Source organism: Agrobacterium sp. DKPNP3, assembly GCF_052686535.1.
In genome coordinates, this window is the sequence record NZ_JBQYSN010000019.1 from 1 (window position 1) to 56,867 (window position 56,867).

Below are 56,867 nucleotides of genomic sequence, written 5' to 3' on the forward strand. Positions count from 1 at the left end.
TGAAGCAACCCTCGTCACACTCGGCCTCATCCTCGGGCTTGACCCGAGGATCTACTGGATGTCCGGGTTTTGGATCCTCGGGTCAAGCCCGTGGATGACAGAGGGAAAGTTTCGCTCCTAAGACTATCGGCGCCTTTTATGACGCAAATACCCTATTGGAGAGAGAGCATGCAGACACCTTCCGTTTTTCCCAAGGGCGCGCAGCGGACGGAAAACGGAACGGAGTTCGCGGTCTATTCGCGGCATGCTTCCCAGATCGATCTCTGCCTTTTTGATAAAACCGGTGACAAAGAAACGGCGCGCCTTCCGATGGTGCGCGGCGAGGATGATGTTCATCGGCTGACAGTCTCCGACGCCAGCACCGGCACACGCTATGGCTTTCGCGCCCACGGCATTTATTCACCCGACCATGGTCTGTGGTTCGATCCGGCAAAGCTGCTCCTCGACCCCTATGCAACGGAAATTGACCGCCCGTTTCGCCACGATCCCGCGCTATATGCCTTTGGTCAGGAAACGGGCCACATCGTGCCCAAGGCAATTCTTTCCCCTCATCACCCGCTTCAACGCCAGCCGCCGCTTTTTGCCCAAGGCGGGCTGATTTACGAACTCGCCGTCAAATCCTTCACCCAGCTGCATCCCGACGTCCCCGAGAATATCAGGGGCACCGTCGCGGCGCTTGCGCATCCCGCCATTCTCGCCCATCTGAAAAAGATCGGCGTTGATGCGGTCGAACTGATGCCAATCACGGCGTGGATAGACGAACGCCATTTGCCCCCTCTCGGCCTTTCCAACGCCTGGGGGTACAATCCGATCGGCTTCATGGCGCTCGATCCGCGCCTTTGCCCGGGCGGCCTGCCGGAACTGCGCGACACGGTTGCGGCATTGCATGCGCAGGGCATCGGCGTCATTCTTGACCTGGTCTTCAACCACACCGGTGAAAGCGATGTCGAGGGTTCGACCATGTCGCTGCGCGGCCTCGACAATCTCACCGCCTTCCGTCACATGCCGGGAAAGCCGGGCGAGCTCGTCAACGATACCGGCACCGGCAATACAGTCGCCTGCGACCACCCCTATATTCGCCAGCTCATCATTGATTCGCTGCGACACTTCGTTCTTCATGCGGGGGTGGACGGCTTCCGTTTCGATCTGGCACCCGTGCTCGGGAGAACCGCGGCGGGTTTCGACATGGCCAGCGAAACATTGGCCGCCATGCATTCCGATCCTGTTTTGTACGACCGGGTGCTGATCGCTGAACCCTGGGATATCGGGCCCGGCGGGTATCAGCTTGGCAATTTCCCGCAAAGCTTTCTCGAATGGAACGACCGCGCCCGCGACGACATGCGCCGTTTCTGGCGTGGGGATGCCGGCATGACAGGCGCACTCGCTGATGCCTTATCCGGCTCGTCTCCGATTTTCTCCAGACACGGGCGGACTAAAAGCCGGAGCGTCAATTTTCTTGCCGCCCATGACGGTTTCACCTTGTTCGACCTCGTCAGCCATGAGCGCAAGCACAATGATCAAAATGGTGAGAACAATCGCGACGGCCATAACGACAACCATTCCTGGAACAATGGTTTCGAAGGTCTGACGGACGATCCTGCCATCCTGGCAGCGCGGCTTGCGGATGTGAAAGCGCTGCTATCCACGCTTTTTGTCAGTCGCGGCACCTTGATGCTGACGGCAGGCGACGAGGGAGGGCGCAGCCAGCAGGGCAATAACAATGCCTATTGTCAGGACAACGCCATCAGCTGGGTCGACTGGTCATCCCTCGTCCCAGACCTGATCGAGCACACGGCGTTTCTCGCGGCGCTCCGCAAACGTTTTGACGTGTTTGCCAAGGCCGATTTCTTCACTGGGCGCGGTGATGTCCTTTGGCTTGCGCCGGGCGGTGAGGCGATGACGGTGGCAGATTGGGAAAGCCAGGAGGTGCAGGCCTTCGCCATGATGCTTTTCACTCTGGACCGTGAAACTGGTGAGGACGCAGAGCTAGCCGTGCTGATCAACCGCAGCCGGAACGTCGTGCCGTTTGCCCTGCCGGGCGATGGCTGGTCCGCGATTGGTACGGATTTCGGCAATCCCGCCTTCCTTCCAGCCCGCTCGGTTGTCTTTTATCTGCGCGGTTGATCACGTCGCGTCACCAGCCGTATAAGTCGCGGTAAACCAATGCGGACGAGGTAAGATGACAAAAGAAATTGCGCTGGCGGAGATGAAAAACCACGTTGGCAGCGAGATGGGCGTTTCCGACTGGATTACGGTTGACCAGTCGATGATCGATGCCTTCGCCAAAGCGACGCTCGATGACCAGTTCATTCACACTGACCCGGAGAGAGCGAAGGCAGAAAGCCCGTTCGGCGGCACCATCGCCCATGGATTTCTGACGCTCTCTCTTCTTTCAGCCCTCAACTATGATGCCCTGCCCCGTATTCGTGAGCAAACCATGGGCATCAATTACGGTTTTGACGCCGTCCGCTTCGTCGCTCCTGTCAAAAGCGGTGCGCGGGTGCGCGGTCGTTTCACGCTGGCAGAGATCCGCTTTCGCGGCGCCACAATGTTGATGACGACTTACGATGTCACGGTGGAAATCGAAAACGAAAAGAAACCTGCCCTCACCGCCCGCTGGACGACGATCAGCCAGTTTAACGCAGAAGATCGGCCACAGGACGCCTGAGGCGCAGGCAGGGAGAACCCGCATGCATGACGAAGCGGTAAGGAATGCGTTTCTGGTTCAGGCAAAAGCCTGTGACAGCCTCGGATCTCCCTTTACAGCGCGGCTTTGTCGCGTTGTCGCCACACGGCTCGACCGGCAAACCGAGGTGGGCGAGACTATCTTGTCCTGGCCCGGCGATGTTGGACCTTCCGGCGATTCCGTTCCCCTGCGGTTGGCCGGGGCGTTGCATGCCCTTGCGATAGAGGAAAAGATCGCCCCTCTTGTCGATATCGGCCCTGACGACGAGGACGCACTTTGGCGTGCCTGTGCCAGTGCCCTGCGTTTCCACGCCGCCTTCATTCTCGAACGATTGAAATCGCCTCCGCAGACCAACGAGGTTCGCCGATCCGCCGTTCTCTTGCCCGGCTTCCTTACGCTCGCAACATTGACCGGCAGGAGGCTTGTGCTTTCGGAAATTGGTGCCAGCGCTGGGCTCAATCTGCAATTCGACCGCTACCAGTATCGTTTGGGTGACCTCGATTGGGGTCCGCAATCGGAGGTATTCCTGTCACCGGAGTGGCACGGAGAGAACCCGCCCCGTGAAGAGATTGAGGTTATCTCGCGCGCCGGCTGCGATCTCAATCCGCTTGACCCGTCATCTGAGGAGGATCGGCTGAGATTGATCTCTTACGTCTGGGCCGACCAGACGGACAGGCTGGAAAGAACAGCGGCAGCACTGCGCCTTGCGCAGGAACACGGCCTGCATGTCGAAAAGGCTGACGCGGTTGATTGGCTAAAATCGCGCTTGGCGCAGCGGTATGAAGGCGCGACGCACGTGATCTACCACTCGATCGCCTGGCAATATCTGCCGGACCGCTTCAAGGAGGCGGGAGAGGCGCTAATGGCAGAGGCCGGAGCGCGGGCAACGGCAGAGGCTCCGCTTGCTCGCCTCCAGATGGAGGCAGATGCGGCGCCCAATGGTGCCGCGATCACCCTGCAACTATGGCCTACGGGCGAGAAGCAGGAAATCGGCCGAGCCGATTTCCATGGACGATGGGTCGAGTGGCGAGGTTGGCAGACCTAGAGTATTTACGGTGATTACGGGATCACAATTAATGCTCTATCCCTTTCGCTTTGCCCCATTGTCCGACGCCGAAGCGAACACGCTTCGTCTGGAAATGCTCCAGGGCGTTTTTGGGTGGATCCTTGGCGCCCTTTTCTTCAACATCTTATATCATCACGTCCTGCGCCGCTTCCTGCAACAAACCGCCGACATAGGTCGCGAAAGAACGCCAGCACTCCACCCGGAACGTGTCATCTGCCGTGCGCAGCAGCACAACTTCCGCCTTACCGAACACGGTGCGTGAGCAGGCGCCGACCGGGAAGCTTGCTAGCGACAGATCCTGCGGGCAGCCGGCATTTAGCGCAGCTTCAGCGCCGGCACCCGACACGATGATGGCGTTGTTGCGATGGGAAACGTCTGTTGCCGAGAACAGACCGGACACATTGGCAAGCGCCGCCAACAGGTCGCTTTCGCCCTGATCAATCACTAGCCATTCATCCGGCCCCAGCCACAGGGCGGAGCGCAGGCCCGAGGTGACAGATGTTTTCGGCCTCACCGGCAGGGCAAGACCAAGCGCTTCTGACAAGGTAGGCATGGCGCTTTCCCGTGCGCGCAATGCCAGCCGCGAGGCCGAAGCCGCTGGCTTCAGAGACACGAAAGGCGAGCCGCCGTGAAAATCCTCAAGTACGGATTTGCGTTTTGCGTGCAGCATATCAGCCATTGAGACGGGCTCCTTCCTTGTCGAGGAAGACCATGTCGGTCACTTCGACGGCAATGGTTTTATCGGCAAGCGGGATGTAGAGCGTTTCGCCCATGCGCGCCCTGCCATCCGCCACCAGGGCGAAAGCAATGGAATGGTCAAGATTTTCCGACCAGTAGGCCGAGGTCACATGGCCGAGCATGGTCATCGGCTTTGGCTGGTTCGGATCGGCAACGATCTGACCGCCCTCGTCCGGTACGGTCAGCCGGTCCTTCGTCTTCAGACCGACGAGCTGCTTGCGGCCGCTCCGCGTAAGATCGATGCGTTTCAGCCCGCGAATGCCGACGAAATCCGTCTTCTTCTTGGAGACGGCCCAGGCAAGCCCGGCATCGTCAGGCGTCACCGTGCCATCCGTGTCCTGACCGACGATGATATAGCCCTTTTCGGCACGCAGGATGTGCATCGTCTCGGTGCCATAGAGGCAGCCGCCAACGGCTTCCGCCCGGTCGCGGATCGCGGACCAGACAGCTGCGCCATAATCGGCAGGCACATTGATTTCAAAACCGAGCTCACCGGTGAAGGAGACGCGGAAAAGCCGCGTCGGCACGCCGCAGAACTTGCCCTCGGCCACCGCCATATGCGGAAATGCGTCAGGCGAGATATCGATACCCTCGACGAAAGGCGCGATTACCTCCCGCGCCTTCGGTCCCTGCACGGCAATCACGGCCCACTGTTCGGTGGCCGACGTGAGCCAGACATCGAGATCCGGAAATTCGGTCTGGAGATAATCTTCCATGTGCTGGAGAACACGCGGCGCACCGCCCGTCGTCGTCGTCACATGGAAACGGTCCTCGGCCAGACGCCCGACGACACCGTCATCGTAAACGAAGCCGTCTTCGCGGGTCATGATGCCATAGCGGCAGCGGCCGGGCTTCAGCGTGTCCCAGGCATTGGTGTAGATGAGGTTCAGGAACTTCGCCGCATCCGGGCCAACCACCTCGATCTTGCCGAGGGTGGAGGCGTCGAACACGCCGACGCTGTCACGCACCGTCTTGCACTCGCGGTTGATCGCCTCATGCATGTCCTCGCCTGCACGCGGGAAGAACCAGGCGCGTTTCCAGTTGCCGACATCTTCGAACACCGCACCGGCCGCGAGTTCTTCCTCATGCATCGGTGTCTTGCGCGCCGGATCAAACAGCGCACCACGCGAATGATTGATGAGCGTCCCGAAGGTAACCGGCGTATAGGGCTGGCGGAAGGTGGTGAGACCGACCTTGGGCAAGTCCCGGCCCAGCGCTTCCGATGCGATGGCGAGGCCATGCATGTTCGACATCTTGCCCTGATCGGACGCCATGCCATTGGTGGTGAAGCGCTTGATATGCTCGACCGAATGCATGCCCTCGCGCACGGCAAGGCGGATATCTTTGGCGCAGACATCGTGCTGGAAATCGATGAACGCCTTGACTCCGATTCCCTCGCCAGCACCTTCCGCCGCACCGATCATGCCGCCAGTCCACGCCCTGGCATTCTCGCCCGAAAACGCGACCGATCCGCCGCCAGCCGCTGCGGCTTCGGCAATGATCGCGGCAAGATCATCCGTGCCGTTGCAGGCGCCGATGGAGACGCAGTTCTGAACATGGACGTCAGGCAGGAAGCGCTGGTTAGCCGCGTCGAATTTCAGTTTGCCGCGCGACTGGGAGAAAAGATGCACCGACGGTGTCCAGCCGGCGGAAACGACAAGCGCATCGATAGCAATCTTGCGTTTGTTGGAGCCGCCATTGCGTCCGACGGTCATCGAGGATACGCGCAGGCGACCGGCGGTGTCGTATACGCTGTGGCCCGCCAGCACTTCGATGCCGAGCGCCCGGGCCTCATCCAGCAGACGCTGGTCCGGATTTTCGCGGCAATCGACGATGGCGGCGATCTTCACCCCGGCCTTCTTCAGATCGAAAGCCGTCTCATAGGCTGAGTCATGGGCGGTGTAGACACCGACATTATGCCCTACGGTAACTCCGTAATGGTTGAGATAAATACGGGCCGCTGAAGCCAGCATGATGCCGGGCCGGTCATTATTGGCGAAGACCATATGGCGCTCGATCGCACCGGCCGCCAGCACGACCTTTTTGGCGCGGACCTGCCAAAGGCGCTCGCGCGGCTGGTGTTTGGCCGGTGTCGCGAGATGATCGGTGACGCGTTCGGCGAGCGCGACGAAATTGTGGTTGTAATACCCAAAGGCGGTCGTGCGGGTCAGAACCCGGACGTTGGGCATGGATTGCAGTTCAGCAAGCACCTTCTGCGCCCATTCATAACCGGGCAGACCATCGATCACCGCGCCAGTGTCGAAGCGTAACGCACCGCCGACCTCGGCATTCTCATCCACCAGAATGACGCTGGCACCGGTTTTTGCCGCCGACAGCGCCGCCGTCAGGCCGGCCAGGCCTGCACCGGCGACGAGCACGTCGCAATGGGCATAGCGGCCGGAATAATGATCGGCATCAGGTTCGCTCGGCGCCTTGCCAAGACCGGCGGCTCGGCGGATCAGCGGTTCGTAAATCTTGTGCCAGGCGGCCTTCGGCCACATGAACGTCTTGTAGTAGAAACCAGCGGCAAACATCGGCGACAGGAGGTCATTGACGGCGCTGAGATCGAAGGAAAGCGACGGGAAACGGTTCTGCGAGGCGATGATCGCGCCGTCGAACACTTCCTGCACCGTGGCGCGCACGTTGGGCTGCTTGCGCAGGCTGTCGCGCGACACGTCGATCAGCGCATTCGGCTCCTCCGGCCCGGCGGAGAGGAAACCGCGCGGGCGGTGATATTTGAATGAGCGGCCGATGAGATGCACGCCATTGGCCAGCAGCGCGGAGGCGACGGTATCACCCTCCAGTGCCGGATAAATCTTGCCGTCGAATGTAAAGCGCGCGGTTCTCGCTGGAGTAAGACGGCCCGCACCCTTGATACGATAATCGCCGCTCATTGCCCGGCTCCCTTTTCTGCGGAAAGGACCGTTTCGGCATCGGGCTTCGGTTCACCCGCCTTATAGGTCATCAGGAATTTGTCGCTGACCGAATCGCGGGCGGCGTTGAAGAAGCGGCCGCAACCGTGAATGTGCCGCCAGCGTTCGAAAACGAGGCCCTTGTCATTGTCGCGAATGAAGAAATACTCCGCGAAGGCCTCGTCGGAGATATCGGCGATGTTTTCCGGCCGCGCTATATGGGCTTCGCCCGCCCAGCGGAATTCCAGTTCGGAACGGTCTTCCCCGCAATAGGGGCAATGGATCAGAAGCATCGTCGCTCCACCTAGAGAGAATTTTCCGGAAGGATCGTTCCGGCGGGTTGGTCACACAGCCGCTTCCCCATGGCTACGAAGGGGGAAAGCCGCTTTAAAAGCTGCTCGAAATTATCGAAGGGGCGCAGCGCCGAGGCCCGGCCCATATTGACGATCGCAACCGCCATCATGTCGGTATCGATCGCGAAGGGATAGTCCTGCTCGCCATCCTCCTTCTCGCCGACAAAATAGACCATCTTGTTCGCGAGGCTTGGAGCACACAAAAGCAGGCCTTTTTCCGCCATGAAGGGCCAGTCTTTCTCGCCCTGCATCTTCTGGATTTTCTGGCTGCGGAAATCCTTTGCATCGGGAATGACGCTGCCGGCAGGCACGCCGTCGACCGCGCCGGAGACGTTGATCGCAAGCATGGCCGCCGCCAGCATCAATGCGCCACCGCCGCAGCAGCAGCCTCATCGATCAGCCGGCCTGTGCGGAACCGGTCGAGCGTCAGGCCAGCCGCCAGACGATGCGGTTCCCCGCGGGCGATGAGATGCGCGAAGAGATTGGCCGAACCCGGCGTCGCCTTGAAGCCGCCCGTGCCCCAGCCGCAATTGACGAAGAGATTCGGCACCGGTGTCACGCTCTGGATGGCCGACCGATCGGGTGTGTTATCGGTAATGCCGCCCCATTGGCGCATCATCTTCACACGGCGGAAGATCGGGAACAGCTCGCAGATGGCGTCCAGCGTATGGGTGATGATCTGGAGACCACCGGTCTGCGAATAGGAATTATACTGGTCGGTGCCGGCACCGATGACCAGCTCGCCCTTGTCGGATTGCGAAATATAGGCATGCACCGTGTTGGACATGACGACACAGGGGAAGATCGGCTTTAACGGTTCCGACACCAGCGCCTGCAGCGGGTTTGAGTGCAGCGGAACACGCACGTCAGCCATCTTCATGATCACGGACGAATGGCCGGCGGCGGAAACGCCGATTTTCTTGGCGCCGATGAAACCGCGATTGGTCTCGACGCCCGTTACAGCCCCGTCAGCTCCGCGGCGGATGCCTGTCACTTCGCAATTCTGGATGATGTGCACACCGCGATCGGAAGCGGCCCGCGCATAACCCCATGCCACCGCATCGTGGCGCGCGGTGCCGCCGCGACGCTGAAGGGCGGCGCCATTGATCGGGTAACGCGCATTGCCTGATATATCGAGCGGCGGACAATACGCCTTTGCCTGCTCCGGCGTCAGCCACTCATTGTCGATGCCATAGAGTCTGTTGGCATTGATATGGCGGCTGAAGGACTGCCGATCATGGATATTGTGCGACAGCATCATCACGCCGCGCGCCGAATACATGACGTTATAATTCAGATCCTGGCTCAAGCCTTCCCAAAGCTTCAGGGAGTGCTCGTAAATATCCATGCTCTCTTCATAGAGATAGTTGGAGCGGATAATGGTGGTGTTGCGGCCGGTATTGCCGCCGCCGAGCCAGCCTTTTTCGAGAACTGCGACATTGGTAATGCCGTGTTCCTTGGCAAGATAATAGGCAGCACCCAGACCGTGACCGCCGCCACCAATGATGATGACATCATAGTCCTTGCGCGGCTCGGGTGAGGCCCATTGCGCATCCCACCCTTTATGACCCCTGAGCGCCTCACGCGCCACGGCAAAAACGGAATATTTGCGCATTCTCGGTCTGCTCCTTAAGAACCGGCAAGAGACCGGCAACATCGTCCCGGTCCATATCATTACACATGGCAAATCAGGATGGGAGGCAATATCCATTTTGCGACGCCGCAATGATTTTGTTTCGACATCGCGACAGGAATCGTCTGCGGGAGGCGTTTTACAGGCGGATTATCCGTCTGCGGCTGGACTTGTTGCCAATGATCTGATATTCCACGCGACCAATCGCCCCGCCTTACGGCCGGATGAACGAATTTTATTTGCGTGCGAATACCTTTATTCGCCCAGCAAGACAGCAAAATTAAAGGAACAGGATACACGTGCAGGTACTAGTCCGCGACAATAACGTTGATCAGGCGCTCCGCGCCCTGAAGAAAAAGATGCAGCGCGAAGGCATTTTCCGTGAAATGAAGATGCGCGATTTCTTCGAAAAGCCCTCCGAGAAGCGCGTCCGCGAAAAGGCCGAAGCCGTTCGCCGCGTCCGTAAGCTTGCGCGCAAGCGTGCACAGCGCGAAGGTTTGGTCGCTGGCGCCCGCGCAGGTCGTTAACAGGCCGTCTTTTGGACGTTTTTGAATGCTTGTTGGGCGGGGGCGATCAGTTCGTCACCGCTCTTTGTGTTTGTGGTCGGAGAATGTTCATGAGACCGGCCTGCGAGGGAACCCACATCGAATGATCGCTGTCGACGCCTGTGTTGTGAAAATGTCCGATGCCTCCAAGCGCCGGATGCCCTTGATGCGCAACAGAGGGTTTCGCGCTTCTCTTGTGGTCTGCACCGTGCTTGCGGGTCTTTCCGGCTGTGCGACTTCCAACCAGACGGACGATGTGTTCCGGATCGACCGCGCCCAGGGCTCGCAGGAAAATATCGCATCTCTCACGTCGGTCATCAACGCCAATCCGCAGGATCCGGAGGGATACAATGTGCGTGGTTCGGCTTATGGCCGGGCTGGCGATTCGCGCCGCGCCATTGAAGATTTCAACAGGGCGCTGCAGCTGAACCCTCGCTTTTACCAGGCCTATGCCAACCGCGCACTGGTGTATCGCAACAGCGGCCAGCAACAGCAGGCCCTGCAGGATTACAATGCCGCCCTGCAGATCAACCCGAGCTATGATGTGGCGCTGATCGGCCGCGGTAATCTCTATCGTCAGTCGGGCCGTGTGAACGAAGCTTTCAATGACTTTTCCCGCGCCATCGAGCTGGAAACCACTGACGGCCGCGCCTGGCACAATCGGGGCCTGATCTACCAGCTGCGCAACCAGCATGCGCAGGCCATTGAAGATTTCTCCAAGGCCATCTCGCTGTCATCGACGTCGCCTGAGCCCTATAACGGCCGCGGACTTTCCTACGTCGCGCTCAACGACGACGAAAACGCGTTTGCGGACTTCAACCACGCGATCTCGCTTGATGGCAATGTTGCAGAATCCTGGGCAAACCAGGCGCTAGTCTACGAGCGACGTGGTGAAATGGCCAAGGCTGCCAAGTCCTACGCACATGCGGCAAGGCTTGATCCGAAGTACAAACCCGCACTTGATGGTGTTGCCCGCACACGCGGCGCTGCCGGCGCTTCCTGAGTTTTTAAGAGACCAGCAAAAAGCCGGCAGGTGTATTACCCGTCGGCTTTGTACATCATGGATTGAAAGCCTTTAGTGGCTGTCGCGGCGCGCCTCCGGCGCAGCATCGCTCGACCACAATTCTGCCTGAACGGCATTTTGAAACTCCATGACCTCCCGCCGCATAGCAGCATCGTCATAGCCAAGGGCAGTCAGGCGGGCGGCCAGGCTGCGGCACTCCGTACGCCAGAAGTCGTTTGCCTCCGCGCCATGCAGCCGATCGAGCATCGTCGCGCAGCGTTTGACGTCGGCAATACGGTTTTTTGCCGGGAAGGCGATTACTTCTGAACTCGTTGTCACGCGGTCACCCTGGTCTTCGAGGAATCAATACCGACTTTTTAAAGGCGAGATGGTTAACGAAGTCTGCAGAACGCGTAGGCCCCCTGCAATTGGCCGCTTAAGACGTATTTTAGCTGTCTCAGACGCAAGGACGGCCGGTGGAAACAGGCTTGATCGAAAAATTCCACGATTACCAAGGAATTTACCAATCAAGATTACCGAAATTTCATGCTGCAACCCCTAGAAGAAGTATATGTGTGTTGAAACAGCACCGGTCTCATCGTATATTTCCTTCAAAGAAGAAAAATGCAGCAGAGCAGTCAAGAGCGGAGAAATCGTTCTCGGGAGGAGAGCAACATGTATGCACCTCGTGTCTTTTTCAGCATGATTGGTGCCTTGCTTGCCTTTGCCATCGCGACATATTTCATCCACGGGTCGTTCTACACGGCTTTCATTCAGACACTCGTCTGCGCCGTCATCCTCCAGATTGGCTATTTTATCGGGATTCTCGTTCTCGTTGCCCGCGAAAAGCGCAGAATGCGTGAGACGTTTTTGCGCGACCGCAATGCCGATATCATTGCGGTTGATACGGCCAAGAGCGCGCCGCCGCATGGAGCCAAACTCTCCGATATGTGAGATTATGCGCCGCTTATTTTGTTGCGCCGCAAAAAATCGCTTGCATCCATACGCCTGACACTTTCTGCTGGCCATATCCTGACGGTGTTCAAGGCAGAAGGACAACACATGGTGAGCGGTTCACAGCCCATTTGCGTCATCATCGCTGCGAAAAATGCGTCTGACACGATCGACATCGCCATCCGCTCCGCGCTTGCGGAACCGGAGGTAGGAGAAGTCGTGGTGATCGACGATGGCTCCACGGATAAGACAAGCGATGTGGCTCACAGTGCGGACGACGCTACGGGCCGTCTTCGGGTCGTACGTTTCGACGTCAATCGTGGCCCTTCGGCCGCGCGCAATCACGCGATTTCAATTTCATCTGCACCGCTGATCAGCATTCTCGACGCGGATGACTTCTTTTTCCAAGGTCGCTTCGCCGCCATGCTGGCCGATGACGACTGGGATCTGGTGGCCGATAACATCGCCTTTATTCAACAATCCTTTCCAGGCGCATCTTCCATGCAACCGGCCCGGTTCGAGCCGCAGGCCGGATTTCTGTCGCTCGTTGAATTCGTCGAAGGCAATATCTCAAGACCCGGCGTGGAGCGCGGGGAGACCGGCTTTCTGAAACCCGTGATCCGCCGCGCCTTTCTCGACAAACATGCGCTGCGTTATGACGAGGCCCTTCGGCTTGGCGAGGATTACGAACTTTATGTCCGCGCGCTTGCGGCCGGTGCGCGATACAAGGTCATTCGCCATTGTGGTTACGGCGCAATCGTGCGGGGCAACTCGCTGAGCGGCAGACACCGCACCGAAGATCTTCGCCTTCTCTATGAAGCCGACAGGGCCATTCTCGCCAGCTGCCGCTTGTCTCCAGAGGAAACCGCGATCCTGCGCGAACATGAAAAACATATCCGCGCCAAATTCGAGCTTCGTCATTTTCTGGATGCAAAGAAAGAAAGCGGCATGGGCGGCGCGCTGAGCCACGCCCTTTCACGACTGCCAGCCCTGCCCGCCATTGCGCGCGGCATCTGGAGCGACAAAACCGCCCGCTTCCGCAAATCGCCGCCGGTTCGCGACGTGCGTTACCTGCTGCAAGGCACGCAGGTTTCCTAAAGAACGATTTAGGTACTGCCGCCGGCCCGACCGGCTCCGCTCAAACTCTCCGCCGAATTCAGCGCGGGCCCGATGGGGCTCAGGTCCCAATTGCCGCGTTTTACTGAAACTTGTCCAGCATCTTGTAATAAAAGCCCACCAGCGGCAGAAACCAGGGCTTCCCGAAGTGCCCGGGCACCGCTGGCCAGTCCAGACCCTTCAGCGGATTGTTGTCCGGACGTCCGAGAATGGCGTCGGCCATGATCATGCCGAGATGCGTCGAGAGTTGCGCGCCATGGCCGGAATAGCCCATGGCGTACCAGACGCCGTCATGGAAACCGGCGCGCGGGTAACGGTCCTTGGTCATGTCCACCAGTCCGCCCCAGCAATAATCGATTGGTACATGGGCGAGTTGCGGGAAGATGCGGTGCAGGCTTTCCTGCAGGATCGCGCCGCTCTTGGCATCGGAACGCTGATCGGATGTCGCGGAAAAACGGGCGCGGCCGCCGAAAATCAAACGATTGTCCGGCGCAAGACGGAAATAATTGCCGATATTCATGGTGTTGACATAGGTGCGGTTGCCGGGAACCGAGGCTTTGATTTCGGCATCCGTCAGCGGCCGCGTGGCGATGATGAAGCTGCCAACGGCGATGATGCGCCGGCGGAAATAACCGAAGCCGGAGGGCGTATAGGCGCCGGTGGCAACCAGAACATTGTCTGCCGTCAGCTTGCCGCGCGCGGTCTCCAGTTCATGCTTCCCGCCGTTCTGGACATGTTTCGTCACGGCTGCGCTTTCAAAAATCACCGCGCCACGACGGCTGGCGGCTTGCGCAAGGCCAGCGACATAACGGCCCATATGCATCATGGCGCTCTTTTTCGAAAGCATGGCACCATAAAATGGCGAACCGATTTCCGCCTTCAGTTGCGCCTCCGACAACAGCGCCGTATCAGGATCCACCTCGGCGTGAACGGCTTCGAAATTCCGGGCAAGGCCTTCGAAATGCTGGGGCTTCGATGCCATCTTGAGCTTGCCGGCCCGGCGGAAATTGCAGTCGATATTTTCCTCGGCGATGAGGCTTTCCAGCGTATCGATGGAGGCATCGAGCGCCTGATAGAGCGCGATGGCGCGCTCCTTGCCGAGTTCTGCCTTGGCAGAGAGGTAGGAATGGGCAAGGCCATTGTTCAGATGGCCACCGTTGCGACCCGAAGCACCCCAGCCGACGCGCTGCCCTTCCAGAACGACGACGCGCGCACCGGCTTTTGCAAGCTGGCGCGCAGCACCGAGACCCGTGAAGCCGCCACCAATGACGGCCACATCATAATGGCCTTCGACAGCACCTTGCGCCGCTCCAGCAAACAGCGGCGCCGTGTCGTGCCAATAGGAGACGAGCTTCATGATCAATGTCCTCTCTTATAGTCCGACGACGCCCGCGAGACCGGAAATGTCTGAAATTTCCGTATAACCGTAATAGGGATTTGCAGGTTCATGGCCACGGTTGACCCAGACCTTGTTCTTGATGCCGAGATCATGCGCGGACATCAGATCGTAACGGAACGAGGACGAAACGTGCAGGATTTCCTCCGGACCGCAACCGAGCATGTCGAACATATATTCGAAAGCCTTGAAATGCGGCTTATAGGCCTGCGCCTGCTCGGCCGTATAGACCGCATGAAACGGTGCTCCGAGTTTGGCGACATTCGACATGATCTGCGAGTTCATGGCGTTGGACAGAATGACGAGTGGGATTTCCTTGGCGACCTTGGAAAGACCCGCCGGAACGTCCGCATGCGGCCCCCACGTCGGAACCCGCTCATACACCATTGCTGCATCTTCATCCTTGAAGGCTACACCATTGCGCTTGCAGGTGCGCGACAGGGCGTTGTGAACGACGTCTGCATAGGGTTTCCAGTCATGCATGACCTCGTCCAGTCGATAGGCGGAAAAATTCCTGATGAACTCTTCCATCTCCGCCTCTCCCAGACGATCACCGTAGAGATCGCGGGCAGCCTCTGCCATCTGGAAATGAATGAGCGTGCCGTGGCAATCGAAAGTGATGTATTTCGGGCGGAAGGTGGTCATCTCGTCGTCATCCTTGCTTGGGGATTGGTGGTGGCTGCAATAACCAGATCATAGAGGCCTTTGGCTGATCGGCGCACCGCAATTGACGCTCATGGAAGCAGATTGTTGCGTATGCGGCCGCCGGTTTGGCAGAGAGTTGCGCGGGGGCGGGCCAGCTGCTTTCTCCACTTTCTACCTTCCCGGCCGGCGCGACGTGGACGCGGCATAAGATGCGGCGGCGGATAAAAGCAACAGCGAAACATATCGAACCTTCCCATTTGTCGGGACAATCTTCTTCCGGCACCAGTCTATCAATGAATGAGCAGAAAAACGGAGTTCCGACATGCAGGCGAGCCTGATCGATATCCAACCTTTTCAAGCGGACCATCTTGATGCGGCCGTTGAACTTTCCCGCCAGGCCGGATGGCCGCACCGGAAAGAGGACTGGGCGATGGTCCTTTCCATCAGCAAAGGTTTCGTTGCCGTTGACGACGGGCGCGTCGTCGGAACGGCGATGGCAACGCTGCTCGGAGAACGCTGCGCCACCGTCAACATGGTGATCGTGGATGAAAGCATGCGCGGCCGGGGCCTTGGACGCAAATTGATGGATGCGGCGCTCGACGCCGCCGACGATCGTGAATGCCGTCTGGTCGCCACTGCCGATGGGCTGCCGCTTTATGAAAAACTGGGATTCGTCGCCTGGGGTCAGGTGGTTCAGCATCAGGGAATTCCGAAGACCCCCACCAAACCGGAAAATGTAGCCTGGGCGCCAAACATCGACGCGGCCGAACTTGCGACACTTGATGCAGAGGCTTTCGGCGCAGATCGGACACCGCTTTTTGCGGCACTTGCGCAAAGGGCACGTTTCGCGACGGTGAGGAGCGAAGGCGTCATTCAGGGATTTGCGGCAATGCGTACCTTCGGTCGCGGCGAAGTCATCGGTCCGGTCGTGGCCGAAGACATTGAAATTGCAAAAGATTTGATTGCATTCGCGATGTCGGAACGCCCTGGCGCATTCCTGCGTGTGGATACAACCGTCAAGGCTGGGCTCGGTTCGTGGCTTGCCGAACAGGGCCTTGCCCATGTCGGCGGCGGCATCGCCATGCGCCGGTCAACGACCGAACTACCTGCTGAAAAGAGATTGAAAACATTCGCATTGACCAGCCAGGCGCTGGGCTGAACCGGGAGAGACACATGCTAAGCAATTCACTGATCGAACTGGACCGCGCCCATCTGGTGCATCCGGTCTCGTCCTTCCGCGGCCATGAAAAGCTTGGCGTGCGGGTGCTCCAATCGGCGAAAGGCGCCACCGTCACCGACATGACAGGTCATCAGCTGATCGATGGCTTTGCAGGGCTATGGTGTGTCAATGCCGGTTACGGACACGACAGTATCGTTGAGGCGGCGGCAAGGCAGATGCGGGAATTGCCCTATGCGACGGCCTATTTCGATATCGGCAGCGAACCCGCAATTCGGCTGGCCTCTGAGCTTGCCGACCGCGCACCCGGTGATCTCAACCACATCTACTTCACGCTTGGCGGGTCCGACGCGGTGGACAGCACCATCAGGTTCATCCGTTATTACTGGCACGCGAAAAGGGAGCCGCAGCGCGACCAGTTCATTTCCATCGAACAGGGGTATCACGGCTCCACCACGGCCGGCTCAGGCTTGACGGCCCTGCCCGCGTTCCACGCCGGCTTCGGCGTGCCATACGACTGGCAGCACAAAATTCCGTCGCACTATGCCTACCGCAACCCTGTTGGCAGCGATCCGGCGGCCATCATCGCCTCTTCCCTGCAAATTCTGAAAGAAAAGATCGAGTCCATCGGCCCGGATCGTGTCGCCGCCTTTTATGCAGAACCCATTCAGGGCTCGGGCGGCGTTCTGGTGCCACCGCCGGGATGGATCAAGGCTATGCGCGAACTCTGCCGCTCCTATGGCATTCTTTTTGTCGCCGATGAAGTCATCACCGGCTTCGGTCGTACAGGACCGCTTTTTGCGTGTGCCGACGAGGACATCGTGCCTGATTTCATCACGACCGCCAAAGGCCTCACGTCAGGCTATGTGCCTATGGGCGCCGTCTTCATGGCCGACCACGTTTACGATACAATAGCCGACTTTGCTGGCGAGGCTGCCATCGGGCACGGATATACTTATTCCGCCCACCCCGTCAGCGCGGCTGTCGGTCTGGAAGTGCTGAAACTTTACGAAGGCGGACTGCTGGAGAATGGCCGTCGCGCCGGTGCGCGATTGATGGCCGGACTTGAGGGCTTGAGAAGCCACCCGCTGGTGGGCGACGTGCGCGGCCGCGGCATGCTTGCCGCCATCGAACTCGTGACCGACAAGGACAGGAAGACTCCTTTGCCGGCCGCGGCTGCCCCCGCGCGAAAAGTTTTCGACCGCGCGTGGGAAAACGGCCTCATCGTGCGGGCCTTCGCGAATGGCATCCTCGGCTATGCGCCGCCGCTTTGCTGCACCGATAGCGATATTGACGCCATCATTGAGCGGACGCGCAAGACACTGGACCAGACGCTTGGAGACCCGGCCGTACGCGCAGCCATGGCCTGAGGCGAAAGTAAACTGCGTTGCGGCGCCCTCTGGAAATGTCGCAACGCCCCACTTATTCGCAATATTCTGCCGAACAGCTGATCCAATTCGGCGTATCCCGCGCGCCGAAGGTGCCAAACTAGCACTGTAGACCGCAACAAACGCCATAAAAAAGGGCGTAACGACAAAATGGGAACGGGACAAGGATCTCGTCCGGGAACAGAATAATCTGCCGCAGCCGTCCCAAGAGGCCGAGGCAGCAAAGTGGAGACCCACATTGCCCAAGAAACTGAGCGACTTCAAATATATGAGCTTCGACGTGGTGGGCACCCTCATCGATTTCGAAGGTGGCCTGAAATCGACCCTGGCAGCGATCGGTACGGAAAACGGCGTGGAGGTCGGTGGCGAAAAAGCGCTCGCGCTCTACCGCGCTGCCCGGTATTCCGATGCGACCGATCTGTTTCCGGACGATCTCGTCCGTGTCTACCTGATCATTGCCCCCGAACTTGGCCTGCCGGCAGAGCGGGCGTTCGGCGAGCGCCTGCGTGATGCGGCAAAAGACTGGAAAGGCTTTGAAGACAGCCGCGCCGCAATGGCAGAACTGGCAAAGACACATCGCCTCATCGCCATGACCAATGCCCAGCGCTGGGCCTTCGACTATTTTTCGAAGGAGCTTGGCAATCCCTTTCATGCCGCCTTCACGGCGGATGACACGGGCACGGAAAAACCCGATCCGGCCTTCTTCGAAAAGGTATTTGCTTTCGTCGAAAGCGAGGGCGCATCGAAGGACGACATTCTGCACGTCGCGCAAAGCCAGTACCACGATATCGGCATTTCCCGGAAACTGGGCATGACGAATTGTTGGATCGAGCGTCGCCACGCCCAGAAGGGCTATGGCGGCACGATAGAGCCGGAGAATTTTACGGAGCCGGACTATCACTTCACGTCGATGGCTGGCCTTGCCGAAGCGACGAGACAAGCAGCCGGTTAAGCCATACTCCAGAAGACGCAGCGCGAACCGCCCTGCGGTGTCGAGTATTTTTCAATCGGATTTCAACAAATACAAAAGGGGAATACCATGAGTGACAGGATTACAAACTGGACCCGCTCTGACGATGCCGCCGTTGAACAGGCGATCCGCCGCGGCGCGACGCGGCGTGAGCTGCTTCACATGATGCTGGCGGGTGGCGTGGCCCTTTCGGCCGGTTCGGCCATCCTCGGCCGCGCCTCGAAGGCCGTGGCGGCAACACCGGTTTCCGGTGGCTCGTTAAAGGCGGCCGGATGGTCCTCCTCCACCGCCGATACGCTCGACCCCGCAAAGGCCTCGCTTTCGACGGATTATGTCCGTTGCTGCGCCCTTTATAGCCGGCTTACCTTTCTCGACGTTTCCGGCACACCGCAGATGGAGCTGGCCGAATCCATCGAAACGAAAGATGCCAAAACGTGGACGGTCAAATTGCGTTCCGGCGTCACCTTCCATGACGGCAAGTCTTTGACGGCCGATGACGTGGTCTATTCGCTTAAGCGTCACCTCGATCCCGCTGTCGGCTCCAAGGTCGCCAAGATCGCGGCTCAAATGACCGGTTTCAAGGCGGTCGACAAAAACACCGTCGAAATTACGCTGGCAAACCCGAACGCCGACCTGCCATCCATCCTTGCGCTGCATCACTTCATGATCGTTGCCGATGGCGCTACGGACTTCTCCAAAGGCAATGGCACCGGTGCGTTCAAGCTCGAGAAATTCGAGCCCGGCGTTCGCTCCGTCATGGCAAAGAATGCGAATTACTGGAAGTCCGGCGGTCCGCATCTCGACAGTTTTGAGTTCATGGCGATTTCCGACGACAATGCACGCGTCAACGCCCTTCTTTCCGGCGACATCCAGCTTGCTGCCGCCATCAATCCACGTGCGCTTCGCCTGCTCGACAAACAGGACGGCGTCGTCATGTCCAAGACGACGTCCGGAAATTATACCAACCTCAACATTCGGCTTGATCAGGCACCCGGCAACAAAACCGACTTCGTTGCGGGCATGAAATCGCTGATCAATCGCGAGCAGATCGTCAAGGCGGCGCTGCGCGGCCTCGGTGAAGTTGGCAACGACCAGCCCGTTCCGCCCATGAGCCCCTATCACAACCCGGACCTCAAACCGAAGGCCTTCGATCTGGACAAGGCAAAGTTTCATTTCGAAAAAGCCGGCGTCATCGGTCAGTCCATTCCGGTCATCGCATCGGATGCGGCAGGATCATCCATCGACATGGCAATGATCATGCAGGCTTCGGCCGCACAAATCGGCGTCAAGCTCGACGTACAACGGGTGCCATCGGATGGCTACTGGAGCAATTACTGGCTGAAGGCACCGATACACTTCGGCAACATCAACCCGCGCCCGACACCGGACATCCTCTTCTCCCTGCTCTACGCCTCCGATGCACCCTGGAACGAAAGCCAGTACAAGTCGGAAAAGTTCGACAAGATGATGCTGGAGGCCCGTGGCCTGCTCGACATGGAAAAGCGCAAGCAAATCTATTTCGAGATGCAGGCGATGATTGCCGACGAAGCCGGCACCATCATTCCGGCCTATATTTCGAATGTCGACGCGATCTCCTCCAAGCTGAAGGGTTTGGAAGCAAATCCGCTTGGCGGCATGATGGGGTACGCGTTTGCGGAATACGTCTGGCTCGAAGCCTGATAGCCCATGGAGCCGGGCATTCAAGTGCCCGGCGACCTTTCCGCCGATGCGGGAAGCCTCCACAATAAGGGCCGGTCGCAGGAGCATCTTGAATGAACAGCCGAATATTATCTCTTATCGCCAGGCGGCTGGTCGTCATGCTGACGACGCTGCTGATTGTGTCGTTTATCGTCTTTTCCGCCACCAGCCTGCTGCCCGGCGATACCGCGACGATCCTCCTCGGCCAGGCTGCCACGCCGGAGGCGGTGGCGGGTCTGCGGACCGCGATGCATCTTGATGATCCGGCCCTTCTGCGTTTCGTGCGCTGGCTTGTCGGCCTGCTGCACGGCGAACTCGGCACGTCCTACGCCAACAACATGGCGATCGCCGATCTCATCGGCCCCCGTTTCGTCAATTCCATGAAACTTGCCGGCATCACCACCATCATTGCCGTGCCGCTGGCGCTCACGCTCGGCATCAGCTCCGCCATGCTGCGCGGAACGCTTTATGATCGGGCCGTCACGATCCTGACCATCGGTGTCATCTCGGTGCCGGAATTCATGATCGCGACGCTCGCCGTTCTGCTTTTCGCCGTTTACCTGAAATGGCTACCGGCCCTGTCGCTTGTTAGCGAGGTTCATACGCTATTCGATGTGCTGCGCGTTTATGCCATGCCGGTCATCACGCTTACCTTCGTTGTTTCGGCGCAGATGATCCGCATGAGCCGTGCCGCGGTGATCGAGACCCTGGATACTCCTTATGTGGAAATGGCGCTTCTGAAGGGCGCCCCACGCATGCGCATCGTGCTGCGTCATGCGCTGCCCAACGCGCTCGGCCCCATCGTCAATGCGGTCGCGCTGTCGCTCTCCTACCTCGTGGGCGGCGTTATCATCGTCGAGACGATCTTCAACTATCCCGGCATCGCCAAACTGATGGTCGATGGTGTGGCAACCCGTGACCTGCCGCTGATCCAGACCTGCGCGATGATCTTCTGCGTCGGTTATCTCCTCCTCATCACGACAGCTGACATCATCGCCATCATGTCCAATCCAAGGCTGCGCTGATGACCGATCATATCAAGACATATCAGGGAACTTCGCGTTTGGGTTACAAGATCAACGCAGTCGGCGTTTTCGGCTTTCTCGTCATTTTCCTCTGGGCGATGGTTGCGATTTTCGCCCCCTATCTCATTCCGCATCCGGTCGGTGAAATCGTCGATTTCGATTACTTCGGGCCGATGACGTCAGATCTCTGGCTCGGTTCCGATTATCTCGGCCGTGACGTCTTCTCCCGCATCTTGATGGGTGCGCGCTTCACGGTCGGCATTTCGCTCGCGGCTGTCACCATCGCCTGCACCTGCGGCGTCGTACTCGGCATGTGCGCCGCCGTCATCGGCGGCTGGTTCGATGCGGCGCTGAGCCGATTTCTGGATGCGGTGAACTCAATTCCGAGCAAGCTTTTCGGCCTCGTCGTCGTCGCCGCGGTGGGGTCGTCCATTCCGGTGCTGATCATCACGCTGTCCGTCATATACACGCCGGGCGCCTATCGTTTCGCCCGGGCACTCGCTGTCAACGTCAACACCATGGACTTTGTCACCGTTGCTCGCGTTCGCGGCGAAAACCTTCTCTACCTTATCGGCGCAGAAATACTGCCGAACATCATCCGTCCCGTACTTGCCGATCTCGGCGTGCGGTTCGTTTTCATCGTTCTGCTCTTGTCCGGGCTGTCCTTCCTCGGCCTCGGCCTGCAGCCGCCAAATGCGGATTGGGGCGCGCTGGTGCGCGAAAACATCGGTGGTCTGCCCTTTGCGGCACCAGCCGTCATATTCCCCTCGATCGCCATTGCCAGCCTGACGATCAGCGTCAACCTTCTGATCGACAACTTGCCGCAGAAAATCCGCGACAGGAGGGAAGCATGAGCAATCTGGTTGAAATTCGCGGACTGAAGGTCGAAGCGACCACTGATTCCGGTCGCCGGATCGAGATCATAAAGGGCGTCGACATCGACATCGCCGATGGCGAGATCGTCGCGCTGATCGGCGAAAGCGGTTCTGGTAAGACGACCATCGCCCTGACCCTGATGGGTTATGCCCGGCCCGGCTGCCGCATTTCAGGCGGCAGTGTCACCGTTGCCGGGCGGGACATGGTGCAGCTCTCCGAAGCAGAGCGCGCCAAGGTGCGTGGCACAAATGTGACCTACGTACCGCAAAGCGCCGCCGCCGCCTTCAACCCGGCGCAGAAGATCATCGACCAGGTGATAGAAGTCACCCGTATCCACCATCTGATGCCGCCGCAGGAGGCGCGCATCCGCGCCGTCGACCTTTTCAAGGCACTGTCCTTGCCAAACCCTGAAACCATCGGGGAGCGTTACCCGCATCAGGTTTCGGGCGGTCAGTTGCAACGCCTCTCCGCCGCCATGGCGTTGATCGGCAACCCGAAGCTGGTGATTTTTGACGAACCGACGACCGCCCTTGACGTGACGACCCAGATCGAAGTGCTGCGCGCCTTCAAATCGGCCATGCTCAAGGGTGGCATTAGCGGCGTTTACGTGTCGCACGATCTCGCCGTCGTCGCCCAGATCGCCGATCGCATCGTCGTGCTGAAGGGCGGCGAGATCAAGGAAACGGGCACCACGACGGAAATTCTTGAAAATGCGCAGCATCCTTACACGAGGGAATTGCTGACGGCATTCCAGGACAAGGTTCGCGCGGTTGCGCCGCCCACGCAGGAACGGGCAAAACCGCTGCTGGATATTGAAAATCTGATCGCCGGTTATGGCAATAGGGGTGACGACAAGATGCCGCTGGTCCGGGCGGTGGATACGGTCAGTCTCGCGGTCTATCCCGGCCGCAACCTCGGCATCATCGGGGAGTCTGGCTGCGGAAAATCCACGCTTGCTCGCGCCATCGCCGGCATTCTGCCGGCGGCGAGCGGCCATGTCATCTTCGAAGGTCGCGAACTGCACCCAGACTCCCGGCGTCGAACCAGCGACCAGCTGCGTCGCATGCAGATCGTCTTTCAATATGCGGATACGGCACTCAATCCATCAAAATCGATCGAAGACATCCTCGGCCGGCCGCTGACCTTTTACCACGGCATGAAAGGCAAGGTGCGCGATGCGCGGATCGACCAGCTTCTTGATATGGTGAAGCTGCCGCGATCGGTGCGCCATCGCCACCCATCCGGCCTTTCCGGTGGGCAAAAGCAGCGCATCAACTTCGCCCGCGCCCTTGCTGCCGATCCTTCACTGATCATCTGCGATGAAATCACCTCGGCACTGGATACCGTTGTTGCAGCTGCCATCATCGATCTTCTCGGCGAGTTGCAGCGGGAACTGAACCTTTCCTACATCTTCATCAGCCACGATCTCTCGGTCGTCGAAACCATCTGCGACGAGATCGTTGTGATGTATGGCGGGCAGAAGGTCGAGCATCTGGAGACGGAAGCGATCAAATCACCCACCCACCCCTACTCCAAGCTGCTGTTCTCCTCGGTGCCCAAGCTCGATCCAACGTGGCTCGATAATCTCCAGCAGGACGCGGAGATGGTCAGGGCCTTTTCGAAGAGATAGGCGCGTTTCCCCGGGTCATCCGGCAAGTCTCGCTGCCACGAGGTTTGGCCCGGCGGCAGTGAGATGGCCCTCAAGGGCGTGGATCGCCTTTTCATGGGCCAGGAGCCGACGCAGGAAGTATCATCCCTTGACGGGCGTTTCCGGCACCGGCGTCAGCACCTTGCCGTCCCTGAACCAGCCGAGAATATTATCGGCCACCAGATCGGCCATGGCATTGCGCGTCGGAACCGAGGCGGAGGCAACATGCGGCAGCAGGGACACATTCGGAAGCGACAGGAAGGCTTCCGGCACCTTCGGTTCGGCGTAAAAAACATCGAGCCCGGCAGCTCCCAAGGCGCCACTCTGCAACGCCTCAAGAAGCGCGTCCTCATCAACGCTGGAGCCGCGGCCGACGTTGATGAATATACCTTCAGGTCCGAGCGCCGTCAGGATTTCGGTATTGATCGCCTTGTGTGTTTGCGGCGTGCCCGGCACGATACAGATCAGCGTATCGACGGCCTCAGCCATTTGTTTCAGTGAGCCATAATAGGTGTAGGAGAGTTCATCCCGCTTGCTACGCGTGTGGTAACTGATCTCCACCTTGAACGGCTCCAGGCGCTTGGCGATCTCCTGGCCGATGCGGCCCATTCCGAACAGCCCCACCTTGCGGCCTCGCAGCGAGAACGGCGACAGTGCGAACGGACCTTCCCCAGCCCATTTGCCCTCCCGCAGCCATGTTTCGGCCTGATAAAGACGGCGCACCGTGTTGATGAGCAGAGCAATCGTCGTATCCGCCACTTCGTCATTCAGCACATCAGGCGTATTCGTCACCACAATGCCGCGCGTCGCCGCATGCTTGGCGTCGACACCGTCGTAGCCCACGCCGAAATTAGCGATAATCTCGAGCTTCGGCAGCGCATCGATCCATTTGGCGTTGACGGCGCCGGAAACAGCAATGGCGTTGACGCGCTCGGCCGCACCCTCAGGCAGAACCGGCTCGGCGCCCGCAGGCGCAGCAACGATCTCGACCTTGCCTTCGAGGCGTTCGAGAACGCGCGGATTGATCTTGCCGGGAACAAGAACGACGGCCTTTTTGTCAGACATGAGCGGGTATTCCTCCTGATAACATTCCAATAGCCGGAGCGGGTTGCCAGACGAACCGCTTGCCATCCCACTCCTCAGGGCTGCGATCTTTTCAAACAACAAGGGCCGTGAAAAGCCCAATAAGGGGGTGTTATGGGGGCAGAGGACGTTTCGTGCCGGTTTTTTTGGCGTCCGCCACCGGCAAACGGACCGGATCCACGACTGTCCGGTTTAAATCGAAAAGACGATGGGGAGGACGTAAAAATATAGCTTCCGTCATTCCGGCCCTGAGCCGGAATCCAGCCGCAGCGCGTCCGCGCGGCGGGAAGAGTCTTTTCAGGCCAATGACTTAGGCTTGCTGGATACCGGCTCAAGGCCGGTATGACGGAGGAAGGAAACGTCGCCGGCGACTATGGGCAACGCGCAGTCAGCCGGCTCAGGGTCGGAATAACTGATGAAAGCGATACCGAGCTCACACCCGCGGCCGCACCGGGCCGGTCGATTGCCGGATTCGCATTTCCGGCTTGATGAGATGAATGCCGTCAGGTTCATGGCTGCCGGCCAGCCTGTCCAGCAGTGCCCGAGCTGCCAGGCGCCCGACCTCGGCCTGGCCGTTGGAAACGGTGGTGAGCGCCGGGGTGGCGATGGCAGCTTCCTCCAGATCGTCGTAGCCGGTGACCGATATATCGACACCTGGCACCAGACCGGCGCGGGAGATGCCGTTCATCAGCCCGATGGCGACGAGATCGTTCCAGCAAACGGCAGCCGTCGGCTTCTGCGGTAGGGAGAGAAAATGCACAGCTGCCTCGAAGCCGCCCTGCTTGGAGCGTGGGCCGGGGATGCGCAGGTTCGGATCAACGTCAATGCCCGCCTTGCGCAGCGCGTTGACATAACCCTGGTAACGATCACGGCCGGTCGAGGTCTGGTCAGTGCCGCCAACCATGGCGATAGTGCGGTGGCCGAGGCTGATCAGGTGATTGGTGGCGAGCGAAATGCCGTAGCTGTCGTCACCACGATAGGTCGGCATATCGACGCCGTCCATGGAACGGGCCACGAGAATGGCGGGCATGCCGTTGTCTTCGGCGAGCGTCATGTCCTCGATCGGCGTACCGATCGCCGGGGACATGATGATGCCGTCAGACCCGAGCTGCAGCAGTGTCTCGATGAAGGTGCGCTGCTTTTCCACCGAATCATAATGGTTAGACAGGATGAAGGTTTGGCGACTGCGATCGAGTTCGCTTTCGATGGCTTTCAGGATTTCGCCGTAAAAGGGGTTCATCACATCATGGAAGACAACCCCGACAATACCCGAGCGCGACGTGCGCAGGCTGGCGGCGCGACGGTTATAGATATAACCCAGCGCCCGCGCCTGTTCCTTGATCTTGTCGCGCGTATCGGATGCTACCAGTGGACTGTCGCGCAATGCCAGAGAAATGGTGGCAGTCGAAAGACCGAGACTCTCGGCAATCGTCGACAGTTTAACCTTTTGTGCCATGGCATTCCTCCCTAAACGCATGTCAACGGCGCATGTCCATTTAAACTGCAATTAAACAATTTAAATGAAATCCGCAACCCGTTTAAGGAACGCTTACAAAAACTCAGGACAGATTTAAAAATCAAATAAGTTCATTGAAGATTTGCGTCGATGGCTTTGAGAAGCCTGACGACGTTGCGAATGTCTTTGGCAGAAAAACCCGATATCGCGCGCTCGCTGCAAGTGGCGATCGAGTTGTTGATATGGTCGACGCTCTTCAAACCCGCTTCCGTGAGCTTCACCAGCGTAACGCGGCCGTCCTCTTCATCGCCGCTACGCTCCACGAAGCCCTGGGCTTCCATGCGACCGATGGTGCGCGTCATGGTGGGTGCCTTGACGCCCAGTTTCTGGGCGATCTGTCCCGGTGTCAGGCTGCCTTCCTGCGCCAGAGCGAGAATGACGCCGTCCTGTCCGGCATAAAGGCCACTTTCGGCAAGGCTATGGCTGAGCGCCGTGCGCATGGAGCGGGCAGCCTGGGTAATGGACTGCGCCAGTTCCTCCGGGTTGAAATTCTCTTCCCTGTTTTTCTTCCCTTCCTTGGCCTTCTTGCTGCCCTTGTCCTTCTTGGCGCTTTTGTCCTTGCTCATACGCGAGTGCCTTTTACCCTGTGGCGGAACCGATATATGCTGCTGGAAATCCTTATCGAATGCATGCGCGGACTGCCAGATGCCAAACTCATACACGCATTATCACGACGAAAACGTAACAGAGCCCGATCTTCGCGCAACAGGGGCAATTTCCGTGCTGCCGCTCGGCGCCCATGAGCAACACGGGCCGCACCTGCCCTTCGAGACCGACACACTGATTGCAGAAGGAATCGTCACCCGGCTCGCTGCCGCGCTGTCCCGCCATCTTCCTGTTTCTTTCCTGCCGGCAGAGCCCGTCGGTTATTCCATCGAGCACATGAATGTGCCCGGCACGAGGACGCTGGGTTACGCTGAAGCCGTCGAACGCTGGCTCGGCATTGCGGAGGCTGAATATAAAAAGGGTGTGCGCAAATTTGTGATGCTGAACGCCCATGGCGGCAATTCACCACTGATGACCATCGTTGCCACCGAGGCCCGCGTCCGTTTCGGCATGCTCGCCGTGGCGACGAGCTGGACGCGCTTCGGCGTGCCCGTAAATGTCATCACCCCCGAAGACAAGGCAATCGATATCCATGGCGGCGATATCGAGACATCCGTCATGCTGGCGCTTCATCCCGAGCGTGTGGCAATGGAAAAGGCCGCCAATTTCCCCTCGCGGCAGAGTGATTTCACCCAGCGTTTCAAGCATCTGCGCGCCTATGGTCCCCACGCCTTCGGCTGGCTGATGAGCGATCTCAACCCGGATGGCGTTGCCGGAAATGCGGCCGCCGCGACCGCGGAAAAGGGCGAGAGGCTCATTTCCCATGCGGTCAACGGCCTTCTCGAACTGCTTGAAGATATCCACGCTTTTGACATAACGTTATTTCATAACAAAACTTGAATGGCACGGCCGAATTCGACCAAAATCTCTTTGAACTGCCGCGGCGTCGCGCCTATATGGACGTCAACACATCTTCCTGAGGCGATCAGGCCTCTCTCCACACGGGGTTTTCCATGACCGAAACAGCAGCAGCCAAGCCCATTCCAGTCACCGTCCTGACGGGATATCTCGGTGCAGGCAAGACGACGCTTCTCAACCGCATTCTCTCCGAGAACCACGGAAAGAAATACGCTGTCATCGTCAATGAATTCGGTGAGATCGGCATCGACAACGATCTGATCGTCGAATCCGATGAAGAAATCTATGAAATGAACAATGGCTGCGTGTGCTGCACGGTGCGCGGCGATTTGATCCGCGTTGTGGAGGGTCTGATGCGCCGGCCCGGCCGTTTCGACGGCATCATTGTGGAAACGACGGGTCTCGCCGACCCGGTGCCCGTCGCCCAGACCTTCTTCATGGACGACGATGTGCGCGCCAAGACCGAGCTCGATGCCGTCGTTGCCCTCGTTGACGCCAAGCACCTGCCGCTGCGGCTGAAGGACAGCCGCGAGGCTGAAGACCAGATCGCCTTCGCCGACGTCGTCATCGTCAACAAGACCGATCTCGTTTCGCCCGAGGAAGTCGCCCGCATCGAAGATATCGTGCGCGCCATCAATCCTTCCGCCCGCATCTACAAGACCACGCGCTCCGGCGTCGATCTTGCCCGCGTTCTCGACCAGGGCGCCTTCAACCTGGAGCGCGCGCTCGAGAACGATCCGCATTTCCTCGAGCATGGCCATGACGACCACGTCTGCGGCCCCGATTGCGACCACCACCATGATCATGACCATCATCATCACGATCATGACCACGACCACGCGCATCATCACCATGATCACGACCATGGCCACGATCACCACCATGGCGCAGTTTCGCCGATCCATGACGTCACGGTGCAGTCGGTTTCGCTGCGCGGCGGCGAGATGAATCCTGAGCGCTTCTTCCCGTGGATTCAAAAGGTGACGCAGGTCGATGGGCCCAACATCCTGCGCCTGAAGGGTATTATTGCTTTCAAAGGCGACGCGGAGCGTTACGTGGTGCAGGGCGTGCACATGATCATCGAGGGCGACCACCAGCGTCCGTGGAAGGAAGATGAAAAGCGCGAAAGCCGCCTCGTCTTCATCGGCCGCGAACTGGACCGCGAGAAGCTGGAGAAAAGCTTTAACGCCTGCCTCGCCACGGCATAGGGTTTCAAGGGCGACACCGAGATGCTTTACCGGTTTCTCGGCACCCCTAGCGACTTCCGGCGTCGTCCTCGGGCTTGACCCGAGGACCCAATGCGGACAGCATGGAGACGGTCGGACGCCCCGGGGTTCGCCCCGAATGCCGACCTCGACGCCAGGGTGCGGAGCCGCGCTAGCGGATTTTCGTGACTTTGGTTTGAGAACGAACCCACCGCAGAAAACATAGATACGAAAGACCAATGCCCCATGCCGACTGTTGCCCCGCTTGATATCGAAGGCCACGTGGTCTCGACCCATTTTCTCGGCGACATTCCGCTGTTTGCCACCGCCGCCGGCACGATTCACCGGCTGGATGGCGGCGAGAAGGTAACCGAAGCACATGACGGGCTTCTGACCTGCATTCGCGACCCTTACAGCGCCACGCTGCTTTCTGGCGGTGAAGACGGGCGCGTGCTGCGCATCGGCCATGATGGCAGCATCAGCGAGATCGCCAACGTGCCGCGCAAATGGGTTGGCGTCGTCGCCGGCGGTCCGCAGAAAGCGGTCGCTTATGGCGTCGGCAAGTCCAGCTTCGTGCGTCTCTCGGACGGCACGGTCAGGGAATTCAAGGAAGAGCGCACAGTGGAGGCGATCGCCTTCGCACCCAAGGGCCTACGGATTGCCGTTGCCCGTTATAACGGTGTGACGCTCCACTGGGTGGCAACCGCGGGCGATCCCGTCGATCTCGAATGGAAGGGTGCGCACACCGGCGTCACCTTTTCGCCAGACGGCAAGTTCCTCGTCACCACCATGCAGGAAAATGCCCTGCATGGCTGGAAGATGGAAGCCACGAAAGGCGGCATGGAAGCGCGCCATATGCGCATGACCGGTTATCCCGCCAAGGTTAAATCCGTATCATGGTCGGCAAAGGGCAAATGGCTCGCCTCATCAGGCTCGCCCGCCGCGATCGTCTGGCCCTTCTCCGGCAAGGATGGCCCGATGGGTAAGGCCCCGGAAGAACTCGGCAGCCGCGCCAACATCCTCGCCACCAACGTCGCCTTCCACCCGGTGGAAGACGTTCTCGCCATTGGCTTCATCGACGGCATGATTCTCGGCGTGCGCCTCGCCGACGGCAAGGAAGCCCTGCTGCGCCGCCCCGGGAAAGGCGCGATCACCAGCATGGACTGGAGCGCCACCGGCAAACTACTCGCCTTTGCCTCCGAGGTGGGAGACTGCGGGATCATCGACATTTCAGCGTGACGGCCAACTTCAATGAAGAAGGCTGCCTGATAACCACCGTCGGCGCCGAAGGCGCCGATTGCCTTTCCGGCGTCGGATATCCAGCAAATGCGGCCTGAACAATGCTGCCGCATTTTCCGGATACATGCTTAAAAATAATCTCGCTTCACAGTGTCTAGAACCGCCGAGAAACGTTCCTTCCGCTCCTCCAGTCGGCCGTCCGGGCTGAGACGGGGTTCCGCGCGGCTGGCCTGCCAAAGCGCCAGCGTGGAAGGGGCCGCCAGCACCTGCTTGGCGAGTTTTCGCAGCGAGCGAGATTGCGTTTCCTGTGGGCGCACCAGCACTTCGCCTTCATGCGCGGCGCCCTCATGCGGAGAAACCGAACCAGGCTCCGCGACGATAGGTGGCGGTGGTGGCGGGAAGCTCATGCCCCAGAAACGCGAGCCTTTTTTCGCCGCCTCTGCGCGGGTCGAAACCGGCACATAACGCGGCTGATACTCCACGCCGACGCTGCCGGCCCAGTCGCTCCATTTGAAGCTGTTGATCGAAGGCGACGTGCTGACGGCAACCCACGGCACGCGGAAGGCATCCGCCAGAATTGCACCATGCATGGATTCAGCCACGATGAATTCAGACTGGGCAATGGCGCGGATGACCGCTTTCGCTTCGCCGCGCGGGTCAAGATAGGTCAGTCCTGCCGGCTCACAGACCGTTTCCCACATGCCGAACTCCGCCGATTCCCAATGGGGAACGAAGGTCTTCTTGTAAAGTTTGGGCAGGTTTTTGAAGTCAGGCATCTCCGTGACCATGACGGCGGGGTCGACAATACCCTTTTCAGGCGCGAGCCCCAACTTGGCGGCGGTTTTTTCGCCGCGCACGCAACGAATATCCCAGAACTCGGTGCTGGTATCCGGCACCGCGCCATAACCATAACCGCTACCGATCACCAGCTTGCGCTGTTTTCCAGGCAAAAGAACGTCGTTGAGCACGGTGCCGACACCGACGAGCATGACATCGTCATGGACGTCGCGCAGGCCCGGGAGCAGAAAGTCCCACAGCCAAAGGTTGAGATCGTCACCGAAATTTCCGTGATGAGATTCCCAGTGATAAGGTTTCATGAGGTCACTCCTCGGTGAAAAACATATAGATTCTTGCGGGCGAAAATTCGCTCATCTGGAGCGCACGATTTTGCCGGCGCCGAGTTCGAAAGCGGCACGCAGCAGTGCCGGATCACGCATCACCCACTTCAACAGCAGTCCGAATTCGGGCGCCTTGCGCCGTTTCAGATTGCCCGCCTGGCTCCACAGCGCCTGTTTGCGTGCCGTGTTTTTATAGGATGCAATGGAGGCGACATCGGCCGGCCGGCGTGAAAAACGCCCCTCCAGCGTATCGAGCGCCACCCAGGTATTGAACTGCTGGCGCAGGAATTCCGGCGAGCTATTGTCGATGCTGTGGAAGATATTGACGCCCATTCCGCGCATCGCACCGGCGTCGTCACAGAGCAGCGTCCGCTTCGAAGCGAGGATGGAATCGCAGAAAAACAGCACATCTTCCGCCGCCAGACGAAGCGCCGGGTCAAAGCGGATTTTCTCAAAAAGAGGACGGCCGATCACCATGCAGGAGAGATGCAGGAAGCTCCAGTTGCGCAGCATCACACTTGCCAGATCAGGCAGTTCGATCACCAGCGGCGTCTCGGAAACGCGTGCCGCGCCCTCGTTTTTCTCAAGCTCGGAAATGGCGAAATGGTAATAAAATTCGTCACTTGCCTGCATCGAAGCCCAATAGCACTCGCCACCGAACGTCGTGAGCGCAAAGGCTGCATTCTTGAGATGATCAGGCGTCCAGATATCGTCGGAATCCAGGAAGGCCACGTAGTCGGTGCCATCGGGCACGTTGTCCAGACCGGTATTGCGTGCACCGCCCGGGCCGGCATTCGCCTGCTTAATGACAATAATCCGGTCTTTCTGTTCCTGCGAAATTTCCGCAAGTTCCCGATCGATCGGGTATGGCGATTCGTCATCGACGATGACAAGATCGAAGTCCTGGTAGGTCTGCGCAAAAACCGATGCGAGTGCACGTCCGAGGACGCCGTGCTGCTTTTGGTAGTAGGGAATGACGACAGTAAATCTTGCCATTGTTTCGCCCCTTGCGTTGATCAAGAAGTGTCGGGCCCGATCCTAAAAGCGGCCCCGATGGTATCGGCAACTCCCAACCGGCTTCCTCCCGCCGGCCTCCAGAAACAGGATGCTTGTATGCCCCCAGCACCAAATGTAAAGACCATCACCACGAATGTGGGCTGGAGCGTTTTATCAAAAACAGGGACATTCGGGCTTAAATTTGTCACGGTCCCCATTCTCGCTCGTCTCCTCACGCCGGAAGAATTCGGGGTGGTGGCAGTAGGACTTACGGTTGTACAGTTCCTGACCATGATCGCCGGGGCGGGGCTCACCTCCGCCCTCATCGTCGAGAAGGATGAGGATATGGAAACGATCCATACCGTCTTCTGGGCCAATCTGGCGATCTCCTGCACCATGGCAGCCGTCCTCTACATCTTCGCCGAATTTTTCGGCGGATTGCTGGGTGCGGTGGAAAGCGCATACCTGCTGCGCATCATGGCCTTCCTCATTCCGTTACAGCTTGCTGGCGATGTCGCCTATTCGCTGCTGGCGCGACGGATGAACTTCAGCAAGGATGCGCTGTGGAGCATGGCCTCGGAGAGCATCGCGGCGATTGTCGCGGTCGCGCTCGCCTTCATGGGGTTCGGCGTCTGGGCGCTTATCATCCAGCTTTTCGCCGCGGCTTTGATTCGCCTCGTCGGACTTTACGCCGTTTCGCGTTATTGCCCGCGTTTTGTCATGAAGCCACGCCGGCTGGTGCCGCTTCTTGGCTTCAGTTCGGGGCTGATGGGCTCGGAAATCGCCAATTTTGTCACCTTCCAGTCGCCGATGGTGGTCATTGCCCGGCACCTGGGTCTGGCGGATGCCGGCGCCTATTCCGCTTCCAACCGTTTCGCCAGCATTCCCAACCAGGTGGTTTTATCCGCCGTCATGGGGGTTCTGTTTCCCGCTTTCAGCCGCATGATGGACGACCCCCAGCGCCGGCGCGATGCGTTGATGTTCAGCACGCAGGTGCTGACCGTGCTGCTCGCGCCCATGATGTTCGGTCTCTGGGCCGTGGCCGAGCCGGCCATGCTTGTCATCTTCGGGCAGAACTGGGCTTATGCCTGGCCGGTGCTTGGTCTTCTGGCCCTATCGAAAGCCATTCTCACGCCCTGCAGCACCTTCATCCCTTACCTCAAGGGCGCTGGTTACGGTCGTGTCCTGTTCTGGTCGGCGACACTCCGTGCCGTCGTCACCACGGTCGCGGTCTGGTTCGCGGCGCTTTATGGAACGTTGATAGATGCCATGATCTGGCTCTGTATCGTCAACGCCGTCACGCTCGTCGCTTACTCCTGGGCTGTGTTCAAAGCGAGCGACACGCCTTTCTTCCAGGGACTTTACGTCAGTAGCCGGCCGATGATCGCCGCTTTCGTAATGGCCGTTGCGGTGCGCTATTTGCTTCACCTTCTCGCCGATCGCGTTCCCAACGCCACCCTTCAGGTTCTTATCGGCGCTGCCGTGGGCGGCGCCATCTATGCAATACTGATCCTGCTGACTGAACGTGCCCTGCTGGGGAAAATCCTGGGCATGGTTAAATCACGGCGTGCGCCGAATACCGCAACCCAGGGTTAGAAATACCGCAGAAAAATGCGCCTCATTTCTGCCGTTAAGCGGCCATGCCACGGCGATTTTTATCGTCGTGGCATGGAGGATTGGGCGCTCTTTTTGCAGCGCAACATCACGGCAAATGACAAATTCACACGCTTCGAAGATTTTTAAGGAAACGTGATTTCTAACAAAATTATTTTATTTCAATAATTTAATTTTTTCGTGCGACAGAATTTGAACTCAAGCCAGACATTCACCCGCAAAATCTAATCTTGTGTTTTTCCCGCGTCGCCACATTTTATCCCAAAGTCGAAACCAGACTTTCCAGTGCGGGCTTAAGTTCGCTCTGGTTGCAACGCGGCGTGGGGAGACGCCGCCCAATAGGGGTGACTGATGTGACTGTCGATCAGAACCTATACTCCCGTATCAATTTGATGCGCATATTGCTGATTTCAGGAATCGTGTTCGTGCATGTGCCGCACGATGCCGAAACCAGCCCGTTTCTCGGCCTTTACGGCTTTTTCGACTGGCTGCGGGTTTTCCTGGGCGACGCGCTGTTTCGCATTGGTGTGCCCTGTCTCAGCGCCATTTCCGGTTACCTGCTGTTTCGTCGCGGCATGAGTGAATTCAATTATCCGGCAACGATCCGCTCCAAATCGAAAACCGTGCTCCTGCCCTTCCTGCTGTGGAATGGCGCGCTGTTTGCCGCCGTGTTGCTGATTCAGTTCTTCGAAGTCGGCGTGGGATATTTCCCGGATCTCTGGAACGCCGGCCCACGTGAAATCCTGAGCCACGGGGCGGCGCTGGAACAGTTGCCGGTCAACGTGCCGCTTTATTTTCTGCGCGACCTTTTCGTCTGCATTCTGCTGTCTCCCGTCCTCGCATTCCTGATGCGCCGCTTCGCGCTGCCGACCCTTGCCATTTTGCTGGTCGTGACGGCCATGCCTGATCTCACGATCTACATCGTCCAGAAAAAATCGATCCTCTTCAGCTTCTCGCTTGGTATTGCGCTTGCGCTGCACCGTGTCGACGTCAAGGCGCTCGATCCTTACGCCCTGCCGATCATGGTGCTGACCTTCATCGCCTCTGCCATTCTTGCCACCGGTCTATATTTCACCGGCCCGGAATTCACGTTCTGGCTAAACATGTCGCGCAATCTGCTCGCGGTCTTTGGTGCACTCGGCTTCTGGGTGTCTTCATCCATCCTGATCCGCAGCCGGCTTGGCCAGCGGCTTGCCGAGACCGGCAGCCTCAGCTTCTGGATATTCTGCGCCCATTACCCGTTGCTGGTCATCATGTGGATGATCTGGAAGAAAGGCGGGCCGGACTTTTATCCGGCCTTCTATATCGCTGCGACGTTGTCTGCCTTCGTCATTCTGATCATCAGCAACGCGCAGACGCGTAAATATCTGCCCAACCTCTATTCTGTGCTCACCGGAAGCCGCAGCGGCAAACGCAAGGCGACAGTCGCCGCCGTGACCAAACGGGCCCCCGTGATCGGCCCGCCCACATCCGAAACGCTTTATTCGCAACGACAGAGGTGAACCAATGACAACATTTGTCACCCGCGTTCAGACACGCATTCTTCTTGCCGCCGCCCTCTCGGCTACGGCCTTCACAGCGCCCGCCAACGCCCAGGAAGGCAACGGCACGTCCTTCATAGAGAACTTCGATTCCATGGACCGGTCTTTCTGGTACGTTTCCGACGGCTGGAACAATGGTTCCCACCAGAACTGCACGTGGTCGAAGAAACTGGCGACGGTCGAAAACGGCCAACTGACGCTTGGTTTCGATCAGCAAAAACTCGGCGAACGCAACTTTGCCTGCGGTGAAATACAGACCAAGGGCCGTTACCGTTACGGCACGTATGAGGCGCGGATGAAGGCCGCAACAGGGACAGGACTGAACTCTGCCTTCTTCACCTATATCGGCCCGACCGACAAGAAACCGCATGACGAAATCGACTTCGAGGTTCTTGGCAAGAACACCAATCAGGTACAGCTCAATCAATATGTGTCCGCCAAGGGCGGCAATGAGAAGCTGGTGCCGGTGGAAGGCGGCGCCGATGCCGGCTTCAACGACTATGCCTTCGTCTGGGAACCGCAGCGCCTGCGTTATTACGTCAACGGCAAGCTCGTTCATGAGGTGACGGACGCGACGAAAATTCCGCAGAACGCTCAGAAAATCTTCTTCAGCCTGTGGGGCACCGACACGCTGAAGGACTGGATGGGCAAGTTTGCTTATGCCGGGCCATCGCAGATGGTCGTTGACCGCTTCGCCTTCACGGCACTGGGCGACAAATGTCAGTTCCCGGAAAGCATCGCCTGCGCTCTGAATTGACCGGATGTTTTGAACCAAATCCCGTGCTGCGGCGTCTTTGACCCGCGAACCACCCGGAACCCTGCATGACCCATATTCTCTACCTCGCGCATGATCTTTCAGACCCCGCCATTCGCCGGCGGGTGCTGACCTTGCTTGCAGGCGGGGCGCGGGTCACGCTGGCAGGTTTCCGGCGCGGGCAGAACCGGCTGGCGGAAATCGAGGGCGTCGTGCCCATCGTGCTCGGAGAGACCGCCGACGGGAAGTTCATGCAACGCCTAGCCGCGGTGGGGAAAGCCAGCCTTTCGCTCGGCAAGCTATTGAGCGGCATCCCGACACCCGAGGTCATTCTTGCCAGAAATCTGGAGATGCTCGCTCTGGCAAAGCGCGCCATGTCGATCTATGGCGGCGAGCCGGCACTGGTTTACGAATGTCTCGATATTCACCGCCTGCTTCTCAACCAGGGCAAGCCCGGACAGATGCTGAACGCCGCTCAGCGTTATTTCGCACGCGACGCCAAACTGCTGATCACCAGTTCTCCGGCCTTCGTGGAGCATTATTTCAAGCCCGTGTCCGGCCTCGATCTTCCTGTCCTCTTGCAGGAAAACAAGGTGCTGGCGCTCGACGACACCGTTGCCGCCACGCCAAGACGACGGGCGCCCGCGCCCGGCGTGCCGTGGAAAATCGGCTGGTTCGGGGCGCTCCGCTGCCGCAAATCGCTTGAAATTCTCGCTGAGTTCGCTCGCCGCATGGAAGGCAGGGTCGAAATCATCCTGCGTGGCCGGCCAGCCTATTCGGAGTTTGCCGATTTCGACGGCGTCGTGGCCGCAACCCCGCATGTGCATTTCCATGGGCCATACAAGAACCCCGAGGATCTCGCCGCCATCTATAACGAGGTGCAATTCACCTGGGCCATCGACTTTTTCGAGGAAGGCCAGAATTCCAGCTGGCTGCTGCCCAACCGTCTTTATGAAGGCTGCCTTTATGGCACCCTGCCAATTGCACTTTCCGGCACCGAAACGGCTCGCTTCATTGAAAAACGCAATATCGGCTTCGTCCTGCAACAGGCGGGCGCTAACGATCTTGCCGCCCTTTTCAACCAGATGACCCCGCAGACCTATGCGGACGCCTTCCACACCCTATCGGCAACAGACAGGAAACAATGGCTGACCGACCGCGACGATTGCCGTCTGCTGGTGCAGCAATTGTCCTCACTCGCCAAATCCGCTTCCGGCCACGCCCGTGAAGCGCAGTTTTCACCCGTGTAGTGCGTAGGGGGCAAATCATGGAAGGTTTCGGTCATTCCGGCATCAGAACGCTGATCGTCATACCCTGCCTCAATGAGGCGAAGACGATCGAGGGGCTGCTTGTCAAATTCACCGATGCGATGCAGGGTCGCCTGTTCCGCATCGTCGTTGCCGATGGCGGCAGCACGGATGGAACGCGCGACATCGTTGCCGCCTTTGCGGCGACGGATGACCGCGTCACGCTTCTCGCCAATCCGAAGCGCATCCAGAGCGCCGGCATCAACCTGGCCGTTGCCACCTTCGGCGAGGACTTCGATTACCTCATCCGCATCGACGCCCATGGCGATTACCCCGATGATTATTGCCAGCGGCTGATCGAGGACGCCGAACGGACGGGTGCGGACTCCGTCGTCGTCGCCATGGATACGGTCGGCAACGGCCTGTTCCAGAAGGCCACGGCCATCGCCCAGAATTCCAAGCTCGGCAATGGCGGCTCCAAGCACCGCGAGGGCGCGAAAGGCCATTGGATCGATCACGGCCACCACGCGCTGATGCGGATTGCCGCTTTCGATGCGGTCGACGGTTATGACGAGAGCTTCAGCCACAATGAGGATGCGGAGCTGGATTTCCGGCTGCGCAAATCCGGGTTCCGCATCTGGATGACCGACAAGACCCGCATGACCTATTATCCGCGCGCCAGCGTCATGCCGCTCTTCAAGCAATATCTCGCCTATGGCCGCGGCCGGGCGAAGAACCTGTTGAAACATCGCTCGATCCCGAAAATCCGCCAGATGATTCCGCTCGCCGTGCTGCCGGTCTTCGTGCTTGCGCTGCTGTCGCTTGTGCACTGGGCGGCACTTATCCCGCTCGGCCTCTGGATTGCCGCATGTGTGGGTTATGGCCTGTGGATGGCAATTGGTCAGAAAAATCCATACGGACCGCTCGCCGCCTTTTCGGCGATGGTGATGCATCTGGCCTGGTCCACCGGCTTCTGGCTGGAACTCCTGAAATTCCGGGGAAGAAAGGCTGTCTCATGACCGACAACACCGTCACCCGCCCGCATTTTTCGAAAACCGTCGATATCGGTATCTGCACCTATAGACGCCCGGCGCTTGTCGCCACACTTCTGTCACTCTTCGAACTGGAGGTGCCGGAAGGCGTGAAAGTTCGGCTGATTGTCGCCGATAATGACGAGGAGCCAAGCGCCAGGGCAAGCGTCGATCGCCTGCGCGAAACCGCGCCCTTCGAGATCACCTATGTGCATTGCCCGAAATCGAATATTTCGATTGCCCGCAATGCCTGCCTGTCGGAATGCAAGGCGGATTATCTTGCCTTCATCGATGATGACGAAACCGCCCCGCCGCAATGGCTCAATGCCCTTCTGAAAAAGGCGGACGAGACCGGCGCGGAAGCGGTCCTCGGCCCCGTCACGGCCGTCTATCGGGACAACGCGCCGGGCTGGATGAAACGCGGCGATTTCCATTCAACGCTTCCGGTCTGGGTGAATGGCGAGATCATCACCGGCTATACCTGCAACACGCTGCTCAAGATGGATGCGCCATCGGTGAAGGGCCGGCGCTTCGCGCTGGCGCTCGGCCAGAGCGGCGGTGAGGACACCCATTTCTTCTCGCACCTTCACGCCGCCGGCGGCCGCATCGTTTTTGCGGAAGATGCCATGCTGTCCGAACCCGTGCCGGAAAATCGCGCAAGCTTTATGTGGCTTGCCAAACGCCGCTTCCGCTCCGGCCAGACCCACGGCCGTGTGCTGGCTGAGAAAAAGCCTGGTGCGCGCCGCGTGGTTCAAGTGGTGAAAGCCGGCTCGAAAGTAGTTTATTGCGCCCTCTTCGCTGCCCTGACCGGCTTCAACGCCGTGCGCCGCAACCGTTATGCGTTGCGTGGCGCGCTGCATATGGGTTCAATGAGCGGCGCCTTCGGTGTGCGTGAAATCCGCCAATACGGTGCGGTGGAGGCGACCTGATGGAAAACCTCGTCTCGCCGCCCGATATCAGCTTCGTCATCGCCGCCTATAATGCCGCCGACACCATCGAAGCCGCCGTTCAAAGCGCGCTCGATCAGCAGGGCGTGACTCTGGAAGTGATCGTCGTCGATGACCGGTCCGCCGACGATACCATTCCCTTCGTTGAAGCGATCGCCGCCATCGATCCGCGCGTGCGGCTGCTTGCGCTCGAAGAAAACCGGGGTCCGGGCGGTGCACGCAATGCCGGTATCGAAGCCGCGACCGGACGCTGGATCGCCGTGCTCGATTCCGACGATGTCATTCGCCCGGAACGCTCCGCCTGCATGCTGTGCCGGGGGGAAGCCGCGGGTGCAGCGATCGTTGTCGATAATCTCGATGTGGTCTACACCGATGGGCGGCCGATGGAGACGATGTTTTCGGAAGAGTTTCTTCAGGAAAGGCCGGTCCTGACGCTTGAGGACTTCATTTCCTCCAACATCCTGTTCCGCTCCACTTTCAATTTCGGCTACATGAAACCGATGTTCCGACGGGAATTCCTTCATAGCGAGGGGCTGCGCTTCCGCGAGGACATCCGCATCGGCGAGGATTATATCCTGCTCGCCTCGGCGCTCGCCGCCGGCGGTCTCTGCGTCATCGAACCGAAGCCGGGCTATATCTACAATATCCGCGAGGGCTCGATTTCGCGCGTGCTTGAACTGCACCACGTTGAGGCGATGATGCGGGCCGATGAGGATTTCCTGAGCCACTATACTCTTCTGCCCACCGCCATGGACGCGCAGCAGGCGAGGACCCGCAGCCTTCAGCTTGCGCATAATTTTCTGACTTTGGTGGAAAACATCAAGCGCCGCTCGGTGCTTGGCGCTTTGAAGACCACGATCAAAGATCCCGCCGTTTTGGGGCATTTGCGGATGCCCATTGCAGTGCGGCTGAGGAGGCTGCGGGACGCGATGTTCGCCCCTGCAGCGAATACAGGGGTGAAAAGGCAGATTTCATAAAATTTGCGCGCGGACCCTGTCTGCGCGGGGACTGGGGACAGATGAAACCTTGATGAAGGAGAACGCGATGGACCTGAACAAAACTGTCAGAAAAGCCGTCATTCCCGTCGCCGGCAACGGCACGCGGTTTTTGCCCGCCACTAAGGCGATGCCGAAGGAAATGCTGACGATCGTGGATCGTCCGGTCGTGCAATATGCTGTCGATGAAGCGATGCAGGCCGGTATCGAGCACATTATTTTCGTCACGAGCCGTAACAAGACCGCCATCGAAGACTATTTCGACAGCGCGCCGGAACTCATCAATACGCTGACCCGCTCCGGCAAGACCGTGCAGGTGTTGCAGCTGGAAAAGATGCTGCCCGTTGCAGGGACCGTCAGCTACACCCGCCAGCAGGTTCCGCTCGGTCTCGGCCACGCCGTCTGGTGTGCGCGCGAACTGGTCGGCAAGGAGCCTTTTGCCCTGCTGCTGCCTGACATGGTCTCCTACGGCGCACGCGGCTGCATTGCCGGTCTGATGGAGCTTTATGACGAAGTCGGTGGCAATATTCTCGGCGTCGAGGAATGCCTGCCGGAAGAAGTCTCTTCCTATGGCGTCGTCGGCGTCGGCCAGAAGGTCAACCACGGCTTTGCCGTCACCGAAATGGTCGAGAAGCCGGAACCATCCAAGGCGCCGTCGAATTATTACCTGAATGGCCGCTATATTCTGCAGCCGGAAATCTTTGATATTCTCGCCAGGCAGGAGCGTGGTGCCGGCAATGAGATTCAGTTGACCGATGGGATGAAACGTCTTGCGGAAAAACAGCCGTTCCACGCGCAGAAATATTCCGGCCGCACCTTTGATTGCGGCAGCAAGCAGGGCTTCATTGCCGCCAACGTCGCCTTTTCGCTGATGCGGGCAGACATGGAAGCACAGGTTCTCGCTTCGGTGAAGGAACTGGTGGCGAACCATGAAAGCCGCGTGCAGGCGGCCTGACTTTAATCGCGCCGCCGGGGAGGCGGTCGGCGCACCAATAACGGGAGGCGGGAAGGCGAGTGTTGCTCGGCTTCCCGCGTACCATTTTTAGTTCACAAGGTAGGTCCATGCACCACAAGACCTTTAAATCCAATATTGGTTTTCCGGAATCCGGCAAGGATTCCGATACGTTTATCGACCTCGACCGCCTGTGGGCCGCCGTGGTGCGCCGCGCCAATGTCATTGCTGCCTCCGTCATTGCCGCCGTGGTCCTCGCAGGCCTCTATCTGGTATTCGCGACCCCTGTTTACACCGCGATGACGCAGGTGCTGCTCGATGAAAGCCTCTCGCGTTACGCCGAAGAGGAATCGCCGGTGCCCGCCGCGCAGATCGTCGACAACCGCATCGCCAGCGCCGTGGAAATCCTGAAATCCAAGGAAATGGCGCTGACCGTCGTCGACAAGGCCAAGCTTGACGAGAACGACACGATCGTCAATCCAGCGATGTCCCCGGTCGAACTCGTCAAATCCTCCGTTCGGGGCATCCTCGACCTCGTGCTGCCGGGCGACCCGCCAGTCTCCGAAGCCGCCATCCGCGCCGGGCGGCGGGAAAAAGCCGCCGCCGTGCTGCAGCAGTCGCTGACCGTCGAGCGTGTGGGCCGCAGCTCGGTCATCGCCATTTCCACGCGTTCGACCGATCGTCAGCTGGCCGCGCAGATCGCCAAGACCTATGCGCAGGCCTATCTCACCGAACAGCTGAACGCCAATTTCGATGCCAGTGAACGTGCTTCTGTCTGGTTGCAGGAACGTCTGACCGACCTCAATCAGCGCGCACAGGCGGCGGAACTCGCGGTTCAGAAATTCCGGTCCGACAACAATATCGTATCCTCACGCGGCGAACTGATGTCGGAAAGCCAGCTTGCCGATCTCAATGGCCAGCTGATTGCTGCGCAGGCGGATGCAGCCACGGCATCTGCCCGCTACAATCAATATAAATCGATCATCGACCGTGGACCGGAAACAGCCGTCGACAACGCCGTCGTCTCGGCCCGCGACACCGACAATTCGGTCATTCAGGATCTTCGCAAGCGTTACATTACCATTTCCGACCGGCAGCGCGGCATCGTCCAGCAGTTCGGCGCCGATCATCCGCAGGCGACCGCACTCGAAGCGGAAAAGAAGGAAGTATCGCAGCAGATTTTCCAGGAGTTGCAGCAGCTGACCGGCAGCTTCAAGAACGAATATGACGTCGCCAATTCGCGGGTTCAGTCATTGCGCGACAGCATCGATAAGGTAGCTGGCCGAAATTCGGAAGCCAATATCACCATGGTGCAGCTGCGCGAGCTCGAGCAGCGGGCGACGGCGTTGCGCACCCTCTATCAGTCCTATCTCGGCCGCTTCGAAGAGGCTTCGCAGAAGCAGTCGCTGCCGATCGCCAAGGCCCGCATCATCTCCGAAGCCGGCCTGCCGACATCCCCTTCCAGCCCGAAAAAGACCATGACCATGGCGCTTTCGGTCATTCTCGGCCTGATGCTGGGCAGTGGTATTGCCGCACTTCTGGAGTTCCGGGACCGCTTCTTCCACACCGGCAACGACGTGCGTGACAATCTGCGCATGCGCTTTCTGGGTTACCTTCCCTTCATCGGGGAACGAGGCGTCGAAAATGCCAAAACCGGCAATAGCGCCGCCACTCCTGGCGGAGAAAACGCAACACTTGACGAAAGCGGTCAGGTCTCGTTCCAGAAAATGCTTCGCCTTGCGGTCGACAGCCCCCGCTCCAGCTTCGCGGAAACATTGCGTAACGTGAAGCTGACGGCCGATGTCGTCATTCAGGAACGCCAGTGCCGGGTCATCGGCGTCATTTCCTGCCTGCCGAACGAGGGCAAGTCTGTCGTCGCGCTCAATCTCGCCGGCCTGATCGCCTCGACCGGTAAGCGCACACTTGTCGTGGATGCCGATATCCGCAACCCCGGGCTTAGCCGTATGCTGACGACACGCCAATCTGCCGGTCTGGTGGAAGTGGTGCTCGATGAAGTTCCGTGGACACAGGCTGTAAAGGTGGATACCCGCACGAAAATGGGCATCCTGCCGGTTTCGACCAGCAACCAGTTCGCCCATTCGAGCGAGTTGCTCTCCTCGTCCGGCATGCGCAAATTCATCGACTCCGCCCGCGAGGCCTGCGATTACATCATCGTTGACCTTGCCCCCGTGGTTCCCGTCATCGATGCCAAGGCCTTTGCGCCGCAGGTGGATGGCTTTGTCTTCGTCACCGAATGGGGCAAGACGCCAATCCAGATGGTGCAGAACCTGATGGCCAACGAGCCGCAGATCGCCAACAAAACGCTCGGCATCGTGCTCAACAAGACCGACATGACGGAACTTCAGCGCTATGCCGGCCCCGGTGGTTCGGAGCATTATCACGAGAAATTCTCGGCCTATTACGGCGACGCAAAACCGCCGGTTAAGGAAGATGCCTGATCATGAAACGGCCCGGTGAAGAGCGGGCTGTCGACACGAAGGCAACTCGGGAACTGGGCGATCCAGCAACCTTACCATCCCACGCCGTCACCCCGGCCTTCGAGGGGAACAGCCATCCAAGTCGTTGGCTGAGGAGAACCTGTCCGCATGGCAGGCGCGCGTCGGCTGGACGCCGATCGCGTCCGGCATGACGGGAGAAACGTAAAATCCCGCCTGTGGCCTATGCATTTCTTCCGAAATTGCGCATTGATGGCGTGCCATGAAAATCGCAAGCAGGACCAATGCCATGCCATCACCTATCGCCTTTGTTTCACGGATGAATGCGGAAACGGAAACCGTGTGGAAACAGGCGCTGCGCGCCGCAATGCCGCAGGAGGTGATTCTCTCCTTTTCAGAATTGACGGACGAGCAAAGGCGGGTCGTGGATTTTGCCATCGTCGCCAATCCAGATCCGGCCGATATCGCGGCTCTTCCCGGCCTGACCTGGATTCACAGCCTCTGGGCGGGCGTCGAGCGGCTGGTGCTGGAATTGGGAGAAAAGGTGCCGCCTATCGTCCGGCTTAAAGACCCGGAGCTTTCCCGCGTCATGGCCGAAGCAGTGCTTGCATGGACCTATTATCTACAGCGCGACATGCCCGCCTACCGCGAGAACCAGCAAAAAGCATTGTGGCAGGAGCTGGAGTACCGCCATCCCGCCGAGACGACAGTTGGGCTCCTCGGTCTCGGTGCGCTTGGCATGGCGGCTGCGGACCGTCTCATCCATGCCGGTTTTAATGTTGCCGGCTGGAGCCGATCGGAAAAGGCAATCCCAGGTGTGGAAACCCTGAATGGAGACGATGGCCTTCAGGCATTGTTGGAAAAAAGTGACATTCTCGTCTGCCTCGTTCCGCTCACGGACGCAACGCGCGGCCTTCTCAACGCCGGCCGTCTGGCAGCAATGAAACCGGGAGCAGCCGTGATCAATTTCGCCCGCGGCGCGGTGATCGTCGCGGATGACCTGATTGCAGCGCTCGATTCCGGCAGACTGTCCCACGCCGTACTCGATGTATTCGAGCAGGAACCGCTGCCTGCGGACTCACCATTCTGGCAGCACCCGAAAGTCACCGCCCTGCCGCATATCTCCGCGCCGACAAGCCGTGAAAGTTCGGCACGGATCGTTGCGGGCAATGTCCGCGCCTGGCGGGAAAGCGGCAAACTTCCAGAAACCGTCGATATGGCTCGCGGTTACTAGGGCACGCCCCGCACGCAGGGGGCGTCCCGCTTCTGCGATCCGAGCCGGGCCGCGACGCTGGCGGCTTACTCCGCCAGCTCGCTTTTTGTGCTGTGTGCCTGTCGGACTGCCGAAACGATTTGTTGTTCGTCGTAGGGCTTTGTCAGGAGCACGGCATTTTCGGGCGCACCCTCAGGCAGATTGCTGTCGCCGGTCGCAAACACGACGGCCAGCCCCGGTTTGCGGCGCAGGGCCTCCACTGCCAGCTCACCCCCCATCATGTCGGGCAGGCCAAGGTCGGTAACGAGAATGTCAACGCGGTCCGCCTCGATCACCTGAAGCGCCTCAGCGGCATTTCCGGCTTCGATGACGGCAAAGCCGCTATCCGACAGCATCTCCGTCGAGTTCATCCGGATCAGTTCATCATCCTCGACCAGAAGAACCCGTACTGACCGGTTTTCCTTCTCAGCTGCGCCGGGAAGCCCCGACGATTTCGCGTGACCCGGCGCGGCGGCCGGCCGCGCTCTTGCCAGGGAAACCTGCTTGCGGTTGGCAATGACATGGCGAATGCGCCGTGCCAGCGCTTCGCGCGTATACGGCTTGGAGAGAAGCTCGACCCCGGCATCCAGCTTGCCGCCGTGGACGATGGAGTTTTCGGTGTAACCCGAGGTGAAGAGAACGGCAAGATTGGGCAGCCGTTCCTGTGCGCGGCGGGCCATTTCCCTGCTTTTCAGAGGCCCCGGCATGACCACGTCGGTGAAAATCACGTCGATCGGAATACCGCTTTCCACCACGGTCAAACCCGCCTGCGCATCGCGCGCCGTCAGCACCCGGTAGCCAAGGTCGCCAAGCGTCTCGACGACAGTGTTGCGCACCTCCTCGTCATCCTCGACCACGAGGATGGTCTCTGTTCCACCCTCGATGGGACCGGTCGGCATGATCACCTCCCTGTCCTCATCGGCAGCAGAGCGCGGCAGATACATCTTGACCGTCGTGCCCTGCCCTACCTCGCTGTAGATGTTGACGTGGCCGCTGGACTGTTTGGCAAAACCATAAACCATCGAAAGGCCAAGGCCCGTCCCCTTGCCCTCCGGTTTTGTCGAAAAGAACGGTTCAAACACCTTTTCGAGAACCTCCGGCGACATGCCGGAGCCGGTATCGGTGACGGCGAGCATCACATATTGTCCCGGCGAAACGTCCGAATGCTTGCGGGCGTAATCGCGGTCGAGAACCGCATTTCCGACTTCGATTGTCAGTTTCCCGTGACCTTCCATGGCGTCGCGCGCATTGATCGCGAGATTGAGAAGAGCGTTCTCCACCTGGTTGGGGTCGGCATAGGTATTCCAGAGACCACCAGAGGTGATGACTTCGACTTCGATCGCCTCACCGAGCGACCGGCGCAGCAGATCGTCCATGCCCGTGACGAAACGGGAAATGTTGATGACTCGCGGTTCCAGCGCCTGACGGCGGCCGAAGGCCAAAAGCTGGCTGGCGAGCTTCGCGCCCCGATGGACGCCCGCCAGCGCGTTCTCCAGCCGCCGTTCGGCGCGCTCATTGCCGATCACGTCCTTCGACAGCAGTTGCAGATTTCCCGCGATCACCTGAAGAAGATTGTTGAAATCATGCGCCACACCGCCGGTCAGCTGACCGATGGATTCCATCTTCTGCGACTGCAACAGGGCTTTTTCCGCCTGGCGTCGCTCCGCCATTTCCGCCTCGACCCTGGCCTCAAGACCTTCATTCAATTGCCGAAGCTGCTCTTCCGCCCTGATTCGGTGGCGAATCTCGCGCTCGAGGTTGCTGGCATGTTCCTTGAGCGTATCCTCAGCCTGACGCTGTTCGGTGATGTCCGTGTGGACCCCCACCCATTCGGCAATCGCACCATTCTTATCAAAGATCGGAACCCCACGGATTGCAAACGTCCGATAGACGCCATCGTGACGGCGCACGCGGTGTTCCCAGATATAGGTCGACTTCTCGGCGACAGCCTTGTTCCAGCTATCCACCGACCCCTGCCGGTCGTCCGGATGCACGGCATCGGCCCAGCCAAAACCCTGATATTCTTCAGCCGTCTGACCTGTCAACGCCGCCCAGGCAGGCTGTTCCCCCAGCATTCTGCCATCGGCACTGTTGGTCCAAAGCACCCCGTGCACCGCCTCCACCGCCGCCCGGAAACGGTTATTGCTGATGAGGATTTCCTGCTCGGACCGCTTGCGGTCTTCGATATCGATGATCAGAACATAGATCCCGTCGACGGAACCATCGGCGACGTAACGCGGCATATAGCGGATTTCGGCGGCGCGTGTTGTGCCATCCGGCCGGCGGATGACCGTGTCGGAGACGATGCTCTCACCGTTGAGCGCCCGATCGAGATAGGGTTTGCGTGCGGCAAAAAACTCTTCGCCGACGATATCGGGAACACTGTGGCCAATCACCTCATCGGCGCTGCGGCCAAACCACTCCAGATAGCCATCATTGGCGAATTTATAGACGTAATTGCAGTCCACATACCCGACCAGAATGGGCAGTGCATTGGTCAGCCGGCTAAGCTCCAGGCGGCTCTGCTCCAGCGCTTCCAGCGCCCGCACCTTGTCAGTGTTTTCAAGCACGGTGCACAGAACGCCGTCGACTGTGCCGCCTTCATTGTAGATCGGCGTGTAGAACAGATCGAAGATCACCTCTTCCGGTGCGCCATGTCGCATCAGCGTCATCGGCTGGTCGCGGTAGGCCATGACCTCACCGCGAAAACCGGCTTCGAGAATACGGCTGTTCCAGTCCCAGATTTCCGGCCAGATGCCGGGCACCGTGCCGCCCAGCGCCTGCGGATGATAATTACCGGCAATCTCCGCATAACCGTCATTGTAGATCATCACATGATCGCGGCCCCACATCAGCACCTGCGGAATGGGTGAATTGACGACGGAGTTGGCTTTTTGTCTCAGATTTTGTGGCCAGTCACGGATCGGACCGAGCGAGGTCTTCGACCAGTCGAAGCGGCGCACAAGCTCACCCGTTTCACCGCCGCCGATGGGCCATACCGGGGCAGCACGAAGATTGGTCATTCAACATCACCACAAAAATCGAGAGGAAATCTCCCGTAATACAGAACAGGAGAAAAGTCCAAGAGAACAGAAACTTCGTTGGTTTGTTCCCTGCTTTTTCAAAAAAATGAAAAAGTTCCATCGGTTTGAAAATTTCTCGGCGCTGCTGCTAATCAACCATTTATTTCAAAGCCTTCACGCCAGAATTTTTTCCCGAATACCCCTGCAATGGCGCCTTCTCCTGAGGGTGAGCATCCTCAATACGCCAGAAATTGCCGCAAACGGAATGGCGACAAACGAATTATTAAGCCTCAATAAGGGTGCTGGCGGTCGCGGTGCCGTCAGCGCCCGGGTCTTCGCCACACCGCGACCAGAGGGAACAACAATGAAAATACTTTTGGGTGCCACAATTCTTTCCGCAGGCTTCGCCTTTTCAGGGGGCGCAGCTTATGCTGCCGATTGCGGAAGCGTTACAATCGCCAGCATGAACTGGCAGTCGGCTGAAGTTGCCGCCAATCTGGACAAGTTCATCCTTGAGAAGGGCTACGGCTGCTCTGCCGAAATCGTCACCGGCGACACCGTACCGACATTGACCTCCATGGCCGAGAAAGGCCAGCCTGATATCGCGCCTGAGGCTTGGGTCAGCCTGCAGCCGGAAATCGTCAAGCAGGGTCTCGAAGGTGGCAAGGTGGTCGCGGCCGCTAAAATCCTTTCGGACGGCGCTGTCCAGGGCTGGTGGATTCCGAAATATGTTGCCGAGGCCAATCCGGATCTGAAGACCATTCCTGACCTCTTCAAGCATCCTGAACTTTTCCCGTCGCCGGAAGACAAATCCAAGGGCGCTGTATTCAACGGCCCACAGGGCTGGGGCGGTACCGTGGTCACTGCGCAGCTTTTCAAGGCGTTTGGCGGCGAAAAGGCCGGCTTTACGCTTGTTGACACCGGCTCTGCCGCCGGTCTCGATGGCTCTGTCGCCAAGGCCTATGAAGCAAGGCAGCCGTGGGTCGGCTACTACTGGGCTCCAACCTCACTGCTCGGCAAATATGAAATGGTGAAGCTCGGGTTCGGAACCGAATATGACGCGGCCGAATGGAAGCGCTGTACTTCGGTTGCCGATTGCGCCGATCCAAAGCCGAACGCCTGGCCAATCGACGACGTGCAGACACTGGTCAGCAAATCCTTTGCCGATCGTTCCGGCCCTGCCATGGATTACCTCAACAAGCGCGCCTGGACCAACGCCACCGTCAACAAGCTGATCGCCTGGATGACGGATAATCAAGCAACCGGCGAGGACGGCGCAAAGCATTTCCTGAAAGAGAACGAAGACCTCTGGAAGGGCTGGGTTTCTCCCGAAGTCGCTGAAAAGGTCAAGGCCGCCCTCTAAGAGCGCGTCCTTACATATCTGCCCGGTATCGGCGCCTGTCGACGGCGGCGCCGAGCCGTATTGGCTATCCCGGCTCTGGCGGGATAGCCAATACAGCGGGTTCAACAGAGTGTTCTGCCCGCGATTAGCCGGCACCCGACGCTCTGGCGATTTTACTCCCGAAGCGCGGAGGACGTTGGTCCCCGCCTCCGGTTCGTCATGGAGAACAGGATATGGAATGGCTTTTCAAATTTCCGACCATGAATGACGATTCTCTGCGCGCGCTGAAAAAAGTCATCGACGAAGGTTTCCGGGCTTTTACCCGAACCTATGGCGGCGCAATCGAGGGGCTGTTTACACCCCTTCAGAGTTTCCTCATCTGGGCGGAAAGGCTTTTGATCGGCGCGCCCTGGCCGGTCGTTATTCTTATTGTCGGCGCTCTTGCCTGGTTCGGCAGCCGGAGTGCCACCATTGTTTCGCTCTGTTGCGGCATTCTCTTCGCCATCGGCTGGTTCGGCATGTGGGAAGACACGATGAAGACGGTCTCGATGATCTTCGTCTGCGCGGTGCTGTCCATCGTCGTCGGGTTGCCGATCGGCATTGCGATGGCGCGTTCCAACCGTCTGCAGAACGTGATCAATCCCGTTCTCGACGTCATGCAGACGATGCCGAGTTTCGTCTATCTCATCCCCGTCGTGATGCTGCTTGGCATCGGCCGCGTGCCCGGCGTTATCGCCGTCGTCATTTACGCCATTCCGCCGATGATCCGCCTTACCAATCTCGGTATCCGCATGGTTGACCGCGACGTCCTGGAAGCGGCCGACGCCTTTGGTTCTTCCAATCGCCAGAAGCTCTTCAAGGTGCAGCTGCCGCTCGCTCTCCCTACGATCATGGCCGGCATCAACCAGACCATCATGATGGCGCTCGCCATGGTCGTCATCGCCTCCATGATCGGCGTCCAGGGGCTTGGCCAGCCGGTGCTGAAAGCCATCGCCAACCAGTACTTCACGCTCGGCGTCTTCAACGGGCTTGCCATCGTCGGCATCGCCATCATCTTCGACCGCATCAGCCAGGCCTATGGCCTTCGCCTGCAAAAACACCGGGAAGTGGCGCATGGCTAGTCAATCGATCGAAATTCGCAGCCTCTACAAGATCTTCGGCCCCAAGGCGGGGGACTATGTCGAACCCGTCAAAGCCGGCATGTCCAAGTCCGATCTCAACGCCAAACATGGTCATGTGCTCGGCCTGCGTGATATCAACATCACCATGCCGGGCGGCCAGATCACTGTCATCATGGGCCTTTCCGGCTCCGGCAAATCGACGCTGATCCGCCACGTCAACCGGCTGATCGACCCGACGGCCGGTGAAATCCTCTACGGCGGCACCGATGTCTGCCGTCTGAATGAAGCGGATCTTCTGGAGTTTCGCCGGCACAAGACGGCCATGGTCTTCCAGAAATTCGGCCTCCTGCCTCACCGAAACGTGCTGCAAAACGTTGTCTATGGCCTTGAGGTGCAGGGCGTTGACAAGCGTGAGCGCGAAGAAAGGGCAGAGGTCTGGATCAGGCGTGTGGGCCTCGAAGGTTTTTCGAACCACTATCCCAACCAGCTCTCCGGCGGCATGCAGCAGCGCGTCGGGCTCGCCCGCGCGCTGACCAACAACGCCGAAATCCTTCTCATGGACGAAGCATACTCGGCCCTCGATCCGCTTATCCGCGTGGATATGCAGACGGTGCTGCTGGAACTGCAGAAGGAACTGAAGAAGACTGTCGTCTTCATCACCCACGATCTCGACGAAGCGCTGCGGCTCGGTGACAAAATCGCCATCCTGCGCGATGGCGAGATCATCCAGCAGGGCACCGCGGCCGAAATCGTCATGTCGCCCGCCGACAGTTATATCGAAGCCTTCGTGGAAGAGGTCAATCGCGGCCGCGTTATTCGCCTCGGCGCCGTCGTACAGCAGGAATTTGCCGGCCAGTCCCGCCTTCAGCTCGATGCGGACATGACGGTGGAAGAAGGCCTGCGCGCCCTCGTCCGGGAAAATGTCAGCAGCGCCACCGTGGTAGGGGACAATGGCAAGACACTTGGAGCAATAACCACCGATGCCATTATGCGCTGCCTCGTCAGAACCGCACATGGCGAGGAGGCCGGCACGGCTGAACGTCTGTCAGGCTGAACCCTCAAGCCACGCGGCCATGCCCTTTGCAGCGGCCTTGCCGGTGGCGAAGCAGGCGGTCAAGAGATACCCCCCTGTCGGCGCTTCCCAGTCTAGCATTTCCCCGGCAGCAAAAATGCCGGGGAGCTTCTCCAGCATATAGTTCTGATCAAGGCCGCTCCATGCGATACCGCCAGCCGACGAGATTGCCTCGGCAATCGGTCTCGTCTCCAAAAGCGGTATCTCTGCATGCTTTATTCTCGCGGCGACAAACTCGTCCGGCATGGCGGCGATGTCGGGAAAGATTTCCCGCAGAAGCCCGACCTTCACGGCAGACAGGCCAGCCGCCTTACGCATGCGGTTTGCGAAACTTTCCTTCCTGACGAGCCTGCCCAGATCACGGCTAAGTCGTTCCACCGTACGTCCGGGCGCAAGATCAATCGTCAGCGACGCTTTGCCTGCTTCTTTCAACCGGTCTCGCAGGGCGGCGGAATGGGCATAGATCACGCTGCCCTCAATGCCGTGCTTCGTGATCACGAATTCGCCCTGAAAGGCCCCCGCCGGCGAAATGGTGACCGTGGATTTAACCGCTTCACCGGCAAAACGCTCACGGAAGACATCGCTCCAATCAACGTCAAAACCGCAATTGGCCGGGCGGAATGGAGCGAGCTCTACACCCCTGACCGCAAGCACCGGAACCCATGCGGCATCGGAGCCCAGACGCGGCCAGCTTGCGCCGCCAAGTGCCAAAAGAGTGACATCGGCCTTGACGGCAATCTCGCCCTCCGGTGTCGCGAAAACCAGCTGCTCGCGGGAAAAACCCGTCCAGCGGTGCCGCGTCCTGATGGTGACGCCTTGCGCCTCCAGCCGGGCAAGCCAGGCGCGCAGCAGCGGCGAAGCCTTCATCGCTTTGGGAAAGACCCGACCGGAGGTGCCGACAAAGGTGTCCTGCCCCAGACGCTCAACCCAGTTGCGCAGCATATCAGGCGTAAAATCATTAAGAGCGGCGCGCAGGCGTGGTTCCGCATCACCAAAGCGCTGGCGGAAACTGTCATAGCCTTCGGCATGGGTAATGTTGAGGCCAGATTTCCCGGCCATGAGCAATTTGCGCGCCACGGTCGGCATCGCCTCGAACACGGTCACGGCATGGCCGGCGGCTGAAAGCACTTCCGCCGCCATCAAGCCTGCCGGGCCGCCGCCGACGATGGCGACCTGCCTTGCCTCGCCCAAAACCCTCTCCATGCTTAGTTTCACTGTTCCGTGCCTTATACCGATTTCCGCGTGCGAATATATGCGATAATGAAACGTGCATGTTCACGCTCGACCGCCCCGTCACCTTTTCGCAGGATATCAAGAAAAGCCGCTTCCTCGCCTTTGCTGCACCCGTCACGAGCGAAGACGACGCGAAGACCTTTCTGGCAGCGCATTCCGATCCCGATGCGAACCATAATTGCTGGGCGTGGCGAAGCGGCCAGACCTATCGCTTCAGCGACGACGGCGAGCCGTCGGGCACGGCAGGCAAGCCGATCCTTCAGGCCATCGACGGTCAGGCGCTCGACAATGTCGCAGTCTTGGTCATCCGCTGGTTCGGCGGCATCCTGCTTGGCAGCGGCGGATTGATGCGCGCCTATGGCGGCACCGCGGCAGCGTGCCTGCGGCTTGGCGAAACCTCCCCTGTCATTACCTATGTCAGCGCCACGTTAACCTGCCCATTTTCCGATCTGGCGCTGGTAAAATCGCGGCTTTCCGCGGCGCCGAACCTGCGGCTGGAAAAAGAAGACTTTACCGGCACGGGCGCGGATATGCTGCTCTCGGTTCCAGCCGAGGACGCTGAAAGGCTCACCCGGCTTCTCAGCGACCTTACGAGCGGCCGCGTCAACCTGCAAATTCCAGATTAGAGCGCCTGTCCGAGCCCGAAATTCATGTTATGGAAGCGCATGTCTTCAGAGCTATCGAACCCCGTTTACAACCCGCCGCTCGATCCATGGCTCACCATCGTGCACCGAGACAACGATCTGCTGGTGCTGGATAAGCAGAGCGGACTCCTCTCAGTGCCGGGGCGCGATCCTGCGCTTTCCGACAGCCTGATGACGCGCGTCCAAAAAGAGTTCCCGAAAGCGCTGATGATCAACCGCCTGGACAAGGACACATCTGGAATCGTGCTGATGTCCCTAAACCGCAAGGCCCATGCGGCAATTGCGTCACAGTTTGAAAACCGCCAGACGCGAAAATCCTACGTGGCAATTGTCTGGGGCGAGGTGAAGGGCGAGGAGGGTGAAGTGGACCTGCCACTTGCCATCGATCCCGAGAACAAACCGCGCCACCGGGTCGACCATGAAAATGGCAAGCCGGCGCAAAGCCTCTGGCGGGTGCTCGAGCGTTTGCCGCTTCCGGCAACCCGACTGGCGCTGACGCCTCTCACCGGCCGCACGCATCAATTGCGGGTCCACATGAAGGCACTTGGCCACCCCATTCTCGGCGACGACTTCTATGCCGAGGGGGATGCACGCATTGCCGCGCCGCGCCTCATGTTGCATGCACAGGAAGTCGGCTTCCGTCATCCCGATGGTCGTGGCGTCACCTACACCGTGGCCTGTCCGTTCTGAGGCCCGAGATGAAAGAACCGAACGAAAGCTTCGTGGTGGATTTCGTCGGCGGCGCGGTCGGACACCGCTTCCGCTCCGGCGAGGGGCGCGGGCAAGCCTTGCCCAAGGCCGCCGGTTTCACCAAAGGCCGCACCCCAAAGATCGTGGATGCCACGGCTGGGCTGGGGCGGGATGCCTTCCTGCTCGCATCGCTCGGAGCGGAGGTCACCCTTATCGAACGCTCGCCAGACATGCATGCGCATCTCACCGATGGTATCCGGCGCGCAACGGAGGCGGGCGGCGCCTACGCTGAGGCGGCAGCCCGCATGACATTGGTCCATGGGGATTCGCGGTATCTACTGAAGGAACTTTCACCCGAAGTGGTCATCGTCGACCCCATGCATCCTCCCCGCCACAATACGGCGCTGGTGAAAAAAGAAATGCGGGTGTTGAGGGAGCTCGTCGGGGCAGATCAGGATCAGGTGGAACTTATGGAGGCTGCGCTGGAGAATGCCACAAAACGCGTCGTCCTGAAATGGCCGTTGCGCGCAGATCCGATGCCGGGCATTCGCAAGCCCTCTCACCAGATAACGGGTAAAAACACCCGTTACGACGTCTTCATGATCTTTGGAAAATCCGTTGAGGACGATTGCTGATCAGCGAAAGTTCGGCTTACGCTGAGCATTCATCAGCAATTCATGGCGCGACGCGAAGTCACCGAATAACTTCCTCAGCCGCGATTCTTCAGCCTTATCGAGCCTGTAACGGCGGCAGAATTCCGCAACGTTCAGGATCGGTTTGGTCTGGTTCCCATCTATCGTCTTGTTGTCAATGATCTGCATGTCACCCTCCGTCTAACCGATGCCAAACGCGGCCAAAGGAATAGGGTTCCGTATGAATTCCTACGGGTTAGAAAAAGTGCGAGGGCTGCACACGCGATGATCAAGTTTTCTTGAAACTATCGAACGAAACGAATCCCTTCCCAGATGGTTTTTCGCAAGACCTTAACGAAGGAAGGGAGACCCATGTTCCATAAGACCCGATTTCTGAGCTCAACGATCCTGTGTGCCTTCTTTGCCTTGCCGCTTTCCGGGATCGCCCACGCCCAGACCGCTCCGGCTGCCGAAACGAAACGGCCGAATGCGCCGGATCAGAAACCGGCCTTTGAGGGACAGACACGCGCTCCCCAAGCCGCAAACCAGCCAAACGTGGAAAAAACCGTCGTTGCAGAGGGTCTGCCGCATCTCTGGTCCATGGAATTTCTGCCAGACGGTCGTATGATCGTTGCTGCCAAGGAAGGCGCCATGCATATCGTCGCAGATGGCAAGACGGGCCCGGCGCTGGAAGGTGTGCCTGAGGTTGCGTCCGACGGACAGGGCGGTCTTCTCGATATCGCGCTGGCGCCCGACTTCGAGACATCCCGTAAGATCTTCTTCTCCTTTTCCGAACCACGCGAGGGCGGCAACGGTACGTCCGTTGCCTCTGCAAGATTGAGTGAAGAGGGCGGTGCGGCAAAACTGGAGGATGTCTCGGTAATCTTCCGCCAGATGCCGACCTATGACGGCGACAAACATTTCGGCTCCCGCCTCGTCTTCGGCCCCAACAACGAGCTTTACGTCACTGTTGGCGAGCGGTCGGACGCAACGCCCCGCGTTCAGGCGCAGGATTTGTCGAGTGGTCTCGGCAAGGTTTTCCGCATCGATGCCAACGGCAAGGCATTTGAGGGCAATCCCTTCGCCGGCCAGCAGGACGCTCTGCCGGAAATTTGGAGCTATGGCCATCGCAACCTGCAATCGGCGGCCCTCGACGGCCAAGGCCGACTCTGGACCGTCGAGCATGGACCGAAGGGCGGCGATGAGTTGAACCTTCCAAAGGCAGGGCTGAACTATGGCTGGCCAGTCATCACCTATGGCATAGAATATAGCGGCGGCGAAGTGGGTGAAGGTATCACCGCCAAGGAAGGCATGGAGCAGCCCGTATACTATTGGGACCCCGTTATCGGCCCCTCCGGCATGGCCTTTTATGACGGTGACCAGATACCCGAATGGAAGGGCGCCTTCATCGTTGGCGGCCTGGTCAGCCAGGGTCTGGTCATCCTGCACATCGATGGCGACAAGGTTGCGACTGAAAGCCGACTGCCGCTGGAGGCGCGCATTCGCGATGTGAAAGTTGGCCCGGACGGCGCCGTCTATGCGGTGACCGAAGAGCGCGGCGGCGGCAACTCACAGATTTTGCGGATCGCCAGGGCCGGCTGATTAAACCCACAACAGGAAGACAGGCTGCCGGAACGAAGGTGGCCTGTTTTTCGTTTCCCGCAACCTCAAACGTGCCGGAAACAACCATGCCACAGCCGCCTACCCGTCTTCTTGCCAAACTCGGCCTTGCCTATGTCAACGATCAGGAACCGGGTATCGCTCGCGAAAAGCGCGGGCGTGGCTTCTGCTATCGCCTTCCGGGCGGCGAACTTCTTTCCGACAGCGTCGAACTGAAACGCATCAAGTCGCTGGGCGTGCCACCCGCTTAC

General features: G+C 59.2%; 51 protein-coding genes (1 of these 51 running past the window's edge). 35 read left to right on the plus strand and 16 right to left on the minus strand.

Annotation, left to right across the window (positions count from 1 at the left end):
- Positions 1–168: 168 nt before the first annotated feature.
- From glgX to ACUTJJ_RS07885, 3 genes are read left to right on the plus strand one after another with little or no spacing between them, the layout of a single operon-like run.
- Positions 169–2,124, plus strand: a complete 1,956-nt coding sequence (gene glgX / locus ACUTJJ_RS07875; RefSeq protein ID WP_445541837.1) for a glycogen debranching protein GlgX — start codon at positions 169–171, stop codon at positions 2,122–2,124.
- Positions 2,125–2,179: 55 nt separating this feature from the next.
- Positions 2,180–2,668, plus strand: coding sequence for a MaoC family dehydratase (locus tag ACUTJJ_RS07880; RefSeq protein WP_144578529.1), 489 nt, complete (start codon positions 2,180–2,182; stop codon positions 2,666–2,668).
- Positions 2,669–2,690: 22 nt separating this feature from the next.
- The gene (locus ACUTJJ_RS07885) at positions 2,691–3,731 is read left to right on the plus strand and encodes a DUF2332 domain-containing protein (RefSeq protein WP_445541838.1); all 1,041 of its coding nucleotides are present in this window, start codon (positions 2,691–2,693) and stop codon (positions 3,729–3,731) included.
- A gap of 145 nt (positions 3,732–3,876) precedes the next feature.
- Here the strand turns inward: ACUTJJ_RS07885 and ACUTJJ_RS07890 are convergent, their stop codons facing one another.
- From ACUTJJ_RS07890 to ACUTJJ_RS07910, 5 genes are read right to left on the minus strand one after another with little or no spacing between them, the layout of a single operon-like run.
- Positions 3,877–4,431, minus strand: coding sequence for a sarcosine oxidase subunit gamma (locus tag ACUTJJ_RS07890; protein WP_445541839.1), 555 nt, complete (start codon positions 4,429–4,431; stop codon positions 3,877–3,879).
- Positions 4,424–7,384 (minus strand): sarcosine oxidase subunit alpha, encoded by a 2,961-nt coding sequence (locus ACUTJJ_RS07895; RefSeq protein WP_445541840.1) that lies wholly within the window; start codon positions 7,382–7,384, stop codon positions 4,424–4,426. Before ACUTJJ_RS07895 ends, ACUTJJ_RS07890 begins: the two co-directional genes overlap by 8 nt.
- A complete protein-coding gene (locus ACUTJJ_RS07900) occupies positions 7,381–7,695 on the minus strand; it encodes a sarcosine oxidase subunit delta (protein WP_144578533.1) in 315 nt (104 codons plus the stop codon). Before ACUTJJ_RS07900 ends, ACUTJJ_RS07895 begins: the two co-directional genes overlap by 4 nt.
- Before the next feature lie 11 nt (positions 7,696–7,706).
- Positions 7,707–8,117, minus strand: coding sequence for a hypothetical protein (locus ACUTJJ_RS07905; protein WP_296072469.1), 411 nt, complete (start codon positions 8,115–8,117; stop codon positions 7,707–7,709).
- Positions 8,117–9,370 (minus strand): sarcosine oxidase subunit beta family protein, encoded by a 1,254-nt coding sequence (locus tag ACUTJJ_RS07910; RefSeq protein WP_296072466.1) that lies wholly within the window; start codon positions 9,368–9,370, stop codon positions 8,117–8,119. The genes ACUTJJ_RS07905 and ACUTJJ_RS07910 overlap by 1 nt, the downstream gene beginning before the upstream one ends.
- A gap of 317 nt (positions 9,371–9,687) precedes the next feature.
- Between ACUTJJ_RS07910 and rpsU the strand changes: the two genes are divergently transcribed.
- Both rpsU and ACUTJJ_RS07920 read left to right on the plus strand, forming a co-directional pair.
- Positions 9,688–9,915: a 30S ribosomal protein S21 gene (rpsU, locus tag ACUTJJ_RS07915; RefSeq protein ID WP_063947155.1), complete on the plus strand. Its 228-nt coding sequence runs from the start codon at positions 9,688–9,690 to the stop codon at positions 9,913–9,915.
- A 121-nt stretch (positions 9,916–10,036) separates the two neighbouring features.
- Positions 10,037–10,936 carry a tetratricopeptide repeat protein gene (locus tag ACUTJJ_RS07920; RefSeq protein ID WP_063947154.1) on the plus strand — a complete coding sequence of 300 codons (900 nt, stop codon included), beginning with the start codon at positions 10,037–10,039 and terminating at the stop codon, positions 10,934–10,936.
- Positions 10,937–11,008: 72 nt separating this feature from the next.
- Here ACUTJJ_RS07920 and ACUTJJ_RS07925 read toward each other — a convergent pair whose 3' ends face one another.
- Entirely contained in the window at positions 11,009–11,275 is a 267-nt protein-coding gene (locus ACUTJJ_RS07925) for a DUF6074 family protein (RefSeq protein WP_063947153.1), read from the minus strand.
- A 336-nt stretch (positions 11,276–11,611) separates the two neighbouring features.
- On the opposite strand from ACUTJJ_RS07925, the gene ACUTJJ_RS07930 reads away from it, so the two are divergent.
- A complete protein-coding gene (locus tag ACUTJJ_RS07930) occupies positions 11,612–11,890 on the plus strand; it encodes an exopolysaccharide production repressor protein (protein ID WP_144578535.1) in 279 nt (92 codons plus the stop codon).
- 108 nt (positions 11,891–11,998) lie between these two features.
- The gene (locus ACUTJJ_RS07935) at positions 11,999–12,988 is read left to right on the plus strand and encodes a glycosyltransferase family 2 protein (protein WP_296072458.1); all 990 of its coding nucleotides are present in this window, start codon (positions 11,999–12,001) and stop codon (positions 12,986–12,988) included.
- Positions 12,989–13,088: 100 nt separating this feature from the next.
- Here the strand turns inward: ACUTJJ_RS07935 and ACUTJJ_RS07940 are convergent, their stop codons facing one another.
- Both ACUTJJ_RS07940 and ACUTJJ_RS07945 read right to left on the minus strand, forming a co-directional pair.
- Positions 13,089–14,363 (minus strand): NAD(P)/FAD-dependent oxidoreductase, encoded by a 1,275-nt coding sequence (locus tag ACUTJJ_RS07940; RefSeq protein WP_296072454.1) that lies wholly within the window; start codon positions 14,361–14,363, stop codon positions 13,089–13,091.
- Between the two features lie 15 nt (positions 14,364–14,378).
- Positions 14,379–15,047 (minus strand): haloacid dehalogenase type II, encoded by a 669-nt coding sequence (locus ACUTJJ_RS07945; protein ID WP_144578538.1) that lies wholly within the window; start codon positions 15,045–15,047, stop codon positions 14,379–14,381.
- Positions 15,048–15,369: 322 nt separating this feature from the next.
- Here ACUTJJ_RS07945 and ACUTJJ_RS07950 point away from each other — a divergent pair, with 322 nt between their 5' ends.
- The 7 genes from ACUTJJ_RS07950 to ACUTJJ_RS07980 all read left to right on the plus strand — a co-directional run bounded on the left by ACUTJJ_RS07950 (position 15,370) and on the right by ACUTJJ_RS07980 (position 23,811).
- A complete protein-coding gene (locus ACUTJJ_RS07950; RefSeq protein ID WP_296072449.1) occupies positions 15,370–16,206 on the plus strand; it encodes a GNAT family N-acetyltransferase in 837 nt (278 codons plus the stop codon).
- Between the two features lie 14 nt (positions 16,207–16,220).
- Positions 16,221–17,594 carry an aspartate aminotransferase family protein gene (locus ACUTJJ_RS07955; protein WP_296072447.1) on the plus strand — a complete coding sequence of 458 codons (1,374 nt, stop codon included), beginning with the start codon at positions 16,221–16,223 and terminating at the stop codon, positions 17,592–17,594.
- Positions 17,595–17,850: 256 nt separating this feature from the next.
- Positions 17,851–18,564 (plus strand): HAD-IA family hydrolase, encoded by a 714-nt coding sequence (locus ACUTJJ_RS07960; RefSeq protein WP_209090279.1) that lies wholly within the window; start codon positions 17,851–17,853, stop codon positions 18,562–18,564.
- An 87-nt stretch (positions 18,565–18,651) separates the two neighbouring features.
- Positions 18,652–20,262 carry an ABC transporter substrate-binding protein gene (locus ACUTJJ_RS07965; protein ID WP_144578542.1) on the plus strand — a complete coding sequence of 537 codons (1,611 nt, stop codon included), beginning with the start codon at positions 18,652–18,654 and terminating at the stop codon, positions 20,260–20,262.
- A gap of 92 nt (positions 20,263–20,354) precedes the next feature.
- Positions 20,355–21,305 carry an ABC transporter permease gene (locus ACUTJJ_RS07970; RefSeq protein WP_144578543.1) on the plus strand — a complete coding sequence of 317 codons (951 nt, stop codon included), beginning with the start codon at positions 20,355–20,357 and terminating at the stop codon, positions 21,303–21,305.
- Positions 21,305–22,159 (plus strand): ABC transporter permease, encoded by an 855-nt coding sequence (locus ACUTJJ_RS07975; protein ID WP_209090285.1) that lies wholly within the window; start codon positions 21,305–21,307, stop codon positions 22,157–22,159. The genes ACUTJJ_RS07970 and ACUTJJ_RS07975 overlap by 1 nt, the downstream gene beginning before the upstream one ends.
- Entirely contained in the window at positions 22,156–23,811 is a 1,656-nt protein-coding gene (locus tag ACUTJJ_RS07980) for an ABC transporter ATP-binding protein (protein WP_445541841.1), read from the plus strand. Before ACUTJJ_RS07975 ends, ACUTJJ_RS07980 begins: the two co-directional genes overlap by 4 nt.
- 120 nt (positions 23,812–23,931) lie before the next feature.
- Here ACUTJJ_RS07980 and ACUTJJ_RS07985 read toward each other — a convergent pair whose 3' ends face one another.
- The 3 genes from ACUTJJ_RS07985 to ACUTJJ_RS07995 all read right to left on the minus strand — a co-directional run bounded on the left by ACUTJJ_RS07985 (position 23,932) and on the right by ACUTJJ_RS07995 (position 26,994).
- Positions 23,932–24,894, minus strand: coding sequence for a 2-hydroxyacid dehydrogenase (locus ACUTJJ_RS07985; RefSeq protein ID WP_063947142.1), 963 nt, complete (start codon positions 24,892–24,894; stop codon positions 23,932–23,934).
- A 451-nt stretch (positions 24,895–25,345) separates the two neighbouring features.
- Positions 25,346–26,368 carry a LacI family DNA-binding transcriptional regulator gene (locus ACUTJJ_RS07990; protein WP_445541842.1) on the minus strand — a complete coding sequence of 341 codons (1,023 nt, stop codon included), beginning with the start codon at positions 26,366–26,368 and terminating at the stop codon, positions 25,346–25,348.
- A gap of 131 nt (positions 26,369–26,499) precedes the next feature.
- Entirely contained in the window at positions 26,500–26,994 is a 495-nt protein-coding gene (locus tag ACUTJJ_RS07995) for a MarR family winged helix-turn-helix transcriptional regulator (protein ID WP_063947141.1), read from the minus strand.
- 79 nt (positions 26,995–27,073) lie between these two features.
- Here ACUTJJ_RS07995 and ACUTJJ_RS08000 point away from each other — a divergent pair, with 79 nt between their 5' ends.
- The 3 genes from ACUTJJ_RS08000 (at position 27,074) to ACUTJJ_RS08010 (ending at position 30,336) form a co-directional block, all read left to right on the plus strand.
- Complete coding sequence (locus ACUTJJ_RS08000; RefSeq protein WP_296072428.1) at positions 27,074–27,874, plus strand: creatininase family protein; 801 nt, start codon at positions 27,074–27,076, stop codon at positions 27,872–27,874.
- A gap of 113 nt (positions 27,875–27,987) precedes the next feature.
- Positions 27,988–29,100 carry a CobW family GTP-binding protein gene (locus ACUTJJ_RS08005; protein WP_296072425.1) on the plus strand — a complete coding sequence of 371 codons (1,113 nt, stop codon included), beginning with the start codon at positions 27,988–27,990 and terminating at the stop codon, positions 29,098–29,100.
- A gap of 243 nt (positions 29,101–29,343) precedes the next feature.
- Positions 29,344–30,336, plus strand: a complete 993-nt coding sequence (locus tag ACUTJJ_RS08010) for a WD40 repeat domain-containing protein (RefSeq protein ID WP_445541843.1) — start codon at positions 29,344–29,346, stop codon at positions 30,334–30,336.
- A 128-nt stretch (positions 30,337–30,464) separates the two neighbouring features.
- Here the strand turns inward: ACUTJJ_RS08010 and ACUTJJ_RS08015 are convergent, their stop codons facing one another.
- Positions 30,465–31,433 (minus strand): polysaccharide pyruvyl transferase family protein, encoded by a 969-nt coding sequence (locus ACUTJJ_RS08015; protein ID WP_296072418.1) that lies wholly within the window; start codon positions 31,431–31,433, stop codon positions 30,465–30,467.
- Positions 31,434–31,484: 51 nt separating this feature from the next.
- Complete coding sequence (locus tag ACUTJJ_RS08020; RefSeq protein WP_063947136.1) at positions 31,485–32,450, minus strand: glycosyltransferase family A protein; 966 nt, start codon at positions 32,448–32,450, stop codon at positions 31,485–31,487.
- Positions 32,451–32,567: 117 nt separating this feature from the next.
- On the opposite strand from ACUTJJ_RS08020, the gene ACUTJJ_RS08025 reads away from it, so the two are divergent.
- From ACUTJJ_RS08025 to ACUTJJ_RS08070, 10 genes are all read left to right on the plus strand, one after another.
- On the plus strand, positions 32,568–34,046 hold the full coding sequence (locus ACUTJJ_RS08025) for a lipopolysaccharide biosynthesis protein (RefSeq protein WP_296072414.1): 1,479 nt from the start codon (positions 32,568–32,570) through the stop codon (positions 34,044–34,046).
- A 371-nt stretch (positions 34,047–34,417) separates the two neighbouring features.
- Positions 34,418–35,566 carry an acyltransferase family protein gene (locus tag ACUTJJ_RS08030; protein ID WP_296072412.1) on the plus strand — a complete coding sequence of 383 codons (1,149 nt, stop codon included), beginning with the start codon at positions 34,418–34,420 and terminating at the stop codon, positions 35,564–35,566.
- Positions 35,567–35,570: 4 nt separating this feature from the next.
- A complete protein-coding gene (locus tag ACUTJJ_RS08035; protein WP_296072409.1) occupies positions 35,571–36,362 on the plus strand; it encodes a glycoside hydrolase family 16 protein in 792 nt (263 codons plus the stop codon).
- A 65-nt stretch (positions 36,363–36,427) separates the two neighbouring features.
- Positions 36,428–37,609, plus strand: a complete 1,182-nt coding sequence (locus ACUTJJ_RS08040) for a glycosyl transferase family 1 (protein WP_296072408.1) — start codon at positions 36,428–36,430, stop codon at positions 37,607–37,609.
- A 17-nt stretch (positions 37,610–37,626) separates the two neighbouring features.
- A complete protein-coding gene (locus ACUTJJ_RS08045) occupies positions 37,627–38,625 on the plus strand; it encodes a glycosyltransferase family 2 protein (RefSeq protein ID WP_296072407.1) in 999 nt (332 codons plus the stop codon).
- Positions 38,622–39,566 carry a glycosyltransferase gene (locus ACUTJJ_RS08050; protein WP_296072404.1) on the plus strand — a complete coding sequence of 315 codons (945 nt, stop codon included), beginning with the start codon at positions 38,622–38,624 and terminating at the stop codon, positions 39,564–39,566. Before ACUTJJ_RS08045 ends, ACUTJJ_RS08050 begins: the two co-directional genes overlap by 4 nt.
- Positions 39,566–40,561 (plus strand): glycosyltransferase family 2 protein, encoded by a 996-nt coding sequence (locus ACUTJJ_RS08055; RefSeq protein ID WP_296072402.1) that lies wholly within the window; start codon positions 39,566–39,568, stop codon positions 40,559–40,561. Before ACUTJJ_RS08050 ends, ACUTJJ_RS08055 begins: the two co-directional genes overlap by 1 nt.
- A 67-nt stretch (positions 40,562–40,628) precedes the next feature.
- Entirely contained in the window at positions 40,629–41,534 is a 906-nt protein-coding gene (locus ACUTJJ_RS08060) for a UTP--glucose-1-phosphate uridylyltransferase (protein ID WP_296072400.1), read from the plus strand.
- Between the two features lie 107 nt (positions 41,535–41,641).
- Entirely contained in the window at positions 41,642–43,990 is a 2,349-nt protein-coding gene (locus ACUTJJ_RS08065) for a polysaccharide biosynthesis tyrosine autokinase (RefSeq protein WP_296072398.1), read from the plus strand.
- 286 nt (positions 43,991–44,276) lie between these two features.
- Positions 44,277–45,221, plus strand: a complete 945-nt coding sequence (locus ACUTJJ_RS08070) for a 2-hydroxyacid dehydrogenase (RefSeq protein WP_296072395.1) — start codon at positions 44,277–44,279, stop codon at positions 45,219–45,221.
- A gap of 65 nt (positions 45,222–45,286) precedes the next feature.
- On the opposite strand, the gene ACUTJJ_RS08075 is transcribed toward ACUTJJ_RS08070, so the two are convergent.
- Positions 45,287–48,262, minus strand: coding sequence for a PAS domain-containing protein (locus ACUTJJ_RS08075; protein ID WP_296072393.1), 2,976 nt, complete (start codon positions 48,260–48,262; stop codon positions 45,287–45,289).
- A gap of 364 nt (positions 48,263–48,626) precedes the next feature.
- Between ACUTJJ_RS08075 and ACUTJJ_RS08080 the strand changes: the two genes are divergently transcribed.
- The 3 genes from ACUTJJ_RS08080 (at position 48,627) to ACUTJJ_RS08090 (ending at position 51,779) form a co-directional block, all read left to right on the plus strand.
- Positions 48,627–49,625 carry an ABC transporter substrate-binding protein gene (locus tag ACUTJJ_RS08080; RefSeq protein ID WP_296072390.1) on the plus strand — a complete coding sequence of 333 codons (999 nt, stop codon included), beginning with the start codon at positions 48,627–48,629 and terminating at the stop codon, positions 49,623–49,625.
- A 212-nt stretch (positions 49,626–49,837) separates the two neighbouring features.
- Positions 49,838–50,725: an ABC transporter permease gene (locus ACUTJJ_RS08085; RefSeq protein WP_063947125.1), complete on the plus strand. Its 888-nt coding sequence runs from the start codon at positions 49,838–49,840 to the stop codon at positions 50,723–50,725.
- Positions 50,718–51,779, plus strand: coding sequence for a quaternary amine ABC transporter ATP-binding protein (locus ACUTJJ_RS08090; RefSeq protein ID WP_445541844.1), 1,062 nt, complete (start codon positions 50,718–50,720; stop codon positions 51,777–51,779). Before ACUTJJ_RS08085 ends, ACUTJJ_RS08090 begins: the two co-directional genes overlap by 8 nt.
- On the opposite strand, the gene ACUTJJ_RS08095 is transcribed toward ACUTJJ_RS08090, so the two are convergent.
- Positions 51,771–53,000: a TIGR03862 family flavoprotein gene (locus ACUTJJ_RS08095; RefSeq protein ID WP_209090316.1), complete on the minus strand. Its 1,230-nt coding sequence runs from the start codon at positions 52,998–53,000 to the stop codon at positions 51,771–51,773. The genes ACUTJJ_RS08090 and ACUTJJ_RS08095 overlap by 9 nt on opposite strands.
- Before the next feature lie 68 nt (positions 53,001–53,068).
- On the opposite strand from ACUTJJ_RS08095, the gene ACUTJJ_RS08100 reads away from it, so the two are divergent.
- From ACUTJJ_RS08100 to ACUTJJ_RS08110, 3 genes are read left to right on the plus strand one after another with little or no spacing between them, the layout of a single operon-like run.
- Positions 53,069–53,656 carry an IMPACT family protein gene (locus ACUTJJ_RS08100; RefSeq protein WP_445541845.1) on the plus strand — a complete coding sequence of 196 codons (588 nt, stop codon included), beginning with the start codon at positions 53,069–53,071 and terminating at the stop codon, positions 53,654–53,656.
- A gap of 39 nt (positions 53,657–53,695) precedes the next feature.
- Positions 53,696–54,364 (plus strand): pseudouridine synthase, encoded by a 669-nt coding sequence (locus tag ACUTJJ_RS08105; RefSeq protein ID WP_209090318.1) that lies wholly within the window; start codon positions 53,696–53,698, stop codon positions 54,362–54,364.
- Between the two features lie 8 nt (positions 54,365–54,372).
- Positions 54,373–54,999, plus strand: a complete 627-nt coding sequence (locus tag ACUTJJ_RS08110; RefSeq protein WP_209090319.1) for a class I SAM-dependent methyltransferase — start codon at positions 54,373–54,375, stop codon at positions 54,997–54,999.
- Here ACUTJJ_RS08110 and ACUTJJ_RS08115 read toward each other — a convergent pair whose 3' ends face one another.
- Complete coding sequence (locus ACUTJJ_RS08115) at positions 55,000–55,185, minus strand: hypothetical protein (RefSeq protein WP_063947119.1); 186 nt, start codon at positions 55,183–55,185, stop codon at positions 55,000–55,002. It lies immediately after the preceding gene.
- A 183-nt stretch (positions 55,186–55,368) separates the two neighbouring features.
- On the opposite strand from ACUTJJ_RS08115, the gene ACUTJJ_RS08120 reads away from it, so the two are divergent.
- Complete coding sequence (locus tag ACUTJJ_RS08120) at positions 55,369–56,598, plus strand: PQQ-dependent sugar dehydrogenase (protein ID WP_209090320.1); 1,230 nt, start codon at positions 55,369–55,371, stop codon at positions 56,596–56,598.
- A gap of 86 nt (positions 56,599–56,684) precedes the next feature.
- Positions 56,685–56,867 carry the beginning of a DNA topoisomerase IB gene (locus ACUTJJ_RS08125; RefSeq protein WP_209090321.1) on the plus strand. 834 nt of this gene lie beyond the right edge of the window, so the window shows 183 of its 1,017 coding nt (coding positions 1–183); it begins with the start codon at positions 56,685–56,687; its stop codon lies off the right edge, out of view.

Excerpts from the sequence above, each read along its gene's own strand:
- ACUTJJ_RS08005 (WP_296072425.1), top strand. The coding sequence starts at position 27,988 with ATGACCGAAACAGCAGCAGCCAAGCCCATTCCAGTCACCGTCCTGACG.
- ACUTJJ_RS07980 (WP_445541841.1), top strand. The coding sequence starts at position 22,156 with ATGAGCAATCTGGTTGAAATTCGCGGACTGAAGGTCGAAGCGACCACT.
- ACUTJJ_RS08045 (WP_296072407.1), top strand. The coding sequence starts at position 37,627 with ATGGAAGGTTTCGGTCATTCCGGCATCAGAACGCTGATCGTCATACCC.
- ACUTJJ_RS07910 (WP_296072466.1), bottom strand. The coding sequence starts at position 9,370 with ATGCGCAAATATTCCGTTTTTGCCGTGGCGCGTGAGGCGCTCAGGGGT.
- ACUTJJ_RS07905 (WP_296072469.1), bottom strand. The coding sequence starts at position 8,117 with ATGCTGGCGGCGGCCATGCTTGCGATCAACGTCTCCGGCGCGGTCGAC.
- ACUTJJ_RS08105 (WP_209090318.1), top strand. The coding sequence starts at position 53,696 with ATGTCTTCAGAGCTATCGAACCCCGTTTACAACCCGCCGCTCGATCCA.
- ACUTJJ_RS08035 (WP_296072409.1), top strand. The coding sequence starts at position 35,571 with ATGACAACATTTGTCACCCGCGTTCAGACACGCATTCTTCTTGCCGCC.
- ACUTJJ_RS08055 (WP_296072402.1), top strand. The coding sequence starts at position 39,566 with ATGGAAAACCTCGTCTCGCCGCCCGATATCAGCTTCGTCATCGCCGCC.
- ACUTJJ_RS08090 (WP_445541844.1), top strand. The coding sequence starts at position 50,718 with ATGGCTAGTCAATCGATCGAAATTCGCAGCCTCTACAAGATCTTCGGC.
- glgX (WP_445541837.1), top strand. The coding sequence starts at position 169 with ATGCAGACACCTTCCGTTTTTCCCAAGGGCGCGCAGCGGACGGAAAAC.
- ACUTJJ_RS07945 (WP_144578538.1), bottom strand. The coding sequence starts at position 15,047 with ATGACCACCTTCCGCCCGAAATACATCACTTTCGATTGCCACGGCACG.
- ACUTJJ_RS07975 (WP_209090285.1), top strand. The coding sequence starts at position 21,305 with ATGACCGATCATATCAAGACATATCAGGGAACTTCGCGTTTGGGTTAC.
- ACUTJJ_RS07965 (WP_144578542.1), top strand. The coding sequence starts at position 18,652 with ATGAGTGACAGGATTACAAACTGGACCCGCTCTGACGATGCCGCCGTT.
- ACUTJJ_RS08110 (WP_209090319.1), top strand. The coding sequence starts at position 54,373 with ATGAAAGAACCGAACGAAAGCTTCGTGGTGGATTTCGTCGGCGGCGCG.
- ACUTJJ_RS08010 (WP_445541843.1), top strand. The coding sequence starts at position 29,344 with ATGCCGACTGTTGCCCCGCTTGATATCGAAGGCCACGTGGTCTCGACC.
- ACUTJJ_RS07900 (WP_144578533.1), bottom strand. The coding sequence starts at position 7,695 with ATGCTTCTGATCCATTGCCCCTATTGCGGGGAAGACCGTTCCGAACTG.
- ACUTJJ_RS07985 (WP_063947142.1), bottom strand. The coding sequence starts at position 24,894 with ATGTCTGACAAAAAGGCCGTCGTTCTTGTTCCCGGCAAGATCAATCCG.
- ACUTJJ_RS08095 (WP_209090316.1), bottom strand. The coding sequence starts at position 53,000 with ATGGAGAGGGTTTTGGGCGAGGCAAGGCAGGTCGCCATCGTCGGCGGC.
- ACUTJJ_RS08025 (WP_296072414.1), top strand. The coding sequence starts at position 32,568 with ATGCCCCCAGCACCAAATGTAAAGACCATCACCACGAATGTGGGCTGG.
- ACUTJJ_RS08000 (WP_296072428.1), top strand. The coding sequence starts at position 27,074 with ATGCCAAACTCATACACGCATTATCACGACGAAAACGTAACAGAGCCC.
- ACUTJJ_RS07995 (WP_063947141.1), bottom strand. The coding sequence starts at position 26,994 with ATGAGCAAGGACAAAAGCGCCAAGAAGGACAAGGGCAGCAAGAAGGCC.
- ACUTJJ_RS08100 (WP_445541845.1), top strand. The coding sequence starts at position 53,069 with ATGTTCACGCTCGACCGCCCCGTCACCTTTTCGCAGGATATCAAGAAA.
- ACUTJJ_RS07970 (WP_144578543.1), top strand. The coding sequence starts at position 20,355 with ATGAACAGCCGAATATTATCTCTTATCGCCAGGCGGCTGGTCGTCATG.
- ACUTJJ_RS08080 (WP_296072390.1), top strand. The coding sequence starts at position 48,627 with ATGAAAATACTTTTGGGTGCCACAATTCTTTCCGCAGGCTTCGCCTTT.
- ACUTJJ_RS07990 (WP_445541842.1), bottom strand. The coding sequence starts at position 26,368 with ATGGCACAAAAGGTTAAACTGTCGACGATTGCCGAGAGTCTCGGTCTT.
- ACUTJJ_RS07935 (WP_296072458.1), top strand. The coding sequence starts at position 11,999 with ATGGTGAGCGGTTCACAGCCCATTTGCGTCATCATCGCTGCGAAAAAT.
- ACUTJJ_RS08085 (WP_063947125.1), top strand. The coding sequence starts at position 49,838 with ATGGAATGGCTTTTCAAATTTCCGACCATGAATGACGATTCTCTGCGC.
- ACUTJJ_RS08060 (WP_296072400.1), top strand. The coding sequence starts at position 40,629 with ATGGACCTGAACAAAACTGTCAGAAAAGCCGTCATTCCCGTCGCCGGC.
- ACUTJJ_RS08120 (WP_209090320.1), top strand. The coding sequence starts at position 55,369 with ATGTTCCATAAGACCCGATTTCTGAGCTCAACGATCCTGTGTGCCTTC.
- ACUTJJ_RS08040 (WP_296072408.1), top strand. The coding sequence starts at position 36,428 with ATGACCCATATTCTCTACCTCGCGCATGATCTTTCAGACCCCGCCATT.
- ACUTJJ_RS07950 (WP_296072449.1), top strand. The coding sequence starts at position 15,370 with ATGCAGGCGAGCCTGATCGATATCCAACCTTTTCAAGCGGACCATCTT.
- ACUTJJ_RS07930 (WP_144578535.1), top strand. The coding sequence starts at position 11,612 with ATGTATGCACCTCGTGTCTTTTTCAGCATGATTGGTGCCTTGCTTGCC.
- ACUTJJ_RS08050 (WP_296072404.1), top strand. The coding sequence starts at position 38,622 with ATGACCGACAACACCGTCACCCGCCCGCATTTTTCGAAAACCGTCGAT.
- ACUTJJ_RS08065 (WP_296072398.1), top strand. The coding sequence starts at position 41,642 with ATGCACCACAAGACCTTTAAATCCAATATTGGTTTTCCGGAATCCGGC.
- ACUTJJ_RS07940 (WP_296072454.1), bottom strand. The coding sequence starts at position 14,363 with ATGAAGCTCGTCTCCTATTGGCACGACACGGCGCCGCTGTTTGCTGGA.
- ACUTJJ_RS08115 (WP_063947119.1), bottom strand. The coding sequence starts at position 55,185 with ATGCAGATCATTGACAACAAGACGATAGATGGGAACCAGACCAAACCG.
- ACUTJJ_RS07955 (WP_296072447.1), top strand. The coding sequence starts at position 16,221 with ATGCTAAGCAATTCACTGATCGAACTGGACCGCGCCCATCTGGTGCAT.
- ACUTJJ_RS07885 (WP_445541838.1), top strand. The coding sequence starts at position 2,691 with ATGCATGACGAAGCGGTAAGGAATGCGTTTCTGGTTCAGGCAAAAGCC.
- ACUTJJ_RS07880 (WP_144578529.1), top strand. The coding sequence starts at position 2,180 with ATGACAAAAGAAATTGCGCTGGCGGAGATGAAAAACCACGTTGGCAGC.
- ACUTJJ_RS08075 (WP_296072393.1), bottom strand. The coding sequence starts at position 48,262 with ATGACCAATCTTCGTGCTGCCCCGGTATGGCCCATCGGCGGCGGTGAA.
- ACUTJJ_RS07895 (WP_445541840.1), bottom strand. The coding sequence starts at position 7,384 with ATGAGCGGCGATTATCGTATCAAGGGTGCGGGCCGTCTTACTCCAGCG.
- ACUTJJ_RS07890 (WP_445541839.1), bottom strand. The coding sequence starts at position 4,431 with ATGGCTGATATGCTGCACGCAAAACGCAAATCCGTACTTGAGGATTTT.
- ACUTJJ_RS08015 (WP_296072418.1), bottom strand. The coding sequence starts at position 31,433 with ATGAAACCTTATCACTGGGAATCTCATCACGGAAATTTCGGTGACGAT.
- ACUTJJ_RS07920 (WP_063947154.1), top strand. The coding sequence starts at position 10,037 with ATGATCGCTGTCGACGCCTGTGTTGTGAAAATGTCCGATGCCTCCAAG.
- ACUTJJ_RS08020 (WP_063947136.1), bottom strand. The coding sequence starts at position 32,450 with ATGGCAAGATTTACTGTCGTCATTCCCTACTACCAAAAGCAGCACGGC.
- ACUTJJ_RS08070 (WP_296072395.1), top strand. The coding sequence starts at position 44,277 with ATGCCATCACCTATCGCCTTTGTTTCACGGATGAATGCGGAAACGGAA.